Source organism: Corynebacterium sp. S7, assembly GCF_054401105.1.
On record NZ_CM136760.1, the window covers coordinates 1426915 to 1484585 of the forward strand.

The following is a 57671-nucleotide window of genomic DNA, read 5'->3' on the forward strand; positions in this document are numbered from 1 at the left end:
CACGTGGAAGAATGAGAAGGCTATCTTGGCTGGTGCTCGTGCGAATGTGCCCCTGGGGCGTGATCGTGCAGCTGAGTGGGATCGTCGCCGTGACCTCGAAGGTATGCAGCTGTTGGAGGAGTTTCGTTCTAAGCCAATGTTGGTGTTGTAGATGCGGATTGATGATTACGGCAATGTGGCTGATGGTTCACCGGAGTCAGCGGAGCAACGACTATTCATGCCTGTGACTTCTCGGGATTACCGGGTGGTCATGGAGGGTGAGGAAACTGTGGAAGAGATTGGGGCGCGGATTTATGAAGTCTAAGAAGAATGGGCCGGTGGCTGTGCAGGAAGTCCCTACGCCGGGGCCTGTGGTTCGCCCTGAGGTGGCTAAGTCTGGGGATAATCGTTTGATTGCTTGTGACAAGGTTGGTTTGCCGTTGCACTTGGCTTCTCGGTTGATTGGTGACACGCTCGAAGAGTTGGTTGAGGATGCTAAGCGGTTTAAGGAGTTGTTGGAGTCGTTGGAGCCTTCAACGACTTGGCCTTAGAAAGGATTGAATAATGGCTGATGTATTTGATTTTGCGAATGCTGTCGCTGCTGAACTGGCGCAAGACGAAATGGATAGGGTAGCTGAGGAGATGCGGGCGCAGGCTGAATCTACTGCTGCTGAGCATCGAGATTCTGGCGAGTTTTCCGGAAACTTCAAGGTTAAGAAGCAGGGGAAAGATCGTTATGTTTATAACGATCACCCGGCTGCTTGGCATATTGAGGGTGGGCACTTTGCGGGTGAGGAAGGTAGTGGTCCTCGTAAGTGGGTGCCTGGTCAGTTCAATCTCACTCGTGCTTCACGGAAAGATTATTGATTTAGTGCCGCGCTAGGAGCCGTTTTAAGCGGTTTTATGGTGGTGGCCTGCACTGTTGTACCCCTGGATGGCTTAAATGGCCTTCTGGGGGTATTGGTGTTTGTGCAGGTCAGGACTTTTCGACAAAAATGTCGGAAAGTACCGGGGTTTGTACTCAAAAGTGAGTAGGTACCAGGCGGTCAAAAATGACCGGGTACAAGTCGAAGAATCGACGGGTACAAGATGTGTTCCATTATCTGTAACACTGGTATTGTTACGTTTATGGAAACACTTTCTTGTCCTCGGTGCGATACCGACTCCTTGCCAACTTTCGATACACCCGCTTATCCGATGTACGTGACGCGCCGGTATGGCAGATCAAAAGGTATCGCCCTGGAGCCTGTGTGCAATGCCTGTGGAACCTCGTACCCTTGGGTTGGCGACCCTAAGCAGTCTGGCGTGTTGTACGTGCGCCCCGGCGGGTATGCCGCTAGGGGTAAATGTGTTTCCTCATGTGTAACGTGTGGTATTCCCACGGCTGTCAATGATGATGCTCGCCGTAGGGTTGTCTACTGTTCGGATAAGTGTCGCAGTAAGTACTACAAACAGCGTGACGCGAAAGAGAACACATCTTCATGTTTGGAATGTGGAACAGACTTCACCGCTCGACGGGGTGCTAAATACTGTTCCCCGAAATGCAGGCAGAAAGCCTACCGCGCGCGCCAGGGCTAGGTGAGTGGTGGGTTATTAAGTGGTCATTTTATGGACACTTTGACCTAAAACTAAAGCCAGGCCGGAACGCTTTCACGCTCTGACCTGGCTGTTCGGTGCCCCTGGTGAGACTCGAACTCACACTGGACGGGTTTTGAATCCGTTGCCTCTGCCAATTGGGCTACAGGGGCTGTACCGGAAAATAAGCTTAGCGCACACCCATGTAACTTTAAAAATTGCGCCCCTCAAAGCCGAAAATCTGGGCACGCTAGACTGTTCAACTGTGACTAATAAACGCCTGCTTCTCATCGACGGACACTCTATGGCCTTCCGCGCTTTCTATGCGCTGCCTGCGGAGAATTTCTCCACGTCAGGCGGTCAACACACGAACGCGGTGTACGGATTCCTCTCCATGTTCGCGAACATTCTCACCGAGGAGAAGCCCGACCACGTCGCCGTTGCCTTCGACGTGGGGCGCAAGACCTTCCGCACCGAGAAGTACCCCGAGTACAAGGCCCAGCGAGAGGCCAGCCCGGAGGAATTCAAGGGTCAAGTCCCCATCATTGAGGATGTGCTGAACGACCTGGGCATCGTGACCCTGTCGGTGGAGAACTACGAGGCCGACGACATTATTGCCACCTGGACTACCCAGGCGAAGGAGTCGGGCGATTTCGACACCATCATCGTCACCGGCGACCGCGACTACCTGCAGCTTGTCGACGATTCCACCACCGTCCTTTACCCCACCAAGGGCGTATCGACGATGACCAGGTTCACGCCCGAGGCAGTCCAGGAAAAGTACGGCCTGACCCCTGAGCAATACCCAGATTTCGCGGCTCTGCGCGGTGACCCGTCGGATAACCTGCCAAACATTCCCAAGGTGGGAGAGAAGACCGCCACGAAGTGGATCAACGAGTATGGCAACCTGGACAACCTGATCGAGCACGCCGACGAGATCAAGGGCGTGGCTGGCCAAAACTTCCGCGACCGCATCGATCAGGTGCGTATGAACCGGGAGCTCACCCAGATGGTTACCGACATGGATCTGCCGGTTGGCCCGGATGACCTGCATATGAAAGAAGCGGACGTGAGCACCATCGCGAAGGACTTCGACGAGCTTGAATTTGGCGTCAACCTGCGCGAACGCGTCCTTGCCGCGGTGCCTACTTCGAACGGCACGGAACCCGAGGAACTCGTCGAGCTGGACAAAGTCGAGGTGCACGAAGGCGGTCTGGACCAGTGGCTCGAACAGCGCAGCGGCCAGGGTTTGGCAGTCTACGTGGTCGGCAATGGCGCCCCGAATGCGGGTGATGCGAGGGCGGTGGGAATCGTCGATAAGCAGCGCAGCGGTATTTCCAAGGAACTCGCCGACCTTGACCCGAAGGAGGAAAAGGCGCTGGCGGAATGGCTGGAATCTGGGGATCCGAAGTACATGCACGAGTCGAAGGCGGCCTACCACATGCTGGCCGGGCGTGGGATCACGCTGAACGGCATCGCGCATGACACGGCGATCGCGGCGTATTTGCTGCGCCCGGGCCAGCGCACTTATGAGCTCAAGGACGTGTATCAGCGTCACTTGCAGCGCCAGCTTGAGGAGACATCGGACCAGCTCAGCCTGCTCGACGACACCTCGCTGACGGATTCCGCCGTGGCCATCTTGGAGCTCGCCGAGGAACTGACCAAGCAGCTTAAGGAGATCTCCTCGTACGAGCTCTATCAGGACCTCGAGCTGCCACTGGTGACTATCCTGGCGAAGATGGAGGCCACCGGCATCGCCGTGGACGTGGACGTGCTGGAGGACCAGCTGAAAACGTTCACGGATCAGGTCGCCCAGGTCGAGGAAGAGGCACGGCAGCTTGTCGACGAGCCCGACCTCAACCTGTCTAGCCCGAAGCAGCTTTCCGTTGTACTTTTCGACAAGCTGGATCTGCCCAAGACGAAGAAAACCAAAACAGGCTATTCCACCGCGGCGAAGGAGATTGAGGCCTTAGCGGCGAAGAATCCACACCCGTTTTTGGATAAGCTGCTGCAGCACCGCGAGTACCAGAAGATGAAGTCCACGCTTGAGGGGCTGATTAAGACGGTGCAGTCCGATGGTCGCATCCACACCACCTTCAATCAGACGGTTGCCTCGACCGGCCGCCTGAGCTCGACGGATCCGAACCTGCAGAACATCCCCGTGCGCACCGACGCCGGCAAAAAGATCCGCTCGGCCTTCGTGGTGGGCGAGGGCTACGAGTGCCTGCTTACCGCGGACTACTCGCAGATTGAGATGCGCGTGATGGCGCACCTCTCCCAGGACCCAGGCCTGATCGAGGCGTACAAAGAAGGCGAGGACCTGCACAATTACGTCGGTTCGAAGGTCTTCGACGTGCCTATCGACGAGGTTACGCCCGAACTGCGTCGCCGCGTCAAGGCCATGTCCTATGGTCTGGTCTACGGCCTGTCTGCTTATGGCCTTTCTGCGCAGTTGGATATCTCGCCAGGCGAGGCGAAGAAGATCATGGAGAGCTACTTCGAGCGCTTCGGCGGGGTAAAAACCTACCTGGAGGAAGTTGTCGAGCAGGCACGCAAGGATGGCTACACATCCACGGTGTTTGGGCGTCGTCGCTACTTGCCGGAGCTCAACTCCGACAACCGTGTCGCCCGCGAAAACGCCGAGCGTGCAGCGCTGAACGCGCCGATCCAGGGCACCGCCGCCGACATCATTAAGGTGGCCATGATCCGCGTCGACGCAGCTCTCGAAAAGGCCGAGCTGCACTCCCGTGTGCTTCTCCAAGTCCACGACGAACTCGTGGTGGAGATCTACCCGGGTGAGCTGGACCAGGTCACCGAGATCCTCGAGCGCGAGATGGACCAGGCGATTACCCTCCGCGTCCCACTGGAGGTCTCGGCCGGTTCCGGAAAGAACTGGGATGAAGCCGCGCACTAAGGCCCGGGATAAGGCCCGCACCAGACTCGTCGCCCAAGGCCTCGTCGGCGCAGGCTGGGACACTCCCACAGAAGCCTTAAGCGCCTTCGGCCTGATGCAGGGCCAGGACCTATCGGTGTTTTCCTCGGTGGCGCTGCGCTCCACGGGACAGATCAAAGATGTCCACGAGGCCCTTGACAAAGGCGAGATCGTGCGGGGCTATCCCATGCGCGGCACCGTCTTTGCCACCCGCGCCCACGAGCTGCGCTGGCTCACCGAGTTGCTAGCGAACCCCGGCGTGGAGCGCGCCCGCAAAACCATCATCGAGCACGGCGCCACGCAGGCTCAGCTTAATAAAATCCGCGAAGGCATCCTCGAAGAAGGCCCGCTGACCAACCAAGAGTACCAGGCCCTGGTCACCCGAGTGATTCCCAACCCCGACGCGCGTCATTTCTACCGCACGCGCTACCTGCTCATGGTCGAAGGTTCCGTGGCCTACCTTGGCCGGGAGCAGAAGTTGGGGGCGGCGCCGTCGTCGCAAAGCATTGAAACGGCATTTAACGGCGAGCGTCAGGCGGCCGCCGACGAGGTGGTCGCGCGGTATGTGCGCACGCACGGCCCCGTCACTTTCGAGGATGTGCGCTGGTGGTCGAAGCTGCCCGTGCGCGAGATTCGCGTAGCTCTCGAGCACCTGCCCACCGACATCATAGAGGTCGAAGGGGAGTACATGCGGGCATCGCTTCTCGACGAAGTGGCCCACGCGACTCCCGCTCAGCTGCGTGCCCCGCACTTGCTGCCAGCCTTTGACGAATACATCCTGGGCTACCAGGACCGGCTGTTCGCGATGTCGGAGGAGACTCATACCCAGCTTGTGCCTCGCAACATGGGGATTTTCAAAAAGGCCGTGGTTGTCGACGGTGTGGTGCGCGGGGCCTGGCGGGGCAATGCAGGGAAGCTAGAAATCGACGATTACGCGGGCATCCCGAATTACGCGCAGGCGGGGATTCGCCGCAAGCATAAGACGCATCCGTTCTTTTAGCGTTTCTGGCACACGAAGATTGCTGTGCCCGGGAAGATTCGGCCGCGCTCTGGCGACCACTGGCCCCAGTTCTCGGTGAGGTGCTCGGGCCACTCGGGTTCTACTACGTCGAGCAGCTCGAAGCCGGCTGCATTGATGGCGCGGACCCAATCGCCGAAGGTGCGGTGGTATTCGGCGTAGGTGAGGTTGCCGTCCTCGTCGAATTCTTCGTACTCGCGGGAAAAGTAGCTGATCTGGGCGGTAAAGGCTTCTGGGTCGTCGGGGAAGACCCAGCGCATCGGGTGGTTGACGGAAAAGACGAAGCGGCCACCAGACACGACTACACGGGAGATTTCCGTCAAAGCGGCAGTTACGTCGCGGACGAATGGCAGCGCGCCAAAGGCAGAAAAGGCGACATCGAAGGCTTGGTCGCGGTAGGGAAATGCGAGCACATCGGCTTGGACCAGTGGCACTCCGGGGCGGGCCCGGGCGAGCATACCTGCACTAATATCGAAGGCAGTGATAAATTCCACGCCCTCGTCGTAAAGCCAACTAGCGCACGACGCGGAACCGCAACCGATCTCTAGGACGTGCTTGTCCGAGACGTCGCCGAGCAGGCGCGCGTCCTGCTCGGAGAGCATTTCCGGGCACCAATTGAAGCCCTCGAGGTAGGAGGCGTGCTCGGCGTGATAGTCGCTTGCATCGGAGTCCCAGTGCGCACGGTTGGCTTGGGAGGGAGTATTCACGCTTGCTGTCCTTCACTAATAAGAATAAATCATTTGCTCTAGCTGCAGAAACACGGTACCGTTTAATGCGCGTGTCTGTGTCTGGGACGTAGCTGGCTGTAATAGGAGGGTCAGAGCGTCGCCGAGATGAGATCGAAACCCCAGCGTAACAGGTTTATTCGAGAGACACGTTACTGTCCAATTTCTATCTCCTATCCATTTCGGAGCACATTAATTAATGTCCACTTCTAACGCCCCTCAGGTAGCCATCAACGACATTGGTACTGCTGAGGATTTTCTCGCCGCAGTCGATGCCACCATCAAGTACTTCAATGATGGCGATATCGTCTCCGGCACCGTCGTTAAGGTTGATCACGACGAAGTTCTGCTCGACATCGGTTACAAGACCGAGGGTGTCATCCCAACCCGTGAGCTTTCCATCAAGCACGACATCGACCCAGATGATGTGGTCGAGGTCGGCGATGAGATCGACGCACTTGTTCTCACCAAGGAGGACAAGGAAGGCCGTCTGATCCTGTCCAAGAAGCGCGCACAGTACGAGCGTGCATGGGGCACCATCGAGGAACTTCAGAAGAACGACCAGCCTGTTACCGGTACCGTCATCGAGGTTGTCAAGGGTGGTCTCATCCTGGACATCGGTCTGCGTGGCTTCCTGCCTGCGTCCCTCGTTGAAATGCGCCGCGTCCGCGACCTGGAGCCATACATTGGCCAGGAGCTGGAGGCAAAGATCATCGAGCTGGACAAGCACCGCAACAACGTCGTGCTGTCCCGCCGTGCATACCTGGAAGAGACCCAGTCTGCGGTCCGCTCCGAGTTCCTGCACCAGCTGCAGAAGGGCCAGGTCCGCAAGGGCGTTGTCTCTTCCATCGTCAACTTCGGCGCATTCGTCGATCTTGGTGGCGTAGACGGCCTGGTTCACGTTTCCGAGCTGTCCTGGAAGCACATCGACCACCCATCTGAGGTTGTCACCGTGGGCGACGAGGTCACCGTTGAGGTTCTTGACGTCGATCTTGACCGCGAGCGCGTATCCCTGTCCCTGAAAGCAACCCAGGAAGATCCTTGGCGCGTCTTCGCACGCACCCACGCTGTGGGCCAGATCGTGCCAGGCAAGGTCACCAAGCTTGTTCCATTCGGTGCGTTCGTTCGCGTCGAAGAGGGCATCGAGGGCTTGGTCCACATCTCCGAGCTGGCTCAGCGCCACATCGAGGTGCCAGACCAGGTTGTCAGCGTCGGCGAAGAGCTGATGGTCAAGGTCATCGACATCGATCTCGAGCGTCGTCGTATCTCCCTGTCCCTGAAGCAGGCAGACGATGATTACTCCGAAGAGTTCGATCCATCCCGTTACGGTATGGCTGACTCTTACGACGAGCAGGGCAACTACATCTTCCCAGAGGGCTTCGATCCAGAGACCAATGAGTGGATGGAAGGCTTCGACGAGGCTCGTCAGGCTTGGGAGGCTCGCTACGCTGAGGCTGAGCGTCGCTTCCAGGCTCACACCGCTCAGATTGAGCGTCACCGCGCTGCCAACGCTGAGGCAGCAGCACAGGAAGAGGCTAACTCCAACTACTCCTCCGAGTCCTCCGAGGATGCGCCTGCTCCGGCATCCGCAGAGGCTGCAGAAGAGACCACTGGTGGATCGCTGGCTTCCGACGAGCAGCTCGCTGCTCTGCGCGAGAAGCTGGCTGGCAACTAATACCAGTTCAGTTTCCCGGCTAATTTAGCCAGGTAGAGCGCCCACACGATCGAGATCGTGTGGGCGTTTTCTCATTCCTATTTATAACCAGTCCAAGTCACTAGACTGGAGGTATGAAAAAGATTGGTTTGACAGGCGGAATTGGCAGCGGCAAAACTACAGTCTCCAAACTTCTGGAGAAAGAGGGCTTCCCAGTCGTGAACGCGGATGAAATTTCGCGTCAGGTGATGGAACCAGGCTCGGAAACCCTTTCGGACGTGGCTGAGGTTTTCGGCAGCGATTTGATTGACGAAGATGGCAACCTCGACCGCGCGGAGCTGGCTCGGCGCGCATTTGCGGACGACGAGAGCACAAAGACACTCAATGCGGTCACCCACCCGGCGATTCGTTGGCGCACGGAGCGAGAGTTTGAGAAGTACAGGGATGAGCAGGCAGTCATTTATGACATGCCACTTCTCGTTGAGAACAACATGGCCCGCGACATGGATATGGTTGTGGTCGTGCAGGTGGCCTCGGACATCCGCATTGATCGTTTGGTGAATTCGCGTGGGCTTGACCCCGACGACATTCGCCGCCGAATGGTCCAGCAGGCATCTGATGAACAGCGCGCCACCGTAGCCGACGTAATCATTGACAATTCTGGCACCGAAGAGGACTTGAAACCGCAGGTCGCTTCTCTGGTAGAAAAAATCCGCGCCCTGGGTTAAGATTCCCAGCGAATGCCTATATTTTGGTCGATGAAAGTTAACCTGTGCGACAGCTGTGGGTCATAAAGGCTCCGTAGTCTAGGACGGCATGGGGTACTGGGATGTTGGCCCGTTTGATAATAGCGCGGCCCGAGATGTAGTAGAGGCGATCCGTCTGGGTCGCTTCAATCTCGACCAATTCATCTTTGATTGCACCGGCGAGGACGAGCTTGACGCAGATTTAGGTGCAGGGATTGTTGCGCTTCTTGCACTTGTCGACGACACCTACGCCCTCCCCGAGGGAGTCGAGTGCACGGACATCACCGCCTTGGACACCCCTCGGGCCTGGTCTTGGTTGCGCGGTCAGCGCATGCGTGTGCTCAACCCGGAGAAGTCCGGCCTCTACGCCTTCTGGGAACAAAGTGGCCAGCTGCAGGATTGGCTGAATGTGACCACACCAATCGGTCGCCCTGGTCTGCGAAAGCTGCATAAGAAGTAAGTTCTGGGAGTCACTGGTAGTGGCTCCCTTTCTGCTTTTTAGCGCCCTAGCCTTGAATTCATGGCAATCACTCAGCGGATCATCGGCATCCTCGCTATTTCTGCTGCGCTTACCCTCGCTGGGTGCAGCACCGCGGAACCAAGTGCGGAACCGCCTGCTCAACCACCCACTTCTACGTCCCAGGAAGAGGCACCCATGACAGATACTCCCATCACCCTGCAGGTCAACGGCACGACCATTAGCGCCGTGCTCTACGACAATCCCGCTGCCAATTCGCTGCGCAGCCAGCTTCCCCTGACCATCTCCATGTCCGACTTCGGTGGACAGGAAGTCGCGGGCACACCGGCACAACCGCTCACGATGGAGGGCATGCCCGCAGGAGAGAGCGCCCCGCGCGGCACCATCGGTTGGTACGAACCCACCGGCAGCGTCGTTGTCTACTACACCGATGTCTCCCGTTTCAGTGGCCTAGTCCGCATCGGCCACATCAAGGGCGATGTCGGAGCCTTCCAAGGCTGGGGCTCAGCCCGCGATGTCACTATCGAGGAGGTGCGCTAATGGCCCGCATCCTCGTCACCGGCGCAACCTCCGGCCTCGGCAAGCTCACCGTCGCATCGCTGAAATCCCAAGGTCACGAGGTCGTCGCGCACGCTCGCAGGTCAGGCGAGGGGCAGGTGTTCGGCGATCTTTCGTTTATCGACGAGGTGCGTAACCTCGCCGACCAAGCAAACAAGATCGGGCGCTTCGACGCCGTCATCCACAACGCTGGCACCATGGATGACTCCGCCGTCGTTGAGGTCAACGTCGTGGCTCCCTATGTGTTAAGCGCCTTGATGCAGGTGCCACAGCGCGCCATCCTACTTTCCAGTTCCATGCACGCAGGTGGGAGCACTGCGCACATGGCTGACGCGATTGCCGACCGGGCGAGAGCCAGCTACTCCGATGCCAAGATGTGGGAAACCATTCTGGCCATGGCTCTTGCCAAGCGCTGGCCAAGCAGCGGGGTCTTCGCCGTCGATCCCGGCTGGGTACCTACCCGCATGGGAGGAGCCGGCGCCCCCGACGATCTGGAAAAGGGCCACCTCACCCAAGAGTGGTTGGCAACAACGGATCCTCAGCAAGAATCCGGCACCTATTGGCACCACATGCGCACCCAAAAACCACACCGCGATGTGCTTGATCGGCGCAATCAAGAACTTCTCATCGCAGCTCTGGAGAAGCGGACCGGCTTGGTTCTGCCATCCAACTAGTTAGCAGGCGCATCCTTTGGGCCGACTCGGAACCCGGCTCGGCCGTGTAGATCGTCCAGGTCAGGTGAGGGGAGTCCTCGAGCAGGAGTCCCTGGTAGGCCAACTGCACATCGCCGACTTCCTTGTGATGAAAGGTCTTCGACCCAGCACCATGGTGGCGCACGTTGTGCTCGCCCCAGCGCTCGGCGAAGTCGTCGCTGCGTGTAGAGAGTTCACCGATCAAATCGTGGAGGTCCTTGTTGTAAGGGTCGCGGCCTGCCTCGGTGCGCAGGATCGCTACAGTTTGATCCGCGAAGGCATCCCAGTCCGGGTAGAAGTTCTCAGCTGTGCGATCCAAGAACATGTGCCGGGCCAGATTCGGTTCCTCACCGTGCTGCTCAGCCCAGTCGAACACGTCGGAATACAGCGCCCGAGCAGGCAAGTTCCACGCGAGCAGCTCCATCTGGCCGTTGCGGACAAAAGCGGGCCCGTCGGTAAAGGAATCCAGCGCCCATTGCACCGCAGCGCTTGGTTCCCACCGCGGTGCGCGACGACGACGCAAACGTGCCGATCCCGGTTCCGCCGCCTGAGCCAGAGCTATCAAATGTTCGCGCTCGGCGTCGTCGAGAAGCAATGCCCTTGATAGCGAATCCAACACGTCTGCGGAGACTCCCGCGAGCGAGCCGCGTTCGATGCGGGTGTAATACTCGACGCTGATGCCGGCTAGCGTGGCCACTTCGCTGCGACGCAGCCCCGGGACGCGGCGGCCGGTGCCGCGGGGCAGTCCGGCCAATTCGGGAGTGACTCGCGCGCGGCGTGAAACAAGGAACTCGTTGACCTCGGCAGTGTTGTCCATGTAGCAAATTCTAGTGCTTGGCGCGTGGGCGAATCAGGCACTGTCAGGGGCTCCTTCAGTGCCCGGTGCGGGCTTAACCTGGTGTGTGAGAACAGTTCGATTGAAAGGAAGATCATGCGCGGAGTTGTATTGCACGCACCAGGTGACGTTCAAATTCAAGAAAGGCCAGACCCGCGGATCGAGGCGCCAACTGATGCGGTCATCGCCATCAAGGCGGCGTGCGTCTGTGGCTCTGACCTGTGGCCATACCGCGGCGCCGACGAACCCGAGGACCAGCTCATGGGCCACGAATACGTCGGCGTGGTTGAGGCTGTTGGGTCTGCAGTGGAAACTGTGAAGCCGGGGGATTGGGTCGTCGGATCCTTCGTCATCTCGGATGGCACCTGCGAGATTTGCGAGGCCGGCTACCAGTCGCGATGCGTGCACGGCCAATTCGTCGACGGCACGATTGGCACCCAGGCAGACAAGGCGCGGATTCCCTACGCGGACGGCACCCTAATCGCGCTGCCCGCAGCACCTAACGACGAGCAACTCGCCTCCGTCCTCGCAGCCTCGGACGTACTGGGCACTGGTTGGTTCGCGGCCGACGCCGCGGGTGCTGGTCCTGGCAAGACGGTTGCGGTTGTCGGCGACGGCGCCGTCGGCCTGATGGGCGTGCTCGCAGCCAAGCAGCTGGGCGCCGAGCGGATCATCATCTCCAGCAAGTACCCGGACCGCCAGGCGCTCGCCCGGCAGTTCGGTGCGACGGACATCATCGAAGAGCGTGGCGACGAGGCCGTGCAAAAGATCCTGGCGATGACCGGTGGCCTTGGCGCTCACTCTGTTGTCGAGGCTGTGGGAACCCAGGAATCCATGATGCAGGCGATCCGCTCGACCCGCCCCGGTGGTTCGATCGGCTACGTCGGTGTGTCTCACGATGTTGAACTGCCAGGTGACCTTTTGTTCTTTGGGCTGGTGCACCTGCACGGTGGCCCGGCGCCGGTGCGTCGCTACCTGCCTCACCTGGTGGAATTGATTTTCAACGGCGACATCAACCCGGGAGTTGTCTTCGACAAGAAGCTGCCCCTGTCCGAGGCCGCCGAGGGTTATCGCCTGATGGATCAGCGCGAGGCCATTAAGGTGATGCTGGTGCCTTAGAGGCTTGGCCTATCTCTCCCGTTCCACATCAATGGGTGAGGATCCCAGTGTGGCGGGGTCAGAGCCTTTTGCCCTTTCGTCACACCAAAGCCCTGACCACGGTATCCAGGGATCCTGATTCTGGGATCCTCAACAATTAATCTGCCACCGCGGTCCGAGCTACCGATTCAGGTGTGGCGCGCCAATCGCCTTCACGATCGGGGTGTTGATCTCCACCATCGCCTCGACCTGCTCGGGGCTCAACGAATCAAAAACATAGCGACGCACAGCAGCAACGTGGCCGGGGGCAGCCTCGGCCACCTTTTGCTTTCCAGCTTCGGTGAGCTGCGCCAACGTATAACGCCCGTTAGTCGGGTCGGGGAAGCGGATCACCCAACCAGCGTTTTCCAGCCTGGTCATCACGCGCGAGAGGTGTGGCAGCTTCATGTTGGCCATCTCGGCGAGCTCGCTGAGCCTGATCGTTGCGTCCGGAACCATCGAGATCTGAGAGAGCGCATTGTATTCCGCCAGCGATATTCCGGACTCGGCCTGCATCTGTTCGCCGAGACGCACGGGGAGCCATTCCAGAATGGACCAGAGGGACAGCCAAGCGTCCTGCTCAGTGTCGGAGAGCCAATTCGGAGTAGCGTTGGAATCATTCTCGGTGGTCATAAATCCATCATACATTCTGGCTTGACATGTAAAGTCAAGTAGTTAAAGTAGGCTTTACACGTAAAGTCAGAGCGTGACACACAAACTTAAGGAGTACTCAATGGCCTTGCCAACAATGAACCTTCCCCTCGTCCTCGGTGGCAACACCTTCGGATGGACCTCCGACAAGGAAGCATCCTTCGCAGTTCTTGATGCCTTCGTCGAAGCCGGCGGCACTTACGTTGATACCGCTGACCTCTACGCCGTGTGGGCCGGCGACAATACCGGCGGCGACTCGGAGAAGGTTCTTGGCGAGTGGTTCAAGGCCCGAGGAAACCGCGCCGACATTGTCCTGGCCACCAAGATGGGCGGGCTGGCACCTTACGATAATCTGCAGCACGACTCCGTTTTCGGTGCCGTCGACGCATCGCTTGAGCGCCTGCAGACCGACTACATCGACCTGTACTACATTCACTACGACGACGAAAAGGTCTCCATCGCCGACCAGGTAACCACCTTCGATGAACTGGTGAAAACCGGCAAGGTCCGCAACATCGCCCTTTCTAACTTCTCGCCTGAGCGCATGCGCGAGTGGTTCGAGTACGCAACCGCCAACAACCTCACGGTTCCTGTTGCGATCCAGCCACAGTACAACCTGGTGCACCGCAAGGATTTCGAGGAGTCCTACCAGCCAATCGCGAAGGAATTCGGCGCGGCAACCTTTACCTACTTCTCCCTGGCTTCCGGCTTCCTCACCGGCAAGTACCGCTCCGCCGAGGATATGGAAGGCAAGAACCGCGAAGGTTTCCTTGGCGGTTATGCGACCGACGAGGGTTTCGCTGTCGTGGATAAGCTTGTCCAGGTCGCCGAGGCCCGCGATGTCGAGCCTGCCACCATTGCGCTTGCATGGCAGTTGGCCAAGGGCGTGACCGCGCCGATCGCTTCCGCATCGACCCCGGAGCAGTTGCCGGCACTGGTGGCTGCGGGTTCGCTCAAGCTTGACGACGACGAGGTCGCCGCACTCGACGAGGCGTCCAAGCCCTTCGCGTAGCGCCGAATTTGGGGTTCTGTCGGGAGATAACTGTCGGCCTATAGTCCGCCGTGCGGACTTTTTGGGGTCCGGGGGCCATTTCATGGCTGGAAGGTGGCCAACGTGCCCCAAGCAGCCACGCTCTCAGTCGAAATGGCTAATTGTGTATAGCTAATTAACGGGCAAATACCCCGATTTTCGAGCTAATTAGTCAAACACAATTAGCTAATCCGAGTAATCGAAGCTCGAAGCCACGCCTCTGCACGGAAATACCTGTCGCGCAATAGTCCGCCGTGCGGACTTTTTGGGGTCCGCACGCGTACGCAACAGGGTAAGTCGGGGCGCTATCTGAAGCCACGCCCCAGCGCATCAATACCTGTCGGCCTATAGTCCGCCGTGCGGACTTTTTCGGTTCTGGGGCCATTTCGTGGCTGGAAGGTGGCCAACGTGCCCCAAGCAGCCACGCTCTCAGTCGAAATGGCGAATTGTGGATTGCTAATTAATGGGAAAATAGCCCGATTTTCGAGCTAATTAGTCGAACACAATTAGCCAAATCGAGTAATCGAAGCCCGAAGCCACGCCTCTGCACGGCAATACCTGTCACCTTATAGTCCGCCGTGCGGACTTTTTCGGTTCTGGGAGAAGCAGACCCTCACTCCGCCGGCAACAACTCCGAAGCCTCGCCAACCGCGGTGATCATCAGTGCGTCTCGGGCGCGGGAAGCCGCAACGTACAACAAGGCCCGCTCGCGCTGAAGCACGTCGTCGCGCTCAGCTTCCGCAAGGCCGTTCAAGCGGAACGCCTGAGGCATGGACTGCGCGTTTACGCCTAGCAGCACGACATGTGTGAACTCCAGTCCCTTGGCGGAGTGCATCGTCATCACGGAAATGTCGTGCTCGGCAGCGACCGTGGCCTGGCGGGTTACGGTGGCATCGAAGCCAGCGGACGTCAGCGCAGCAGTAACTCTACGAACATCCGCACGGCTGCGCACCAAGATGCCGAAGTTCAATTCACCCTGAGCAGAGTCCTGCCACTTATGCAGCTGCGCAATAACAGCGTCCATCTGCTCGGCTTCGGTAGCGGCATGCACAACAATCGGCTCGGGGCCATTGCGTAGCGAGCGGTAGCCGGTGGTGGTATCTTCCTCGTCGCTGGAATCGCGCCATTCTTCACCCTCGAGGATCTTCATCGCGTAGTTCAGCGTTTCGTGCGTGGTGCGGTAATTGCGGGTGAGTTTGCGTGAAGCGCGGCCACGGATCGTGATGTCAAAATGCGACATGGTCAAGTGCTGGCCGTAAATGCGCTGGTGAGAATCCTCGGCGATGAAGATATCGTTAGGTCCCTTGCGCACTGCAGCGCGCAGGAACCGCCAGTGGCCGGCGTGGAAGTCCTGGGCCTCGTCGACAATTGCGTGGTCGAAGAGCGGCACACCGCGACGGATCAGTATCAACGCATCGGTGGTCGGGGCCAGCGTGCGCGCGAGCTCGTTGTTTTGGGTGCCCACGTTGGTGGCGTTGTGGATCTCGTCGATAACTACTGCGTCCCAGCGCACCTTATTTAACTGCGCGCGGTACTTCGGCGACTTCAGAGTGTCCATGGATACGATCACCCGCGGGAAATACGTGAACGGGTTGCGAGACGCCGGCAGCTTCTGGCGCACCTTCTGAATTCCCACCGAGTCGAGGCGCACGAGCGGGATGGCAAAACGCGTCCAGAGTTCCTGCTGGAACTGCTCCATAACGTGTTTTGGCGTGACGACGAGAATGCGTTCCCCACGACCGCGCCGGATCAACTCGGCCAAGATCATGCCGATTTCAAGGGTCTTACCTAGACCGACGGCATCCGCGAGCAGGATGCGTGGGCGCACGTTGTCGGGGCTCAGCGCCTTGTGCACCGCCGCGAGCTGGTAGTCGAGCGGGTCGGCCAGCATGCGGGTGGAGACTTCCAGCTCCTGCTGATGCAGGGGGACTGCTGTTTGCCGGAGCGTGGACTCGACCCAGAGGCGCGCGTGACGATACCTAGGCGAGTCGTCGGGGATGACATCTACCTTGGTTGGGTCGAGTACCTCGATGCGATCGAGCGCGGTGAAGAAGGTCGCGGTGGTGTCGCGGACGTAATCAGACAAGCCTCGAACCCTGACGCGGAAGCCGTCTTTGGTGCGGGCGACGCCGGTGACCAGCCAATGTTCGTCGCGGACCTCTACCGTTACGCCTGGGGCGAGTTGCTCGGTGGAGGGTTGGGCTTGCTGTGCTGTTTTTCCAAGCACTTTTGTTTCCGCGGACATGAGGTCCTACGTTATCGGTTTTTTGGGACTCGTACGTATATAAGCCAAATTGAGGGGGAATGCTGCGGCTGGGAGTTGGGGGTTAACCTACAATTTGTCTAGGCCTGAATGGGGGTAATGGCGACTGCGAGAAATTGGGTTTCAAGGCTTAAGCTCTGAAATTTCAAGCATAAGTTTGGTATTTGCGGAAATCGATTGTTCAAATCTGATTATTTGACGCTTCAATGTAATCTTTCCACTATGCAAATCGACGCTTTGCGCTCCAAATTGATGGCTGGAGCGACGGCAGTAGGTGCTGCCGCTCTTCTTTCAATCACCCCAGTCGCAGTTGCGCACGGCGCCCCGAGCCATTCCGACTCCCAAATCGTTGTGGCCCAGGAAGCTCCAGTTTTGGACACAACGCTTGCACCCGAACTCCTAGCTGACCGGGTCACTGACCTTTCCGGCGTGCTTCAACCTTTGGATGTTTCGGAAATTGATGATTCCATCCAACAAGCGCTCCAGCTGGATCAAAAGTCTCTATTCGTTGTTTATATGCCGTCGTTCGGTGGTTGGAATCCCTTGGATTGGGCAGAAGCTGCAGCTGCGGCTAGGGGTGGCGGTAATACTGCGGTGGTGGCGATTGCTACGGATGAGCGGCAATATGGAATTGCTGCTGACACTCGTGCAGGCTACTGGAGTGACAGAAACCTCGACGATCTAGAGGATGCACTTTTTCCAGGACTGTCTGATTCGGATTGGGCTGCAGCAGGTAAATCTGCGGCAGGAACTGCGGCCCAGATTGCTCAGGACAACGTGACTGCACGACAACGTGCCGATGAATGGGGTTCGGCCGTCGATGGGGCAATTGCGGCGATGGACAAGTCCATTTCGGATGCACTCGCAGAACCCGAGCAAACTCCAACACGAGCTGTGGAGACACAGACCCAACCGGTTAAGGATTCAAGTGGCCTAGGCGCAGTCTTCGGGTGGCTGATGCTAATGGTAGTGCTCGCGATACCAAGCGCGGTTCTCTATCAGTTCAATTCTCGTCATTGGAAAAAGGAGGTTGAGTTTGCTCGCACCCAGACCTCGAAGGGCATGAAGGAGATCGAAACCCTAACTACGCCAGCACTTGAACAGTTTGCAGTGGAAACTGTTCAAAAAGCTGACGCTACAATCGAACGAGCGAAGGGGCAATTGAATGTGGTCAGTTCCCTGTTGGGGTCGGCTCGGACCGGAGTTTATACGCAAAATATTGGTACCGCAGAAGAAACTGCAAACAACGGGCGGAACATACTTCGTGAATTGGGCATCCCTCTCACTGATGCTGAAAACACTCGCGAAGTGAAGTGGAAGCGTTTTAGTCGGAACATGCTGAGCAGCTGGATCAAATTGGTGCGAGATGCTCTGAATAAGAACAACGTTGGATCCAAAACGACCTCCTTACCTTGGGAAGCCACCCGACGTACCAAGCTACTTGGAACGATTAGTGATGGCATGCGAGCGAATGAGGTTTTGGCAGACAATATTGCAGAGGGAATTGAACTCCAGGAGCAATCCAACAATGCTGCGAGCACGTTGCGTCAGTACACCCAGCAAAAGGTCACACTCACGACGCGCGTCGCGCCAGCGGATGAAATTGTTGCCGATGTGGAGCGTCGCTATGGCCCGGCTGTAGTGGAATCAATACTTGAAAATACTGCGACTGTTCGAGCTAATTTAGACAAAACTGAGCAGCTCCTTAGTGATGCCTTCGAGATTGAACAAGATCCCACGGCAAGCCGAGGGCCACTACTGGGGCTGATCCGTGAGATCGGATACCTTCTCGAACGCTCCGAGGGACTTCTTAATCGAGTTGAAACTACTGAGCAAGACTTCTTAATGGCGCGCGGAGATTATCAGCCATTCCTCGGAAGGTTGCGCAGCAAGCTCCTCAATGCAGCTGCAACCGAGGAGTACGGTCGGGAAATTTACGCAGCCTACGATTGGGATGAATTCCAGAATGATTTAGGCGATTTTTCCACACAACTAGATTCCGTGGAAAATCCCTCCGATGGTGAGCTAGTCAGCGCATATGAAGATCTTGTTAGCATCGATGTAGACATTGATGAGCGAGTTGCTTCAGCACAAGAAGCGATTTCTGCACGAGAATTTGAACTGAAGAAGTTTGATGATCTTTATGCCTCGGCCCAAGAAACGATCCAAAGGGCTGAGATCAAAGTGGCTCGGCAGTCGGGTCCTTGGGGTTCCCAAGCCCGAATGACTGTAGTCCAAGCAAGAGGATTGCTGGCTCAGGCTCCAAGTCTCCGGATCACTCAAACTGACACTGCAATGCAGTTTGCTCGAGAAGCGCGAAATGGTGCTCTTTCGGCGATTCAGCTTGCTGAAGAAGGAGAAAAGAACTATCGAGAAAGTCTCGAGTTGGAAGAGGAACAGCAGCAATCACGGCGTACCTCCCAGCGTCGGTCTGCCGCCGGTTTCAGCTCATCCTGGAGTAGTTCTAGTTCTTCCAGTAGCTCCAGTAGTTCAAGCGGATCGAGCAATTCCGACAGCAATGACAGCGGATACTCCCGTAGGGGCGGATCATTCTAGGAGCTCGACTAACTAACTTTGCTTGCTGAGGCAAGACCCCAACTGCATCGGTATTCTTCCTTTAGCGCGCAAAATCATAAAAATAGCTTTAAAGGAAGTGCAATGAAGGGTCAGCCCACCGAGATTTGGAAAATCTTCAACATGGGAGATACCACGTTGGAGATTCCCGTCTATCAACGAAATTATGACTGGGGAACAGCTCAGTGCGCCCGACTTTTCGATGATCTTGAATCTTTGGCATTGGCCGACAAAAGCGTAAAACCGAAACACTTTTTCGGAGCTGTCGTAGGTAAAACCGAAGGTTCGTGGAAATGGGTAGTAATTGACGGTCAGCAAAGGTTGACGACGGTTAGCCTTCTTATGCTTGCCATTACAAGAGCACTTGAAGAAGATGAGATAGTCGCCGGCGAGGATTCTGACCTTGGGCCGAAGCTCCTAAAAAACTATCTATTGAATGACTCCGACCCCAGAAAGCCGAAATTTAAGCTTAAGCCAGTAAAAAATGATGCAGCAGCATATAGGGCACTTTTTGGGCCTGAGGAGGACTTTGTAGATTCATCGAATGTGACTGCAAACTACCGCTATTTTCGGGAGCGTCTGCGCAAAACGAATCTAGATGCATCTCGCTTATGGGATGCCATCAGAAGGCTCGAGGTAATGCATTTAGATCTTGAAGAGCACGACGACCCCCAAAGCATTTTTGAATCCCTAAATTCAACTGGACTAAACCTCAGCGAGTCCGACAAGATTCGAAATCTTGTACTTATGAACCAGAACTTAGCTGAGCAGGAGCGGCTCTACGAGGATCGTTGGAACCCGATCGAAGAGAATGTGGACTATCGAACAGACTGGTTCATACGCTGGTATCTCACTGCAAAGACAAGCAAGACTCCTCGGGAAAATGATGTGTTCGAAGCGTTTAAGCGCTACGTGCAGCGAAGCAGTGATTCTGTTTCCGAAATCCTCGATGACATGTTTGAGTACTCGAAAAACAGCAGGGCAATTACTCATGCATCAACAGGATTCCCTAAGGTTGACCGCCGCCTGCGCCGCGCCAACTTAATTCTCAGTGATGTCGTTTACCCGTTTTTGATGCCAGTAATTGCCGATGCTAAGTCTGGAAGAATTACGGAAAATGATCTTGACGATGTTGTACGGATCATTGAATCCTATATTTTCCGTCGAAGCATTTGCCAAGTACCAGCGAACTCGATGAATAAGACATTTGCAACTGCATATAACGACATTCGAAAACTGAGGACTGACGGGCAAAGTTACGCAAGCCTGCTGACCTGGATTCTTCGGCGTCGCGACGGCGGATCAGGACGATTCCCCAACGATGTTGATTTTCGCGAAAGTTTCGCAACCCGCGATATGTATCATCTTCGCCCAAGTCAACGACAGTATCTTTTCGATGTCTTGGAGAATGGCGACTCAAACGACAACCGAGATATTGCTGCCAAGATCGAAACAGGGGACTTAACAATTGAACACATTATGCCTCAGACTTTGACAAAAGCATGGGAAGATGAGCTTGGTCCAAATGCTCACGAAATTCATGATGCATGGGAAAACAGAATTGGAAACCTGACGGTGACGGGATACAACTCCACGTACTCCAATTCGTCGTTCTCTAAAAAACAAGAGATGGAAGGTGGATTTTCCACATCGCCCTACAGGCTCAACATCGATGTGAAAAGTGCTCAACGCTGGGACGAAGCAGCCATGTCCGATCGGAGCCACCGGCTCAGTATACAGGCAATAGGCTATTGGAAATTTATCGAGACTGATTTCAAACCACCAGAGGTCGTTCGACCGACGGAGCCGATGGGTACGGATACTTCGTTCAGAAGCAAGGTAATTACTGCTTATGAATTTGGCGACATATCCGAAACGGTGGAGTCTTGGACCGAGGCTGTACCAAAGATCGTTTCTGCCTTACTCGACGAACACCGTTCGGCCATTCTGGCTGCAGCAAAGGACGAACCTCGGCTGACTACAAATGTTGCAGAGGCTGACAAGCCAAAGTCAGGATACACGGTAGTAGACCCAGGATTAGCAGTGCAGGTGAATACTGATACCAACCAGAAGATAGGGCTCCTACGTCGGCTATTTGAAAGGCTTGGCCTGGACCCAGAAGATTTGATCTTCACTCTAAGGCCAACAAGTAGCGACCAAACAGGAGATGATTCTGGCGAGGGAGACGATGCATCATACCGAGGAAAATACGCTGCCCTAACTAAATTTTCAGACGCCGTTGCTGAAGCTGCTGCCCTTCAACTTGCTCCTGAAGACACTGCTCAGCTACGCGAAGAATTTAAAAACGAGTTCGAAGCTTTGAAGCGTGAAAACGCACTGGATGACTTGCAAGGACGAAGCGTAGCAGAATTTACCAGTCAAGTTTCCATCTCAGAAATGACTCCAGAGCAAGTACTTGCCGTGATTACTTTGCTGTTTGCGACAGAATCCATGGTTGGACAAGGCGTAGTACATAATGCAATCGTTAGCGGCGAAATGAGTCAGTATCTCGATCGCCTGACCCAATCGGGAAAGTAGCTTAAGCGAATACCTATTGGCTTATAGTCCGCCGTGCGGACTTTTTGGGGTCCGCAGGAGTCTGTGGGGGATCCGTCAAAGTGGGAGATCGTTAAGAAACTACGGATTTCTGTCGCTCTATAGTCCGCCGTGCGGACTTTTTGAAGGTCTGCAGAACCGACAGTATGACCATCAAGGTGGGGAATAGGCGGAGAATCTGCCAATACCTGTCGGCTTATATTCCGCCGTGCGGACTTTTTGAAGGTCTGCAGAACCGACAGTATGACCATCAAGGTGGGGAATAGGCGGAGAATCTGCCAATACCTGTCGGCTTATAGTCCGCCGTGCGGACTTTTTAGGGTCGCGCCTCGGTTTGCAAGACAGGCGCTGTCCCGTCGGTTCTTCAAAAACAGTAGAACGTTGCTCGGCAATATCTATCGTCGTATAGTCCGCCGTGCGGACTTTTTGGGGTCCGCAGGAGTATGCGGAGGATCCGTCAAAGTGGGACATTGTTAAGAACTTACGGATTTCTGTCACCCTATAGTCCGCCGTGCGGACTTTTTGGCGGTCCGCACCAGGGTGCACATGTCGCCAAGTGAGCTAACTGGTCCCACTCTGGGAAGCTCCCAAATAGCCTCGGGATTTCCGCCCAAGCCACATCAATGATCGCAGATCCCGGGGTATCGAGGTCACGGAGTTTTGACAGTTGGTCGGACCAAAGCTGTGACTGCGGTACCCAGGGATCCTCACCTAGGGAGGGTGGGGAAGAGGCCCTCACGGCAACGGCGGACCCCCAAGAAAACACCCAAAACAACCTCGAACCCGAGCGCAAGCAGGATTAAACTCGCTTTCCATGAACACCACGAACCAGCAAACCGAAGCAATCGCAAAAACCGGCCCTTTCGACAACACCGAAGCCCAGGAACTCATCGCCGACCTGAAAAAGGGTGGCCTGCCGGTCAGCGAGCTGCTGCCGAACCGTGGCCACAAGCACCTTAGTACCGACGAGGGCGAGCTGATCGTCGCGCTGGCTGCCATGGCCACCGGCAATAAGCCAGAGGGGATTCCGGACGAGACCATCGCAGAGCTCAACGAGCCAAAATTGCGCAACAACCTGCGCGAGTCCCTCGACGCCGTGCTCATGGATGCCACAGTCTCCGACCTCTACGGCCAGTGGGAGAAGCGTGGCAAGGCCGAACTGAACGAGTGGAAAGCCCGGTCCTGGGTCGACCTGTCCTAGGCCATAACTAAGCGTCGACCGCCAGCGCTAGACTTGAACGCATGGCATTTCCAGCTGAACACCCGGTGATCCCACATTCTGATTTCCGCCCCGTCGGCGACATCGAGCGTGCCGATAACAAGTTTGAGGTCATCTCCGAATTCGAGCCCTCCGGCGACCAGCCGAAGGCCATCGCCGAGCTCGACGAACGCCTCAATCGCGGCGAGGAAGACGTGGTGCTTCTGGGCGCCACCGGTACTGGTAAGTCGGCAACCGCGGCCTGGCTGATTGAGAAGCAGCAGCGCCCGACCCTCGTGATGGCGCCGAACAAGACGCTTGCCGCCCAGTTAGCCAACGAGCTCAAGGAGTTGCTCCCGAACAACGCCGTCGAGTACTTCGTCAGCTACTACGACTACTACCAGCCCGAGGCCTACATCGCGCAGACGGATACCTACATTGAGAAGGACTCGTCGATTAACGAGGACGTCGAGCGCCTGCGCCACGCGGCCACCTCGAGTTTGCTCTCGCGTCGCGACGTAGTCGTGGTCAGCTCCGTCTCCTGTATCTACGGCCTGGGCACACCGCAGTCCTACCTCGATCGTTCCGTCGTTTTGCGTGTCGACGAGGAGGTGGATCGCGACCAGCTGCTTCGCCTGTTGGTAGACATCCAATATGAGCGCAACGACATCGACTTCCGCCGCGGCACCTTCCGCGTCAAGGGCGACACCGTCGACATCATCCCGGCCTACGAAGAGGTCGGCGTCCGCGTGGAGTTCTTCGGCGATGATATCGATGCTCTCTATTACATCCACCCAGTCACGGGCGATATTTTGAAGCGTGTCGACGAGCTGCGCATCTTCCCGGCCACCCACTACGTTGCCAGCGAGGACCGCATGGAAAAGGCCATCGAGGCGATCAAGGAGGAACTCGCCGATCGCCTCGAGGACCTAGAAAACCGCGGCAAACTACTCGAGGCCCAGCGCCTTCGCATGCGCACCGAATACGACTTGGAGATGATCCAGCAGGTTGGTTTCTGCTCGGGCATTGAGAACTACTCGCGCCACATGGACGGTCGCGAGGCAGGCTCGGCGCCAGCGACGCTGATTGATTACTTCCCGGAGGACTTCCTCACAATTATCGACGAGTCCCACGTCACCGTCCCACAGATCGGCGGAATGTACGAGGGCGATATGTCGCGCAAGCGCAACCTCGTTGAGTTCGGTTTCCGCCTCCCGTCGGCGGTGGACAACCGGCCACTGACCTTTGCGGAGTTCGAAGAGCGCGTTGGCCAGACTGTATACATGTCGGCTACTCCGGGCGACTACGAGCTCGAGGCGGCCCAGGGTGAATATGTCGAGCAGGTGATTCGCCCGACCGGTCTGGTCGACCCTGAGGTAGAAGTCCGCAAGACCGAGGGCCAGATCGACGACCTCATTGAGGAGATTCGCCAGCGCACCGCGAAGGATGAGCGCGTGCTGGTGACCACCCTGACCAAGCGCATGGCCGAGGATCTCACCGACTATCTCGTGGAAAACGGAATCCGCGTGCGCTACTTGCACTCGGACATCGATACCTTGCAGCGCGTGGAGCTTTTGCGCCAGCTGCGCCTCGGCGAATACGACGTGCTCGTGGGCATCAACCTGCTGCGTGAGGGCCTCGACTTGCCCGAGGTTTCGCTGGTGGCCATTCTCGACGCAGACAAGGAAGGCTTCCTGCGCTCCAGCAAGTCGCTGATCCAGACCATTGGACGTGCGGCCCGTAACGTCTCGGGCAAGGTGATCATGTACGCCGACAAGATCACCGATTCGATGGCCAACGCGCTGGACGAAACTGAGCGTCGTCGTGAGAAGCAGATCGCCTATAACAAGAAACATGGCATCGATCCGCAACCGCTGCGGAAGAAAATCTCCGACATTTTGGATGAAGTGTACGAAAACACAGGTGACGTTGATTCCGTCGCGGGCGACACTGCCGTGGCAGATCGCCCCGATACCTCCACGATGGCGGCCGACGAGGTGCAGAAACTCATCGATTCGCTCTCGGCTCAGATGGCTGCGGCGGCACGCGACCTGAAATTCGAGCTTGCAGGCAGATTGCGCGACGAGATTGCAGACCTTAAAAAAGAACTTCGGGGTATAAAGGAAGCAGGAATCTAAATATCTCGAGCAACTTCACAGAGCAACTACACAAAGGAAGCTTTCGATGCATTCATACAATACGATCATCGTGGGTACGGACGGTTCCGCATCTTCGTATTTAGCTGTCCGTTCTGCCGCTAGCCTCGCTAGAGTCTACGGTGCTGAGCTGTTGGTCATCTGCGCTTACTACAACACCACCGGTTCGCTCCTGAATTCGCCTACCTCCGAGTACTCCACTCTTCCCGTAGTCAGTGATTCCCGTGCGCAGGAATACTTGGAAAAGGCGGGCGTCATCGCTTCCGAGGAATCGGCAAAGCAAGTTCGCCTCATTGCAAAGGGTGGCTCCCCGGTGAACGTGCTGGTGGATTCGGTCCGCGAGCATAACGCTGACCTGCTTGTTGTAGGCAATAGGGGAGTCAACTCCCTGTCCGGTCGGGTTTTCGGAAATATCCCGACCGGTGTCGCGCGCCAGTCGAATTGCGATGTGATGATCGTAGATACTTCGTCTGAAAGTGACGACTAAATAGTTACCTATGTTGTTAGAATAGGTAACCACACATACAAACGTGCATTCGCGAGTTCGATTGAAAGGTCACAAGAAAATTATGAGCAGTTACTACAAGTCGATTGTTGTTGGCACCGACGGTTCTAAGTCTTCCCTTCTAGCAGTGGAGCGCGCTGCAAAGATTGCAGCCGCATTCGACGCAACTCTCATCATCGGTTGTGCTTACTACGAAACCGAGGAAGACGTTTCGAAGACACTGCGCCAGGATTCCGTCACCATCTTGGGCGATGAGATCGCACAGAAGAACCTCAAGGCAGCTTCCGAGGTTGCTCGCGAGTCCGGTGCGACCAACATCGAAACCGCCGTGCGCCCAGGCACCCCAGTGGATGCCCTGATGGCAATCGTCAACGACAACAATGCAGACCTTCTTGTTGTTGGTAACCGCGGCATTAACTCGCTCACCGGCCGTCTGCTGGGTTCCGTCCCAGCTGATGTTGCTCGCCAGTCTGACTGCGATGTCATGATTGTGCACACCGTGAACTAGTCAGCGGTACGCAGAGAAGCCCTCGTCACTTAAGACGAGGGCTTTTCAGCGCTTAGAACTCCAGCTCACCAATCACAGTCAGCGTCTGCGTTGCGCGAGTCACCGCAACGTAGAGGTCTTGCCAACCCTGTGGCGACGCCTCCACAATGCACTTCGGCTCAACCACAACAACATGGTCGAACTCCAGACCCTTGACCTCGCTGACGTTGTCCGCAGTAATCACGGAGACTAGGCGATCGTCGTCAAACGCGATCTCTTCGGGCGCCGTGCCACTGGGCAGGTAACGTACCGGCTTGCCCGTGGAGCGAATGGCCTGCGCGGGCTTCGCCTCGGGGTCGATCTCAGCGAGAATGCGATTGGCCAGCTCCATGATCTCGCTTGGGGTGCGATAATTCACCGTCAACTCGTGATGCGCGAAACGCGTCCCCACATAGGGCTCCAGTGCGGTCGACCAATCGTCGATACCCGCGGGCGAAGAAGTCTGCGCAGTATCGCCCACCAGGGTCATCCACCGCGACGGTGAACGCCTAAAAATCATCCGCCATTCCATCGGCGAGAGTTCCTGCGCCTCGTCGACAATCACGTGACCGTATGCCCAGCGATAATCCTCGCGCGCACGCTGCGCCGTGGAACGAATATCGCGCTCCTTTTGCCTGCTCGCCAGAGTCTCCGCATCGATCACGTCGTGTGCGGACAAAATCTCGGCCTCGAACTGGTCATCGTCGTTGTCCGTGGCCTCAGAGGAGGACAAAATGTCCAGCGCGTCCTCGGCCTCGGCCACCTGTTGACGCCATTCCTCCTCTTCCTTCTTCCGCTGCTCCTCCGGGTCCGCAACACCAATGAGCACCGCCAACTCGTCGATAAGCGCAGCATCGGAGGCCGTCATCGGCGATCCCGCCTCGCGATACAGCGCCTCCTGCGTGTCCTCGTCGTAGTCGCCCGCGACGGCCGCAATCGCGTCACGGTCGGTCAGCAGCGCGTCGAGGACATCGAAGGGTCAAGCTCAGGAAAGAACTTATCGACGAGCCCCTGCACCGCCTTTTCTTCCGCTAGATCATCGTGGAGCTGATCAATATCGGCAGCTGAGAGTAGGTTTTCGCCGCCGAGCGGGTCAGCGCCGATCTTGTCGGCCATCTGCAGCGCGAGCAAGTTGGTGAACTCCTCGGCAAAGATGGCGCGGGCCGGATTGTGCGGCTTGCGCGAGCGACGTGCCCGGGTGCGCGCCTTCTTCACCAGCGCCTCGGTCACCTCGAGCTCGATGGAATCAATGGTGATCCGCTCCGTCTTCTCCGGAAGCGTTTCCCAGCCCTGAACGGTGCGTTTCAAGATGGTGACCATCTCTTCGGAGCCCTTGATCTCGCGGCCAATGAGACTTTCGGTGCCTTCTGGCGTGAGCCCCGGAACCAGCTCGCCGATGGTGGTCAGCACCACGCCGGTCTCGCCGAGTTCGGGAAGCACGCGGGAAATGTAGTCCAGGAAGGTCTTGTTCGGGCCAACAATGAGCACGCCTGTGCGCGCGAGTTGGTCACGCCAGGTGTACAAAAGGTAGGCCACGCGGTGCAGGGCAACAGCGGTTTTGCCGGTGCCGGGACCGCCCTGAACCACGAGGACTCCGCGGGTATCGTCGCGGATGATCTCGTCTTGCTCGCGCTGAATTGTTTCAACGATCGAGGTCATATGGCCCGTTCGGGCCTCATTCATTGCGCGGTGCAGCGCAGCCTCGGAGCTGACATCGGCCGTCGGTTCGTCGCGGACTGCGCCGGACAGGACCTCGTCGTCAATGCCCGTAACCTCGCGCCCCGACGTGCGGATCTGGCGACGCAGCTCCACACCTTCGGGGTGTGCAGTGGTGGCCAGGTAGAAGGGGCGGGCCATTGGCGCGCGCCAATCGAGAAGGAGGGTGCGGTAATGATCCTCGCGATCGTCGATACCCATGCGTCCGATGTAGCGCCGATCAAGGTCGGGCCGGCCGGGGACGGGATTCTCGCCACCGGGTTCATTGATGTCGATGCGACCGAAAACCAGGCCGATTTCTGCGACAGTGAGGGTATCTAACTTTGCGTTAAGCCCGTGGTACTCGGTTTCGCGGCGCACCAGGGCGTCCGAATCCGGGTTATCGGGGTCCACTTCCGCCTGGACCTGCTCCAGGCGGGTCCGAGCATGGTCCACTTCTTGGTCGAGGTGGGCGAAAAGGGTATCTACGTAGGCTTGTTCCTGCGCGATCTCGTGTGCATCACGGGACGTGGTGCTTGTGTCTGTGCCCACGAAAGGCGACCTCCTTGGAAATATGGCTGACCCACGATACTAACAAAAAATAAAAGCTCGGGCTCGCGGCAATTTCCGCGAGCCCGAGTAAAGGGTGAGAAGTTTACTTATCCAGCTTCTTGCGTGCCTTAATGATCGCCTTCTCCGCGCGATTCTGCAGCTTATCGGCCTTCTTCTGGGCATTCTTTGCCGCGCAACCGGTCTTCTTGGAAGCCTTAGTCAGCGCCTTGTCGGCCTTCTTCTGAGCCTTGTTGGCCTGCTTCACCACACCCTTGCGAGCCTTCTTGGTGTCCTTGTTTACGTCATCGAGCCACTCGGAGGTGGTGTCGCGCGCAGCGCCCAGCCAACCAGCGGTGGTGTCCACGGCAGTGTCAACGAGCTTGGAAGCGGTGTCGATCCAGTCATCCTTGTTCTCATCGACAAAGTCCGTGACCTGCTTGCCCGCCGCCTGCGCCTGGGTGGTCACCTTGTCGGTGGTGTCCTGGATCCAGTTGGATGCCTGGTCAAGGGCCTTCTCGGACTCCGACTGGGTCGGCAGTGCCGCCTGGACCTTCGCGTTGACATCCTTCGCGGCCTTCTCGGTGCGCCACTTCAAGCCAGGCTTGCCGGCGGTGTCAGCGGTGGCAAGGAAGAGTCCGCCCAGCAGTGCGACGTTGGTCAGAGCACCGTTACGACGAGAGGCCTTTTTCTCTGGAGTCTTCGCATCCCAGAAGGCGTGACGGCCAAGCAGGGTAGGAACTGCGGCAGCCGTGAGCAGACCAGCCGAGAAACGAGGTGCCTTACCCAGCGCATACAAGGCGCCCGCGCCAACCTTGGTACCGCCAACTACCTGTGCGACCAACTGTGGATCCTTAGGAACCTTATTTGCGTAGCTTGCTGGCAGTACGGTGCGCAGCTGCTTCAGGAAGCGTTCCGAGGATTCAATGTGGCTGTCGGTGTTTACGAGTGTGTCCACGCCATCAGCGACGTAGACAGAAGCGAGCATGGGGCGTGCAATCTTGCGAATCATTTGAAACATCATTCCTTAGTCTTTGAATTCCTAGGATTCATTAAGAATTGTCTATTGGTCCTTCTTTCCACTCTAGGCCGATTTTACCAACGACGCTCCCACCATTCCGTTAAATGTGAGCGTTCCGTGCCCACAGTTGTATTTTTTCCGTGGCCTGGCCAGAGGATTGTTTCGTCGCTGTATTCATCAAAAACGCGGGTCTTGGCATCGTTATATAGGCGCACGAAGTCGCCCTCCGACGCCGTCTTACCCAAGCCGCCGGGGAAGATGGAATCGCCGACAAAGATATTTGTCACACCGTCAATCTCGACCGGTAGGCACACGCCGCCTGGGGTGTGCCCGCGCAGGATGATCACGGGCAGTTCCTCGTCAGCGAAGGTGAGAATGTCGCCGTGGTTCAATTCGTGGTCGACGGGAGCTGGCAGTGCAGGGGAGTCCAGAAACGATGCCCAGTGGGTGGCACCGGTGCGAGAAAGGACTTCCTTGAGCGCACCGACGTGGTCAGGGTGACGGTGCGTGGTCATCACATCCGTAATTGTCACCCCTGCCTGCTCCGCCATCTGCAACAGTGCATCCGCATCGGTCGGGGCGTCGATAAGCAATCCCTTATCCCCTTTGGCGATGAGGTAGCTATTGTTGTCCATCTTTCCGACGGAAATGCTGTGCAATACAAAGGTGTTGTTCATGATTGAGAGGATACGCGAACTTGGTTGGCGTGAAATGATTGATCGCTGGTATGTTCGACAGTTGAAAGCTCTTCTACGGTTGAACATCCGGAAAGGGATACCTACTTCGTGGCTGACAAGCTCATTGTGCGCGGTGCGCGCCAACACAATCTCAAGAACATTGATATTGAGATGCCTCGCGACAAGATGGTCGTGTTTACCGGCATGTCCGGATCCGGCAAGTCATCGATGGCCTTTGACACCATCTTTGCTGAGGGGCAGCGCAGGTATGTTGAGTCGCTGAGCTCCTATGCGCGCATGTTTTTGGGACAGATGGACAAGCCCGACGTGGACTATATAGATGGTCTCTCGCCGGCGGTGTCCATTGACCAGAAGTCTACAAACCGGAACCCGCGCTCGACCGTGGGAACGATTACCGAGATCTACGATTACCTGCGTTTGCTCTATGCACGTGCGGGTACGCCACACTGTCCTGAATGTGATGCGGTGATTGAGCGGCAGACTCCGCAGCAGATCGTGGACCAGGTGATGTCCATGGAGGAACGCAAGAAGTTCCAGGTGCTCGCTCCCGTGGTGCGCAAGCGCAAGGGCGAGTTTGTGGATCTGTTCAAGGACCTGGCATCGCAGGGATTTTCGCGTGCGAAGGTGGATGGGGAGATCTATCAGCTTTCCGAACCCCCAACCTTGAAGAAGCAGGTCAAGCACGATATTGATGTGATCGTGGACCGCCTGCAGGTCAAGGAAAGCCAGAAGCAGCGTTTGACGGACTCGGTGGAAACTGCGCTGCGTCTTGCCGATGGGCTTGTGGTGATTGAGTTCGTGGATGAGCCCGAGGATTCCGAAGATCGTTATGCCATTTTCTCGGAGAAGATGGCGTGTCCGAATGGCCACACGCTTAACATTGATAGCTATGAGCCTCGCTCGTTTTCCTTCAATGCGCCTTTCGGTGCCTGTCCTGACTGTGATGGTTTGGGCACGCGCACCGAGATGGATGTGGACTTGATTGTTCCGGACCCAGATGCTCCTGCGATTGACGCATTTCAGCCGTGGAATTCCAGCCCGAACAAGAGCTACTTTTCCAAGTTGATCGGGGGCCTGGCCGCCGAGATGGGCTTCGATGCGCAGGCACCGTTTTCCTCGCTGAAGAAGTCAGAGCAGCAGGCGTTGCTAGAGGGCTCGAATACAAAAGTTCATGTGACTTATAAGAATCGCTACGGGCGCCAGCGCAATTTCAACTCGGAATTCGAGGGCGTGATGGGCTATTTGCGCCGGAAGCTGGAGTACGCCGATACCGATGCCGCCAAGGAACGTTACCTGGCATACACCCGCGAGGTTGCTTGCCCTACCTGTGGGGGAACTCGCTTAAAGCCGGAGATCTTGGCGGTGCGCCTGAAGTCCACCACGCACGGGGAGAAGTCGATTGCGGGCTTGACCGCGTTGTCGGTTTCTGAGGCCTCCGAGTTTTTGGACAGTCTCGTGCTTGGCTACCGCGAGGAAATGATCGCCGGTGCCGTGTTGAAGGAAACGCAGGCGCGCCTGCACTTCTTGATCGACGTTGGCCTGACCTATCTTTCCTTGGACCGTTCCGCGGGCACTCTCTCGGGTGGTGAGGCCCAACGTATCCGTCTGGCCACCCAGATCGGTTCCGGTCTGGCAGGTGTGATGTACGTGCTGGACGAGCCTTCGATTGGACTGCACCAGCGCGACAACCAACGCCTGATTGGCACGCTGAAGAAGCTGCGCGACCTGGGTAATACGCTCATTGTTGTCGAGCACGACGAGGACACGATCCGCGAGGCGGATTGGCTGATCGATATCGGCCCGGCTGCCGGCGAGTACGGCGGAGAGGTGATCTACCAGGGTGAACCACAGGGCATCTTAGAGGCGCCTAATTCGGTGACCGGCGATTACTTGGCCGGACGCAAGAAGATTAAGGTACCGGAAACGCGTCGTGCGGTGGATCCAGAGCGCAAGCTCCAGGTCATTGGTGCGCGCGAAAACAACCTGGACAACGTGGACGTAGAGATCCCGCTCGGGATGCTAGTTGCTGTAACCGGTGTCTCCGGCTCGGGTAAGTCGACGCTGGTGAATCAGATTCTGGCAAAGACCTTGCAGAATACGTTGAACCGGTCGCGTCAGGTTCCTGGTCGGGTGAAGCGGGTCGAGGGCATGGAGCACTTGGACAAGTTGGTTCAGGTGGATCAGTCGCCGATTGGCCGTACCCCGCGTTCCAACCCGGCTACCTACACCGGTGTGTTTGACAAGATCCGTAACCTGTTTGCGGAAACGCAGGAGGCTAAGGTCCGCGGATATAAGGCCGGACGTTTCTCCTTTAACGTTAAAGGCGGGCGCTGTGAGGCTTGCCGCGGCGACGGCACCATCAAGATCGAGATGAACTTCCTGCCCGATGTCTATGTTCCTTGCGAGGTCTGTGGGGGATCGCGCTTCAACCGCGAAACCCTCGAGGTGCGCTACAAGGGCAAGAACATCTCGGAAGTTCTGGACTTGCCGATCAGCGAGGCAGCGGAATTCTTTGAGCCGATCCAGTCGATTCACCGTTACCTGGCTACACTCGTGGACGTGGGCCTTGGCTACGTCCGCCTCGGGCAGGCAGCAACCACGCTCTCCGGTGGCGAGGCGCAGCGCGTCAAGCTAGCCGCTGAGCTGCAGAAGCGTTCCAACGGCCGCACTATCTATATTCTCGACGAGCCCACCACCGGCCTGCACTTTGAGGATATTCAGAAACTGATGATGGTCCTGCAGTCCCTGGTAGACAAGGGCAACTCGGTGCTGGTGATTGAGCACAACCTCGACGTGGTCAAGTGCGCGGACTGGATCATCGACATGGGCCCCGAGGGTGGCAGCGGTGGCGGCACGGTTGTTGCTCAGGGCACCCCGGAAGATGTGGCCAAGGTGGAAGGTTCTTACACGGGTAAGTACCTCTCAGAGATGCTTTAGTGCTGCTTTAGTGCTGCTCGCGGGCCTTCGCACTCAAGCGAACACGGATCGTGGCAATGACAATCAACATGATGCCGGAAACCGTGAACGCGATCGCCCGCGTGATGCCATCTAGGGAGGAAAGGTCGAAGAAGACCAGCTTCGCCGCCGCACCGATGGCAAGCACCAAGCCAATGATGAGACTGAGCCTATCTGCAAGGAACCTCTTCGACAGCAACACCCACGCTGCAAGCAGAATCCAGGAGACCGACACGAACGCGTGGCCCACCACGTATCCGAACCCAGCCAGCACGCTGAAAGGCAGTGCAAACAAGAAGGAGAATATGGTCACCACGACCACTAGGTAGAGATACATTGCGACGAGGCTCAGGCCAATCAAGACCCCCGGCTGCACTCCCTTTAAACCTTCGCGGTTGAGGAAGCCCACCACAAGCACCAAAGCAAAGCACACCGCTTGGAGCGCAATTTCCGGGCTAGCTAGATCGAACACTGTCCTACGGGTGAACACCGGGCTGAAATCGACGGTCAGCAACACGGCGACACCTGCCCATGCCACCCACACAATGGTGTTGTAGGTCTTCTGCGAGCGAAGCAGCCACGTCACGGCCGCGAAGGCGAGAGTGAAGAAGGCCACCACCAAGAAATGGCGAGTTTCTGTATCTCTCGATTCCAGAGGGAACGTCACGTACAACGCAAAGATTGAAAGCGCGCCGAAGCAGAGCCAGGCCACCGATTGTTCTTGCAAATTCTTGTGCAGTGGGTTGGTGGCATCGGCTCGCTGAGTAATGACATAGCCCGCCGCTGTGGCCAGCGGAATCAGCCATGACACCCAACCGGAGCTAAACGCTGCGCTATAGAGCAGCAGAATCAAGGGAACAATCGTGAGCTGCAGAAGTTGAGTGCGCGGCTGTGGAGAATAAGCCTCGATGGCCGCAGCCGCGAGGGCATACACCACCAGCGCAATTATCGGCAGAATAGTGCCCATCTCGTTGCTGTCCACAGTGGAGAAGGCAGTGAATATCGCCAGCACCGACGCCGCGATACGCACATAGTGGAAGCCAGGCAAGATCACTCGCGGGTTCTTCGGAATGGTGGTCATCAACAAAATTGTAGGAAGTGCTAGCGCCATTAATTCATAGCCGCCGCCTATGAACAGCGACCAACGCAAATTAAGAAGGGCGCCGATTGTCATAGCCACGGCAAGCCAAGGGTGGCGACGTATCCGCGCAAACACCGCAAAAGCCACAAACAAGACGAGGAGGACTATGCTGCCAAACTCAGTCGACCACCAGTCCAGCCATACCACCGGCGCGATAAGAGTGATCGCCGCAACGAAGTACGATGTCGCATACAGTGCCGTCGACCCCGCCGTGGCGGTGGTTTTGCGCTCGACATAAAGCCCCGCCACAAATAGGGCAGCGGCCAGAAGCCCAGCCAGCAACACCCGGCCCAGTGGCCCGAGCAGCCCATTCTGGATAGCCAGGTTAATGCCGAAGCCCACACCAATGACCGTAATAATGGTGCCCAACACGGCAATGACGCGCACGATGATCTGCTCAGTAGTCAATGGCTGCTTCGCAGGTGGGGCCACATTAGGCACCGCTTCACGACGAAACCCACCCCCCTTCAACGTCACCTGCCCTTCAGGGCGTTGCTGGGGTTGGGCGGGGGCTTCGTCGTTAAGCCTATGTGTGGCTACGCCGATGACTCGCTCCGGTGCCTGTGTAGTCTCCATCTCCTGGATCAGGCGATGAAGTTCACCCATGGCATAATTGGTGCGAACCATCGCCGCGTGCAGATTATTGAGGCTATCGCGGGTTTCGGCCAACACTGCCCGAGGTGGGGGATTTTCCGTGCTCATGGCGCATTTACCCTTTCGCAGATTTTGGTGATAGATTTCATTATCAGCTACCAGGCACTTTTCCGCACTTGAAGGCGGATTTTGTTTCTCGGGCCGCCTTCTGTTAGAGTAAACGCCACTACCGCCCAACGCACTTTTCCAGGTGCCAGGGACGCAAGTGGAGTTACTCCCACCCCATGCCGCCAATCTGGTTGGTAACGGGTCAAATACACGGTATGTCTCGGTTGAGGCTGTACTAGTGTTTGGAAGAACTCCCGCTGCTCGTTTCAGAGCCAGCGGGTTTTTCGCGTGTGTAACTCTAAGTGCGACAACTGGTAGCGAATAAACTAATTGTCTTTTAACTGAGGAGTTCTCATCAGCGCTGAAGCTCGGATCAACGAAAGAATCCGTGTCCCTGAAGTTCGTCTCGTCGGTCCCTCCGGCGAGCAGGTCGGCATTGTCCGTACCGACGACGCCCGTAAGCTGGCTTACGATGCTGATCTCGACCTAGTCGAGGTCGCGCCAAACGCCAAGCCTCCCGTTGCCAAAATCATGGACTATGGCAAGTACAAGTACGAACAGGCCCAGAAGGCCCGCGAGTCACGTAAGAACCAGCAGCAGACCGTGGTGAAGGAACAGAAGTTCCGTCCCAAGATCGATGAGCACGACTACCAGACCAAGAAGAACAACGTTGTTCGCTTCCTAGAAAAGGGCAACAAGGTCAAGGTCACAATCATGTTCCGTGGTCGCGAGCAATCGCGTCCGGAACTCGGTTACCGTCTTCTCGAGCGTCTGGCTGATGACGTCAAGGATATTTCGGTTGTCGAGTCCCGTCCAAAGCAAGACGGCCGCAACATGACTATGGTCCTTGGCCCCACCAGCAAAAAGGGCAAGCAGTAGACCACCTTTTCCAAACTCTGAAGGGTTTAGATCATGAAGCAGAAGACCCACAAGGGCACCGCTAAGCGCATCAAAGTAACCGGTTCCGGCAAGCTGCGCCGCTACCAGGCTGGCAAGAAGCACCTGAACGAGCACAAGACCTCCAAGCGCGTTCGCCAGCTCAAGGGCGACGCCCCTGTTGCTAAGGCAGATGTGCCACGCATCAAGAAGCTCCTGGGCCGCGCATAATTTTCGCGCCCGAAAATCCATTTAAGAACTTTTAGACAGTAAGGAAGTACAACTGTGGCACGTGTCAAGCGCTCAGTTAACGCCAAGAAGAAGCGTCGCGCGATTCTGAAGTCCGCTAAGGGCTACCGCGGTCAGCGTTCCCGCCTGTACCGTAAGGCCAAGGAACAGTGGCTGCACTCCATGACTTACGCTTACCGCGACCGTCGCGCCCGTAAGTCCGAGTTCCGCAAGCTCTGGATCCAGCGCATCAACGCTGCAGCTCGCATGAACGACATCACCTACAACCGTCTCATCCACGGCTTGAAGCTGGCTGAGATCGATGTCGACCGCAAGATCCTCGCTGAGCTCGCAGTCAACGACTTCGCTGCGTTCTCCGCAATCTGCGAGGCTGCAAAGGCTGCACTGCCAGAGGACGTTAACGCTCCTAAGGCTGCTGCTTAAGCACTTCTGCTTGGTTTTTCTACCACCCGTTTCCCGGAACTTGGTTTCTGGGCGGGTGGTTTTGCTTTTTGCTGGGGATCATATCGGTGACGTTTGCATAATGTATGTAATGGCACGCGTAACAGGGCGTATTTTGTAACGTCACCGATCCTGGGCGTGCCTGCAGGACTTCGATATCGAAGACTAGAAAATAATGTCCGCGGTAGCATGCGTAAACGGCGTTTTTGGCGCGCATTTTTCAAGGACTTCGATATCGAATAAGCGGTAAAACACCCCGCTGCTAGCATAAGCGCCATGGCTTTAGACTTTGAGCAACCCTTCACCGAGCGCACCCCAAGAATTGTCAACGCGGCGAAGCTGCAGCGGGCGGCAGCTCGTCGTAAAGCGAATCAGTTCTTGGCGGAAGGGGAAAACGCCGTCGAGGCTGCTGTCTCCACCGGCGCTGCGACCGACCTCTTCGTCACCGAGGAGGCGGCGGAGAGGTTCGCCGACATCGTGACCACCGCGGGCTACATGGACGTGTACACGCACGCGATCACGGACAAGGCGGCGGAGCACCTCTCGGACACGGTGAACACCACCGGAATCTTCGCGCTATGCAAGCCTGTGACCTGGACTACGGGTGCGATTTTGAAGTCGCGGACGAATTTTGTGGCTGTGGGCGTGGAAACGAACGATCCGGGCAATGCCGGAACCTTGATCCGGATGGCCGACGCTTTGGGCGCCACCGCCTGCATCTTTGCTGGGGATTCCGTGGATCCGATGTCGCCGAAAGTGGTGCGCTCGAGCGCGGGATCGCTGTTCCATGTGCCGGTGGCGCGCGAAAAGGACATCAAGGGCGTGATTGGCCAGCTCAAGGCGAAGGGGCTGAAAATCGCAGCCACCACCATGGATGGCGAGGTCAGCCTGGCTGATCCTGGCGAGTTCATTGATCAGCCCACTGCCTGGCTATTCGGCAACGAGGCGCACGGGCTGCCCGAGGAGATCTTGGCGCTCGCGGACTTTCGAGTGTCCATCCCAATTCATGGCTCGGCGGAGTCGCTGAACCTGGCAACGGCGGCGGCGATGTGCCTGTGGGAGTCGTCCAAGGCGCATTACAAGGACCAGAACACCAGCGCCGACGAAAATTAGTCGAACGTACCGGGTATGCTGGTTGAGTTGTAAATTTAGCTACTATTCACAGAAGGGCTCGGGTGACAAAGAGCGTGTCTGATACTCCCGAAATCGTGTTGACGGAAGAGTCGTTGAACCAAGCAGCGGACGCTGCCATCGCGGCTTTTGATGCGGCGCAGGACTTGGCGCAGCTGGAGCTTGCCAAGCGCGACCATTTGGGGGAGCAGGCGTTTATCCCGCAGGCTCGCCGCGCACTGGGCTCGCTGCCAAAGAATGAGCGCAAGGATGCTGGCCGGCTGGTCAACATGGCTCGCGGCAAGGTGGAGAAGCACTTCGCGCAGGTCTTCGAGGTGCGCGAGGCTGAGCACCGTGCGGAGCAGCTGAAGTCGGAGAAGGTCGACGTGACCATGCCTTCTGCGCGCACGCAGCAGGGAGCGATGCACCCGATTACCACGCTGAGTGAGAATATCGCCGACATTTTCATCGGCATGGGCTGGGAAATCGAGGAAGGCCCCGAGGTGGAGGCCGAGTACTTCAACTTCGACGCGCTGAACTTCATTCCGGATCACCCGGCACGTACGCTGCAGGACACCTTCTACATCGGTGAGGAAGGCTCCCAGCAGGTCATGCGTACGCATACCTCGCCGGTGCAGGTGCGCACCATGCTTTCTCGTGACGTGCCGCTCTACATCGCATGTCCTGGCCGCGTGTTCCGCACCGACGAGCTGGATGCCACCCACACCCCCGTATTCCACCAGGTAGAAGGCCTGGCAGTAGATAAGGGCCTGACCATGGCTCACCTGCGCGGCACCCTGGATCACCTGGCAAAGGTGCTCTTCGGCCCAGAAACCAAGACCCGCATGCGCACCAACTACTTCCCATTCACCGAGCCTTCGGCCGAGGTGGATGTGTGGTTCCCGAACAAGAAGGGCGGCGCAGGCTGGATCGAGTGGGGTGGCTGCGGCATGGTCAACCCAAATGTCCTGCGCGCCGTGGGCGTGGATCCCACCGAGTACTCCGGTTTTGCGTTCGGCATGGGCCTTGAGCGCACGCTGCAGTTCCGCAATGGTTTGACGGATATGCGCGACATGGTTGAAGGCGACGTACGTTTCACCGTTCCATTCGGTGTTCAGGCTTAAGGGTTAAGGGGAACTAAACACAATGCTTATTTCGCAAAATTGGTTGACCGGCCTGCTTCGCTCGGGCGGCAACGAGAACTGGTCCGTTTCCTCCGAGGAGCTTGACGCAGGCTTCGTGCGCGTCGGTTTCGAAACCGAGGGCTACGAAAAGATCGAGGAAACCACCGGCACCCTCGTGTTCGGTCGCGTGAGCCACATCGAGGAACTCACCGGGTTCAAGAAACCCATCCGCTACTGCCAGGTTGATGTGGGCCAAGCCAACGGCACCGGCGAGCCACAGGGCATCATCTGCGGCGCGCGCAACTTCAAGGAAGGCGACCTCGTCGTCGTTGCGCTGCCGGGCGCCGTGCTGCCGGGCGGCTTCGCCATCGGCGCGCGCGAGACCTACGGCCACATCTCAGCGGGCATGATCTGCTCGGCGGCGGAGCTCGGCTTCACCGACAAGCAGAACTCGGGCATCATCACGCTTAGCGACGATTACGGCCAACCCGGCGAGGACGCCCGCGCGGCCCTCCAGCTCGACGACACCGTCTTCGACGTCAACGTCACCCCAGACCGCGGTTACGCCCTGTCTGCCCGTGGGCTGTCCCGCGAGGTAGCCTCCGCCTTTGACCTGAAGTTCGGCGATCTTGCGCTCGATCCGCAGGTCGCGGGCCTGGATCTTTCAGGTGTGCCGGAGCCAACCGAGCAGCTCATCGAGATCAACGCTGACGAGGACACCAAGACCATTCGCTTCGGCCTGCGCAAGGTCGAGGGCATCGACCCGAAGGCTGAGTCGCCGTTTTGGCTGCAGCGCGAGCTGATGCTCTCCGGGATCCGCCCGGTCAACGCAGCTACCGATGTGACCAACTACATCATGGTTCTGCTCGGCCAGCCGATGCACGCCTTCGATGCAGCACAGGTCAAGGGCAACCTGCACATTCGCAACGCCGAGGCAGGGGAGAAGTTCGAAACCCTGGACCACGTCACCCGCGAGCTCAACGCCGAGGACGTTGTTATCTGCGACGAGAACGGAATCCAGTCCATGGCCGGAGTCATGGGCGGCACCACTTCCGAGATCTCCGATGAGACCGTCGATGTCTACTTCGAGGCCGCGACGTGGCACGCGCTCACGGTTGCGCGCACCTCGCGTCGCCACAAGTTGAGCTCGGAAGCTTCACGACGATTTGAGCGCGGCGTGGATCCCGCCATCGTGGAAGTTGCCTTGGATATGGCCTGCGCCCTGCTCGTCGAAATCGCAGGCGGCACCATCTCTGCTGGTCGCACCCTGATTGGTGAGGTTCCTACCCAGGAACCAATTGAAATGCGCACCTCGCATCCTTCCGAGCTGATTGGCGTGAATTACTCCCGCGAGACCGTGATCGGAAACCTCGAAGAGGTGGGCTGCACCGTTGTAGACAATGGCGAGACCCTCTCGGTGACCGCTCCAAGCTGGCGCACCGACTTCTCCATGCCCGAGGATCTGATCGAAGAGATCATGCGCCTCGAGGGCCTCGACGACATTCCGCTGGCTCTGCCAACCCCGCAGGGTGGTCGCGGTCTGTCTCCTGAGCAGCGTCGCCGCCGCGCGGTTACCCACGCGTTGGCCTACAAGGGTTACGTGGAAATTCTGCCTAGCCCATTTATCGCCAACGACACTTTCGATCAGTGGGGCCTTGAGGCGGGGGACCCTCGTCGTAACGCGGTGCAGGTGCAGAACCCACTCGACCACGACTACGCCATCCTGGGCACCACTCTTTTGCCTTCCATGCTTGAGGCTGTGGGGCGCAACGTGGCTCGTGGCCGCCGCGACATTTCGCTCTACGGCGTGCAGCAGGTGGCGTTCAAGCGCGCCGAGCGCTCCGAGATGCCAAGCGTTGAGCAGCGCCCAAGCGACGAAACCGTGCGTGAGCTCATCGAGTCGCTTCCGGATCAGCCGCTCTACGCCGCAACCGTTGGCTCCGGAAATATCGTGCTCGAAGGCCCATGGGGCGAGGGCCGTGCCTACGGTTGGTCGGACGCGATCGAGTCGGCGCAGGTCGTCGCACGTGCGGCTGGCGTTGACCTCGAGCTGGAGTCCGCAGACATGCTGCCTTGGCACCCGGGTCGCTGCGCGGCGCTGAAGGTGGGTGGCCAGGTTGTCGGTTACGCCGGCGAGCTGCACCCGCAGGTTCTTGAGACCCTGGAGCTGCCAGAGCGCACCTGTGCCATGGAAATCAACCTGACCGCGCTGCCTCTCGAGGAGCGTTTCCCAGCGCCAGTGCTCTCTTCCTTCCCCGCGCTGCACCAGGACATTGCCCTGGTTGTTGACGAGGATGTCCCGGCGGAGCACGTGCGCAAGGTGGTCGAGGAGGGCGCCGGAGAGCTGCTTGAATCAGTTGAGCTTTTCGACGTCTTCCGTGGTGAACAGCTCGGCGAGAACAAGAAGTCGCTGGCCTTCAAGCTGCTCTTCCGCGCAGATGATCGCACGCTGACCGACGACGAGGCCTCCGAGGCACGTCTGAAGGCAGCCGAACTTGCACACGAGCGTTTTAACGCGGAGATGCGTGCATAGTTCGTCACTGAATGCATAGTTTGCATTAGGGTGCATAAATGCTAGAGTGTGTGCATGGCACTCAAGGTAGCAGTAGCAGGAGCAACAGGTTATGCAGGCGGCGAGATCCTGCGCCTGTTGCTCAACCATCCGCAATATCTTGCAGGCGAGCTTGAAATCGGCGCGCTGACCGGCAATTCCAACGCCGGCCAGCCAGTCGCCGAGACCATGCCGCACCTTCCTCAGCTGGCAGACCGAGTTATTGAAGAAACAAACGTGGACACCCTTGCGGGCCACGACGTAGTCTTCCTCGGCCTGCCTCACGGCCATTCGGCGGCGATCGGTTCCGCGCTTCCCGACGATGTCGTGGTCATTGACTGTGCTGCGGACTTCCGTTTGCAAGATGCAGAAGACTGGGAAGCCTTCTATGGTTCCGAGCATGCCGGTACCTGGCCCTATGGCATTCCAGAGATGCCTGGTCACCGAGAGCAGATCCAAGGAGCTCGTCGTATAGCGGTGCCCGGCTGCTTCCCAACAGGCGCAACCCTGGCCACTTTGCCTGCGGTAGAAGCCGCCATTATCGAACCTGACCTTGCGTTTGTCTCCGTCACCGGTGTGTCCGGGGCAGGGAAGAAGGCCTCCGTGCCGCTGCTTGGCTCGGAGACGATGGGCTCGTTGAAGGCCTATAACGTCGCGGGCAAGCACCGTCATACCCCGGAAATTCGTCAGAATTTGAGCGAGGTCACGGACCGGGAGGTGAACGTGAGCTTTACTCCCGTGCTGGCACCATTGCCTCGCGGGATCCTCACCACGGCCACCGCGCCACTTGCAGAAGGCGTGACCACCGATGTAGCCCGCAAGGTGTACGCGGAGTTTTATGCAGACGAGCCATTCGTCTACTTGCTGCCGGAAGGCGCGCAGCCACAAACCCAAAACATCGTGGGCACCAACATGTGCCACGTACAAGTTGAGGCTGACCTAACTGCCGGAAAACTTCTGATGACCAGCGCGATTGATAACCTGACCAAGGGTACTGGTGGCGCAGCCGTGCAGTGCATGAACCTTGCGCTTGGCTTCGACGAAGTAGCCGGATTGCCTCAAGCCGGCGTTGCCCCCTAAACACTTTTACTGATTAAAGGATTCACCATGAGCACCCAAGGAATCACCTCTCCGCAGGGATTTACCGCAGCGGCTACCGCGGCTGGCATCAAGCCCTCCGGAAACCCTGACGTGGCCCTTGTTGTTAACCACGGCCCAGATTTCAACGCGGCGGCAGTGTTTACCCGTAACCGTGTTGTGGCATCGCCGGTGAAACTGACCCGCGAGGCAATCAAGGATGGCCAGCTCAAGGCAGTGCTGTTCAATTCCGGCAATGCGAATGCATGCAATGGTGTTCAGGGCGATCAGGATGCAGCAGAGATGCAGGCGGCCGCAGCTCAGGCCATCGGTGCCGCAAATAGCGACGTTGCAGTGTGCTCGACTGGCCTAATCGGCGAGCTTTTGCCCATGGACAAGGTGCGCGCAGGAGTGGCTGCAGTAGCGGATGGCCTCGGCGATCATGGACACGAAGCCGCAGAGGCGATCATGACCACCGATACCGTGAGCAAGGAAACCCACTTTGCAGGTAATGGCTGGTCTATGGGTGCGATGGGCAAGGGCGTGGGCATGATGGCGCCGTCGCTAGCCACCATGTTGGTCACCATCACCACCGATGCGAAGGCAACCCCTGAGGCCCTCGATCAGGCGCTGCGCCAGGCCGCGAAGGTCACCTTTGACACCCTCGACATTGACGGTTCGACCTCCACCAATGACACCGTGATCATCATGGCCTCGGGCGCCTCCGGTGTGGAGCCTACTCAGGAAGAATTGAACCAGGCCGTGTTTGAGGTCAGCTCCAGCATCGCCGATCAGATGCAGGCGGATGCCGAGGGTGTGACCAAGCGCGTGACCATCAACGTCCAAGGCACAACTACCGACGAGCAGGCGCTCAACGCGGCCCGCACCCTCGGGCGCGACAACCTGTTTAAGTGCGCCATGTTCGGCTCGGATCCGAACTGGGGTCGTGTGCTGGCTGCCGTGGGCATGGCTGATGCGGACATGGACCCAGACAATATCTCGGTCTACTTCAACAACCAGCCTGTATGTGAGAAAACTACCGGCACCCCGGGTGCCCGCGAGGTGGATCTCAGTGGCGCGGACATCGACGTGCTCGTTGACCTGGGCACTGGTGGCGCAGGTAAGGCAATGGTGCGCACCACGGACCTCTCGCACGAATACGTTGAGATCAACTCGGCCTACAGCAGCTAAGGATTAGAAAATGGAAGACTTGACGAAAGGCGTCAGCAGCGAGGTACGCGCGAACGTCCTGGCAGAGGCTCTACCGTGGCTGATGCACTTCCGCGACAAGATCGTTGTGGTCAAATACGGCGGAAACGCAATGATCGACGAGTCACTGAAGGAAGCATTCGCCGCAGACATGGTGTTTTTGCGCACGGTGGGCGCCAAGCCTGTGGTTGTGCACGGCGGTGGCCCACAGATCACCGACATGCTCAGGCGCCTCAACCTCGATGGCGAGTTCAAGGGTGGGTTCCGCGTGACCACCCCTGAGGTCATGGAAGTCGTGCGCATGGTGCTCTTTGGCCAGGTTGGCCGAGACCTAGTTGGCCTGATCAACAACTATGGCCCTTATGCTGTGGGCACCTCGGGCGAGGATGCTGGGCTATTTACCGCGGAGAAGCGCTACGTCAACGTTGATGGCAAGGAAACCGATATCGGCTTGGTCGGCGACATCGTCGATGTCAACCCAGCTGCCGTGATGGACATCATCGAGGCCGGTAGAATTCCCGTGGTCTCTGGCATCGCCCCTGGTAAAGACGGCAATGTTTACAACATCAATGCCGATTCCGCGGCAGGTGCACTCGCCGAGGCTCTCGGGGCCGAGCGCCTGGTTATTCTCACCAACGTGGAGGGCCTGTACACCGACTGGCCGAACAAAGACTCGCTGGTGTCCAAGATGGAAGTGGACAAGTTGGAGGAGATCCTGCCCACGCTCGATGCCGGCATGATCCCGAAAATGGAGTCCTGCCTGCGTGCAGTGCGTGGGGGAGTCAAGGCTGCACACGTGATCGATGGCCGTATTGCACACTCAGTGCTGCTGGAGCTGATGACCATGGGCGGTATTGGCACCATGGTCCTGCCCGAAGACTACGAACGCGCAGATTACCCAGACGGAACCGTTTTCAGAAAGGACGTGAACTAGGTTGAGCAACCTGTCCAACCAATGGGGCGAGGTGTTGATGAACACCTACGGCACCCCACAGATTCAACTCGTTTCGGGCCACGGCGCCACCGTGACCGATAACGAGGGCAAAGAGTACATTGACCTGCTCGCAGGTATTGCGGTGAACTCTCTCGGCCACGGCCACCCAGACATCGTCGCAGCTGTGTCCAAGCAGGTCGGCGAGTTGGCGCACGTATCCAACCTGTTCATTTCCGAGCCGGTGGTCAACGTTGCAGCGGAGCTGGTCAAGCGCTTTGGCGACGATTCCGCGCGCGTCTTCTTCTGCAACTCCGGAGGCGAGGCCAACGAGGCAGCGCTGAAGATCTCTCGGCTCACCGGTCGCAGCCGCGTCCTTGCTGCAGAAAACGGCTTCCACGGTCGTACCATGGGCTCGCTCGCGCTGACAGGCCAGCCTGCCAAGCGCGCACCATTTGCACCTTTGGTCCCAGGTGTTGAGTTTTACCCCTACGGTGATAGCGATTTTCTCCGCAAGACCGTAGAAACCAACCCGACCGATGTGGCCGCCATCTTCCTCGAGCCAATCCAGGGCGAAACCGGAGTTGTCCCAGCACCCGAGGGCTTCCTCAAGGCAGTGCGCGAGCTGTGCGACGAGTACGGCATCCTCATGATCGTCGACGAAGTACAAACTGGCGTCGGCCGCACGGGTGATTTCTTCGCCTTCCAGCACGACGGCGTCACCCCAGACGTAGTCACCATGGCCAAGGCACTCGGCGGTGGCCTGCCCATCGGCGCAACCATCGCACGTGGCAAAGCCGCCGAGCTCTTCCAGCCGGGTGCACACGGCACGACTTTCGGCGGCAACCCCGTCGCGTGCGCAGCTGCCCAGGCAGTGCTCAACGTAGTAGATCAGAAGTTCATCCAGGACGTGAAGCGAAAGGGAGAGGTGCTCGTCGCAAAGCTAAAGCAGCTTGACGGCGTGGTCGATGTACGCGGACGCGGCCTCATGCTCGGCGTCGTGCTCGATGAGCCGATTGCGAAGCAGGCGGTAACGGAGGGCTACAACCAGGGCGTGATTTTGAACGCTCCTGCCGACGATGTGCTGCGCTTGACCCCGGCTCTGGTCATCACTGATGAGGAGCTCGACGAGGCCGTGACGCGCATCGACGCAACAATTAAAGCAGTGAAAGGAACGGAGTAGATATGCCACGGAATTTTTTGGCTGACGACGACCTCACGCCCCAGGAACAAGCCGAGGTGCTTGACCTGGCGGCCGAGCTAAAGCGCGCGCCGTTTTCGAAGCGCCCGTTGGAGGGCCCGAAGTCGGTGGCGGTGTTGTTCGACAAGTCGTCGACACGCACTCGTTTTTCCTTCGATGCTGGCATCGCGCAGCTGGGCGGGCACGCAATCGTGACCGAGACCGGCAACTCCCAGATGGGCAAGGGCGAGACCTACCAGGACACGGGTGCGGTGCTCTCGCGCTTCGTGGAGATGATCGTGTGGCGCACCTACGCGCACTCGAACCTGACCGACATGGCCGAGACCGCGACCGTGCCGATTATCAATTCGCTTTCCGACGACCTGCACCCCTGCCAAATCCTGGCGGACCTGCAAACCGTAATTGAGAACCTCTGCCCAGATCAGGGACCAGCCGGCCTGAAGGGCAAGAAGGCGGTTTACCTCGGCGACGGCGACAACAACATGGCCAATTCCTACATGATTGGCTTCGCCACCGCGGGCATGGACATTTCCATTGTGGGCCCTGAAGGGTTCTTGCCGAAGCAGGAGTTCGTCGACCGGGCACGCGTGCGCGGCGAGGAAACCGGCGCGACCGTGACCGTGACCTCCGATACCGCCGAGGCCGAAGGCGCCGACGTGGTCATCACCGACACCTGGGTCTCCATGGGCATGGAAAACGACGGCAAGGACCGCCGCACCCCGTTCCTCCCATACCAGGTCAATGCCGAGCTGATGGCGAAGGCGAAAGACGACGCCATCTTCCTGCATTGCCTGCCCGCTTACCGCGGCAACGAGGTTGCAGCCGAGGTCATCGACGGCCCGCAATCGCGCGTCTTCGACGAGGCGGAAAACCGCATGCACGCACAAAAGGCCTTGATGGTCTGGTTGCTGGAGCACCAGTAACATGACCACCCCCGTTTCCCGCACCGCGCGCCAGGCCAGGATCTTGGACATCCTGGCGAACTCGCGCGTGACGTCGCAGGTTCAGCTCTCGGAGTTGCTTCTCGACGAGGGCATCGACATCACCCAGGCCACACTCTCACGGGACCTGGATGAACTCGGGGCTGTGAAGGTGCGTCCAGCTTCGGGCGGGCGTGCCTATTACACAGTGAACAAGCAAGACCAGTCGCTGGCCGAGGCCTCGTCGGGCCCTAGGGATAAGCTGCGACGCATGCTCGAAGAGCTTGTCGTCTCGGTGGATTATTCTGCGAACATTGCCATGCTGCGCACGCCACCCGGAGCAGCACAGTATCTGGCCAGCTATATCGATCGGGTAGGGCTCGAATCGGTAGTGGGCACCATCGCGGGCGACGATACGATCTTCGTTCTTGCCCGGGACCCGGTCACGGGCAAGGAGCTGGCCAGGGAGTTGGCGGCAACACCTGAGCAACAGCCCGAATAGAGCCCGAAACAATCCTGTCTAACCAGGCAGGTACTCTAAGAAATATTGATCTTCTCAACCTTTAAACATAGGAGAAAAACATGACGAACCGCGTTGTGCTTGCCTACTCAGGCGGCCTGGACACCTCCGTTGCTATTCCTTACCTGGGTGAAATGACCGGCGGCGAAGTTGTCGCAGTTTCGCTGGATCTGGGCCAGGGTGGCGAAGACATGGAGTCCGTGCGCCAGCGCGCGCTCGACTGTGGCGCGGTGGAATCCATCGTGATCGACGCGAAGGATGAATTCGCCGAAGACTACTGCCTGCCAACCATCAAGGCAAACGGCAAGTACATGAAGCAGTACCCACTGGTTTCTGCTATTTCGCGTCCGCTGATTGTCAAGCACCTCGTTCAGGCTGCCAAGGAGCACGGCGGCACCCACGTTGCACACGGCTGCACCGGCAAGGGCAATGACCAGGTTCGCTTCGAGGTTGGCTTCCGCAACCTGGATCCAACACTTGAGATCATCGCGCCAGCACGCGACTATGCATGGACCCGCGACAAGGCAATCGCCTACGCCGAGAAGATCAACCTGCCTATTGAGCAGTCCGCTTCCTCGCCATTCTCCATCGACCAGAACGTCTTCGGCCGCGCTGTGGAGACGGGCTTCCTGGAAGATCTCTGGAACCCTCCAACAAAGGACCTCTACGCCTACACCGAGGATCCAAACCTGGGCAACGCTCCTGATGAGGTCATCATTTCCTTCGAGGGCGGCAAGCCTGTCGCCATCGACGGCAAGCCAGTGACCATGCTCGAGGCCATCGAAGAGATGAACCGTCGCGCAGGCGCACAGGGCGTCGGCCGCCTAGACATGGTCGAGGACCGCCTAGTGGGCATCAAGTCCCGCGAGATCTACGAAGCACCAGGTGCGATCGCCCTGATCACCGCACACGAGGCTCTCGAGGACGTCACCGTCGAGCGCGAGCTGGCTCGCTACAAGCGCGGCGTCGATGCGCGTTGGGCCGAAGAGGTCTACGACGGCCTCTGGTACTCCCCGCTGCACACCTCGCTGACCGCGTTCATTGATTCCACCCAGGAGCACGTCACCGGCGACATCCGCATGGTCATGCACGCTGGCACCTGCGTGGTCAACGGCCGTCGTTCCAACAGCTCGCTGTATGACTTCAACCTGGCCACCTACGACACCGGCGACTCCTTCGACCAGTCCGCAGCAAAGGGCTTCGTCCAGCTCCACGGTCTGTCCTCCGAGATTGCCAACAAGCGCGACCGCGAGGCAGGCCAGAACTAATGCAGCAGCACGGTACCAACGAGGGAGCTCTCTGGGGCGGTCGCTTCTCCGGCGGCCCTTCGGAGGCCATGTTCGCGCTCTCGGTGTCCACCCACTTCGACTGGGTGCTCGCCCCCTACGACGTGCTTGCCTCCAAGGCTCACGCCAAGGTTCTCAATAGAGCAGGATTGCTTAACGACGAGGACCTAGCCACCATGCTTGCCGGGCTCGATCAGTTGGGCGCAGACGTGGCAGATGGCAGCTTTACTCCGGATGACACCGACGAAGATGTGCACGGAGCCATGGAACGTGGCCTGATCGATCGTGTCGGTCCTGAGGTGGGCGGGCGTTTGCGCGCTGGTCGTTCCCGCAATGATCAGGTGGCCACCATGTTCCGCATGTGGCTGCGCGACGCACTGCGCGATGTCGCCTTAGACATCACCGACTTGGTGGATGCGCTCGTCGCTCAAGCAAAGGCACACCCGGACGCGATTATGCCTGGTAAGACGCACTTCCAGGCGGCGCAGCCAATCTTGCTCGCGCACTCGCTGCTGGCTCATGCCCAGCCGCTTCTGCGTGATTTGGATCGCATCCAGGATCTGGATAAGCGCCTTGCCGTGTCGCCTTATGGTTCCGGTGCGCTGGCGGGTTCCTCCCTGCACCTCGACCCTGAGGCCATCGCAGAGGAGCTCGGGTTTGACTCGGCCACCGATAACTCGCTCGACGGCACCTCCTCGCGTGACTTCGCTTCCGAGGCCGCCTACGTCTTGGCGCAGATCGCCGTGGATCTTTCTCGCTTCGCCGAGGAGATCATCGCCTGGTCCACGCCAGAGTTCGGCTACATCACCTTGCACGACGAGTGGTCCACCGGATCCTCGATCATGCCGCAGAAGAAAAACCCTGACGTGGCAGAGCTGACCCGAGGCAAGTCTGGTCGCTTGATCGGTAACCTCTCAGGCCTCATGGCAACGCTCAAGGCCCAGCCTTTGGCGTACAACCGTGACCTCCAAGAGGACAAGGAGCCCGTGATTGACTCGGTCAACCAGCTCAAGTTGCTGCTGCCAGCGCTGACCGGTTTGACGTCGACTCTGGTGTTCCACGAGGACCGGATGCGCGAGCTCGCACCGCAGGGCTACACCCTGGCCACCGACCTGGCCGAGTGGATGGTGCGCCAAGGCGTACCATTCCGCGAAGCTCATGAGGCATCAGGTGCCTGCGTACGCATCGCGGAGTCCCGTGGCGTCGACCTCGTGGATCTTACCGACGAGGAGCTGGCAAGCGTGGATTCCCGGTTGACTCCGGAGGTCCGAGAAGTACTCACCATCGACGGTGCCGTGGCTTCCCGCGATACCCGTGGTGGCACCGCGCGTCCTCGCGTGGAGGAGCAGCGTGAACGCGTCGAGGAAGCCAACGCGCAATATCGCGCTTGGGCGGAAACTCCTGTCCGCAGTTAGTACGTTCGCACTGCAAAACAGCTGGGAGTGACATAGGGTTAGGCCTATGAGTCCTGGTTCAAACACCAAGAACAAAGGGAGATCGAAATCCGTTGTTCTTGGTGTTCTTTTAGTTGTAGTGGCAATCGTGGCGATTGTGATCGGTAGGATCGGCCTGCCGAATACCGACCTGCGCTCCCTGAATCCCTTTGCGGGGTTTTCTACCACCCAGGTCAAAGGCGTTGTTGGCTCGGAAAAGAGCGAGTTCTTCAACGACCCGGATGTACAAAAGCGCTTGAAGCAACTCGGCTACGAAGTCGATGTCACCACAGCCGGCTCCCGAGCGATCGCCGAGAACACCGACCTTTCCCAGTATGATTTCGCCTCCCCGTCATCGGGCCCGGCCACCGAGAAGGTCGAGCGTCAAAGCTCGGAGTACAGCGCGAGCTACCCATTTTATTCTCCGATGGCAGTGGCAACGTTCCAGCCCATCGTCGAAATCTTGAAGCGCGAGGGCCTCGTCCGCGACGACAACGGCATGCAGGTGCTTGATATGGCTGGCTTTACCGAGCTGGCCACCTCGAATACTCGGTGGCGCGATCTGGGCACCGAGTTCCCATCGCCTCGCACGGTGCAAATCTCCACCACCGACATCCGCACCTCCAACTCCGCGGCCATGTACCTAGCCATCTTGACCTGGGTGTTTACTAATGAGGACCCAGCCCTAGCCAGCGACACCGGCGCGTTAGTAGACAAGCTCACACCATTCTTTGCTGGTCAGGGATACACGGCCTCGAGTTCGGCGGGGCCTTTCGCCGATTACCTCAGCCAGGGGATGGGAGCAGCCCCGATGGTCATGGTCTACGAGGCGCAATTCTTAGGCGAGCAAATGAAACCGAATTCGCGCATCAACGATTCGCACGTCCTGCTCTATCTCGATCCAACAGTGCAGGCAAACCACGGAGTCGTGGGCATGACGGAAGCAGGTGCCGAGGTGGGCAGATTGCTTAGCGACGACCCCGAGCTGCAAAAACTAGCAGCCAGCCACGGCTTCCGCCCTAACAACTCGGACATGTTCTCGGAAGTTATGGCCGAGCATCAGCTCACTCCACCTGCTCAATATGTGGCCTCGGTGGACTTGCCCGCCTATGACCGCCTCGAGCTGCTGATCACCGAAGTGGGCAAGGCCTACACCACCCCCGCAACCACGGAGGCTATCCAATGAAACGCATCTACGTCGCCCTAGTGGCCCTCTTGTCCTCGATCGGGTTGGTCGCCTGTGGCTCCTCGGGAAGCTCTGGTTCACTCTTCGGTTCTGGTTTGAACAAGGATCCACTGAAAATTGTTGCGGCAACCGAGCTCCAGGACCTTGAGCCGCTCGTGCAGCAAGCCTCCGACGACCTCGGGTTTCCCATCGAGCTGCAGTTTCCCGCCGGCACACTGGAGAACTCCCAGAACCTGAAGGCAGGGGAGTTTGACGGCCAGGTCGATGCGACGTGGTTCGCCACAAACCGCTACGTGGATTTGATCGGCGCCTCCTCCAAGCTTGCCGACCAAACCAAGATCGCGACCAGCCCCGTGGCCTTCGGCGTCTGGGATGAGTCCGCGAAACGCCTTGGCTGGGACACCCACCAGCCCACCTGGGCCGAGTTCGCCGAGGCCGCGGGCAGGGGCGAATTCACCTTCGGCATGACCGATCCTTCGACCTCCAACTCAGGGTTCTCCGCGCTCGTTTCGGTGGCCACGGCGCTCTCGGACACTGGCCGTGCGCTTACCCAGCAAGACATCGCCAAGATTTCCGGCCCGATGACCGATCTTTACCAGGCCCAAGAGATGGTCTCCGGTTCTTCCGGCTGGCTCGCCGATACCTTCGTTGAATCGCCGGGCAAGGTCGACGCGATTGTCAATTACGAATCCACGCTCTACCAGCTTCGCGACGAAGGCCACGCCATCACCGTGATTGTGCCCCAAGATGGTGTCATCTCGGCCGATTACCCGCTGTCCACGTTGGCGCAGCCTGCAGGCGACCAAGCCGCAGACAAGGTCAAGGCCTTGAGCGACTGGCTGCTCGAGCATCAAGAAGACATTGCAAGCACTTATCGACGACCAGTCGGCCAGGTTTCTAACCTGCCGGCAGAGTTGGCCAACCAGCAGGTCATTGAGCTGGCGTTCCCCGGGGAACAGAGTGTCGTCGATACGCTCTTGGACTCGTACAACAACCAATACCGTAACCCTGGCTCGACGACCTTTGTGCTGGATACCTCCGGCTCGATGGAGGGGGAGCGGCTGGCGTCGGTGCAGGACATTATGCTTTCGCTGATTAATGGGGACGCGTCGACCTCGACCGGTGATGTGGCGCTGCGCGACAACGAACAAGTCACAGTGCGTGGTTTTGATGCCGGGCATCCTCCAACCACCGTGGTGTTCAATCGCGCGGACCCTACCATCCGTGCGGACCTGCAGAACTACGTCCAGGGGCTAACGGCGCAGGGCTACACGCCGCTGTACCAATCACTGCTGGATGCCCTGCGCTCCGCGGACACGGAGCACGGGATCCCGACTATTGTCCTGCTCAGCGATGGCATTGTGACGGAGGGTCCGAATTACGACGGATTCGTGGAGGAGTACGCGGCACTGCCGGCGGACAAGAAGGAAATTCCCGTGTTCGTGATCCTTTATGGCGAGGCGAGTGTTGAGGAGATGAATGCAGTGGCAGAATTGACCGGTGGCGAGGTCTTTGACGCACTCGGCGGCGACCTCGATGCAGCATTTAAGGAGATTCGTGCCTTCCAATAATGAGCACACCGATGACACTGGTGTGAACACCAACTTTTTTAACTCGCGTAAGAACGCTGTCGGCATCATCGCCGCTGTTTTGGTGATTGTGGTGCACCTTGCGGTGGGCCTGGGTGCCCTGTGGCCTGTTGTCGCAATTGCGGCTTGGGGCGCGGGTGTTGCTCTGACTCCGGAGAAGAAGCAGAAAGAGCTGCCGAAGCCTGTTGAGCCGGCGCCTCAGAAACTCGAGCGCACGATGAACGCCTCGCTGAACAAGCTCTCCCACGCGAATGCACCTCGCGAGGTTGTCGATCAGGCCCGTCTGCTGAGCCAGAATGTGCGCTTCGTGCTCGCCGAGTGGGATGCCGTTGAGTCGGTCCCGGAACACCAGCAGAACATGTGGAATATCGTGGAGATCTACCTCCCCGAGGTGGTCAACACCTACCTCGATGCGCCGGATCTGACGCTGCCTTCGGCGGTGGACAGCGTCGTCGATTCCTTGCAGACCCTGACCGGTGCCGTCGAGCAAATCAAGCAGGCAATTTTAGACAACAACGTGCGCGAATTGGACTCCCAGGCCCGCATGCTCCGCTCGAAGTTTGGCAATCTGCCGGGTCTCAACGAAGACTCCGCAGAGGAGAACAGGTAAGGTTTACAACCATGAGTCTTGATCCGAAACTGCTCGAAGTACTGGTCTGTCCCAAGGACAAGGGACCACTGACCTATCTGGAAGATGAACAGCTCTTGGTCAACGAGCGGCTCGGCATTGCCTATCGCATCGATGATGGCATTCCGGTTTTGCTTATCGACGAAGCGCAGCCCTGGCAGCCAACTGCTTAATCGGCCCTTTTGGCCGTTTTGGCCCTTTGGCCGCATTTATCAATTTATCAATTCATCTTAAAGAGGAACCCCGTTGTCTTCGACCAACATCATTGACGAACTAACTTGGCGTGGCCTGATCAACCAGTCCACCGATCTTGACCAGCTGCGCAAGGCCACCGAAGAACCCATCACGCTGTACTGCGGTTTCGATCCCACCGGTCCCTCCCTGCACGCCGGTCACCTCGTGCCGTTGTTGATGCTGCGCCGATTCCAAGAAGCTGGACACCGCCCACTGGTTCTTGCAGGTGGCGCCACGGGCATGATCGGCGACCCACGTGACGTGGGGGAGCGCTCGATGAATTCCGAAGACACTGTTGAAGAGTGGTCGGAACGCATTTCCGGTCAGCTTTCCCGCTTCGTCTCCTTCGAGGGCGATAACGCTGCGAAGTTGGTAAACAACAATGACTGGACGAAGGACATGTCCGTGATCACGTTCCTGCGTGACATTGGCAAGCACTTCCCACTGTCTACGATGCTGTCCCGCGATACCGTCAAGCGTCGCCTTGAAAACGATGGCATCTCCTACACGGAGTTCTCCTACATGTTGCTGCAGGCGAACGATTTCGTTCAGTTGCGTCGCAAGTACAACTGCATCCTGCAGGTAGGTGGCGGAGATCAGTGGGGCAACCTCGTAGCTGGTGTTGACCTCAACCGCCGGATGGATTCCGCACAGGTTCACGCTCTGACCGTTCCGCTGGTGACCGATTCCGAAGGCAAGAAGTTCGGCAAGTCCACCGGTGGCGGCTCGCTCTGGCTCGACCCAGAGATGACCAGCCCCTACACCTGGTACCAGTACTTCATCAACGCCTCGGATGCCGATGTCATCCGTTACCTGCGTTGGTTCACTTTCCTAACCAAGGAAGAGCTCGACGAGCTCGAGGTGGAAGTTGCCGAGCGCCCATTCAAGCGCGAAGCGCAAAAGCGCCTTGCCCAGGAGATGACCAACCTGGTGCACGGTCCTGAGGCAACCAAGGCAGTCGAGCTTGCATCTCAAGCTCTGTTCGGTCGAGCCGACCTGGAGGACCTCGACGAAAAGACTCTCGCATCTGCTGTTTCCGAGACCGAGGTCTTCGAGGTTAACGCAGGCGATCCTCGCACCATTGTTGATCTTCTCGTAGGTACCCAGCTTGTGGATTCCCGCGGTGCCGCACGTCGCGCCATAAAAGAGGGCGGTGCCTACGTGAACAACCAGCGCATTGAGTCCGAGGAGTGGGAGCCAGGCGCCGAGGATCTCTTGCACGGCAAGTGGCTGGTCCTGCGCCGTGGCAAGAAGAACTTCGCTGGCGTGAAGGTTCTTGGATAGTTTGTTTAAACCGCATTCATTATGAATGCGGTTTTTACGTTCTTGACCTGGTGATTTGTTGTTGTGTGGGTGGGTGTGTAGATTTATGTGAGTCAGCGAGACCGACAACGCCCCGCTAAGACCTTGAAGGGTCTGGTGAGATGGTGGTCAGGAAAACTACCGCAGACAAGCAAAATGATTGTAGAGCCAATAAACATGGTTTTGACTTTGTGTCATGGTGTGTTTTAAGGTCAATCTTCGCTGCTAGTGAGTTCGATTCTGTGTGGTTTCGGGTGAGTTAGTGTGCTGATGTTGTGTGAGAACTCGATAGTGTGCCAATGTACTTTTGTTTGTGTGTTGGTTTGTGTGCTTGGTTGTTTCCCTGCCATGTAATGGTGCTGCTCTTTGTGGGTGGTGGTGTTGTGGTGGGTGTGTGCCGGTCATGCTGCTACTTCCGTGGTGGTGGTGTGGTTTTATTTTCGGTGCGAAATAATTGGGTGTGCGGATTGATATTCGGACATTTGTGAACAAACTTTTGTTTTTGTTTACGTTGATCGGCCCTTTTTTCCTCGTCGGAGTGGGGTTGGTTGTTTTTTGTTTTGTAATTCTTTTTTTGGACAATCGCGTCAAAATTTTTGTTTTTGCGCTGGATTGTTTGTTTTTGGTTGGGTTTGGGCTTTTCACGGCCTAGATTTTTCTAGCTTTTTTGGTTGATTTATTTGGCTGAAATTGTTTTTGTGGAGAGTTTGATCCTGGCTCAGGATGAACGCTGGCGGCGTGCTTAACACATGCAAGTCGAACGGAAAGGCCCCGCTTGCGGGGTACTCGAGTGGCGAACGGGTGAGTAACACGTGGGTGATCTGCCTTGTACTTCGGGATAAGCTTGGGAAACTGGGTCTAATACCGGATAGGACCACTGTTTGGTGATGGTGGTGGAAAGCTTTTGCGGTATGAGATGAGCTCGCGGCCTATCAGCTTGTTGGTGGGGTAATGGCCTACCAAGGCGTCGACGGGTAGCCGGCCTGAGAGGGTGTACGGCCACATTGGGACTGAGATACGGCCCAGACTCCTACGGGAGGCAGCAGTGGGGAATATTGCACAATGGGCGGAAGCCTGATGCAGCGACGCCGCGTGGGGGATGACGGCCTTCGGGTTGTAAACTCCTTTCGATAGGGACGAAGCGTAAGTGACGGTACCTGTAGAAGAAGCACCGGCTAACTACGTGCCAGCAGCCGCGGTAATACGTAGGGTGCGAGCGTTGTCCGGAATTACTGGGCGTAAAGAGCTCGTAGGTGGTTTGTCGCGTCGTCTGTGGAAGTCCGGGGCTTAACTCCGGGGGTGCAGGCGATACGGGCATAACTTGAGTGCTGTAGGGGAGACTGGAATTCCTGGTGTAGCGGTGGAATGCGCAGATATCAGGAGGAACACCGATGGCGAAGGCAGGTCTCTGGGCAGTTACTGACGCTGAGGAGCGAAAGCATGGGTAGCGAACAGGATTAGATACCCTGGTAGTCCATGCTGTAAACGGTGGGCGCTAGGTGTAGGGGACTTCCACGTTTCCTGTGCCGTAGCTAACGCATTAAGCGCCCCGCCTGGGGAGTACGGCCGCAAGGCTAAAACTCAAAGGAATTGACGGGGGCCCGCACAAGCGGCGGAGCATGTGGATTAATTCGATGCAACGCGAAGAACCTTACCTGGGCTTGACATACACCAGATCGCCGTAGAGATACGGTTTCCCTTGTGGTTGGTGTACAGGTGGTGCATGGTTGTCGTCAGCTCGTGTCGTGAGATGTTGGGTTAAGTCCCGCAACGAGCGCAACCCTTGTCTTATGTTGCCAGCACGTGATGGTGGGGACTCATGAGAGACTGCCGGGGTTAACTCGGAGGAAGGTGGGGATGACGTCAAATCATCATGCCCCTTATGTCCAGGGCTTCACACATGCTACAATGGTCGGTACAGCGCGTTGCTACATCGTGAGGTGGTGCTAATCGCTTAAAGCCGGCCTTAGTTCGGATTGGGGTCTGCAACTCGACCCCATGAAGTCGGAGTCGCTAGTAATCGCAGATCAGCAATGCTGCGGTGAATACGTTCCCGGGCCTTGTACACACCGCCCGTCACGTCATGAAAGTTGGTAACACCCGAAGCCAGTGGCCTATCCTTTAGTGGGGGGGAGCTGTCGAAGGTGGGATCGGCGATTGGGACGAAGTCGTAACAAGGTAGCCGTACCGGAAGGTGCGGCTGGATCACCTCCTTTCTAAGGAGTTATATTTTTTGGCCTCGCAGTTGTGGGGTAACAATAGTTGAGTAGGCGGATGTTCTACTGCTGTTTTTTTTCTAAATTTCCGGGTGGAGACATACCCGCATACCTCAGTGGTGTGTGATGGGGATGGCTGGGGACATGAATTCTCAATACACGGCGATGATTTCCTTGTGGGGGGTTGTTGTGGGACTTGAGTATGTTGGTGCACTGTTGGGTGTCTGGGGCAACATTGTTGTTTCCTTTTTAAGATCACTGCGTGATAGCGCTGTGGCCGGGTGTTCTGGTTGTGGTGTTGTTGGTGGTGGTGTGTTGTGTGAGAACTGTATAGTGGACGCGAGCATCTTTATTCTTTTTTGTGTGTGTTTTTTGTTGAGTTAATGTGTTTGCCCCACATGCTTGCCTACTCGTGGGTGGGTGTGTGGTTGTGTGTTTTTTAAGGGCGCATGGTGGATGCCTTGGCATGCTAAGCCGATGAAGGACGTGTGAGGCTGCGTTATGCCTCGGGGAGTTGCCAACTAAGCGTTGATCCGAGGATGTCCGAATGGGGAAACCCCGTACTAGTTATGTGGTGCGACCTGCAGATGAATTCATAGTCTGTGTGGGGGTGACGCGGGGAAGTGAAACATCTCAGTACCCGTAGGAAGAGAAAATAAATTTAATGATTCTGCTAGTAGCGGCGAGCGAACGTGGATGAGGCTAAACCGTGTGCGTGTGATACCTGACAGGGGTTGCGTGTGCGGTGTTGTGGGATGCGACTTACCAGGGCTGTTGACTTGGTGCGTGTGTGGTTGTGTTAGTGGAAGTGGTCTGGGATGGCCTGCCGGAGTGGGTGAGAGCCCCGTACATGAAGGCGTAATCATATGTGTTGTTGTTTTCCCGAGTAGCAGTGGGCTCGTGGAATCTGCTGTGAATCTGCCGGGACCACCCGGTAAGCCTAAATACTTAGTGTGACCGATAGCGGATAGTACCGTGAGGGAATGGTGAAAAGTACCCCGGGAGGGGAGTGAAATAGTTCCTGAAACCGTGTGTCTAC

At 57.8% G+C, this 57671-nt stretch carries 47 protein-coding genes, 1 tRNA gene, 2 rRNA genes and 2 pseudogenes (2 of these 52 only partly in view); 42 read left to right on the forward strand and 10 right to left on the reverse strand.

What is annotated here, in order from left to right:
- The 4 genes in view from ACXZ66_RS06875 to ACXZ66_RS06890 are tightly spaced (at most 13 nt apart) and all read left to right on the forward strand, a layout consistent with a single transcriptional unit that may run on beyond the window.
- Positions 1-151 carry the end of a hypothetical protein gene (locus ACXZ66_RS06875; RefSeq protein WP_458751179.1) on the forward strand. It extends 839 nt beyond the left edge of the window, so 151 of the gene's 990 nt are visible here — the last part of the coding sequence; the start codon falls outside the window, past its left edge; it ends in the stop codon at positions 149-151.
- Positions 152-304: a hypothetical protein gene (locus tag ACXZ66_RS06880; RefSeq protein ID WP_458751181.1), complete on the forward strand. Its 153-nt coding sequence runs from the start codon at positions 152-154 to the stop codon at positions 302-304. It abuts the gene before it with no gap.
- Positions 294-530 (forward strand): hypothetical protein, encoded by a 237-nt coding sequence (locus ACXZ66_RS06885; protein ID WP_458751182.1) that lies wholly within the window; start codon positions 294-296, stop codon positions 528-530. The genes ACXZ66_RS06880 and ACXZ66_RS06885 overlap by 11 nt, the downstream gene beginning before the upstream one ends.
- 13 nt (positions 531-543) lie before the next feature.
- Positions 544-846: a DUF5403 family protein gene (locus ACXZ66_RS06890; RefSeq protein WP_458751184.1), complete on the forward strand. Its 303-nt coding sequence runs from the start codon at positions 544-546 to the stop codon at positions 844-846.
- 807 nt (positions 847-1653) lie between these two features.
- Here the strand turns inward: ACXZ66_RS06890 and ACXZ66_RS06895 are convergent.
- Positions 1654-1727: transfer RNA gene (locus tag ACXZ66_RS06895), tRNA-Leu, on the reverse strand.
- 131 nt (positions 1728-1858) lie between these two features.
- Here ACXZ66_RS06895 and polA point away from each other — a divergent pair.
- Positions 1859-4468: a DNA polymerase I gene (polA, locus tag ACXZ66_RS06900; RefSeq protein ID WP_458751309.1), complete on the forward strand. Its 2610-nt coding sequence runs from the start codon at positions 1859-1861 to the stop codon at positions 4466-4468.
- On the forward strand, positions 4452-5486 hold the full coding sequence (locus ACXZ66_RS06905) for a winged helix DNA-binding domain-containing protein (protein WP_458751186.1): 1035 nt from the start codon (positions 4452-4454) through the stop codon (positions 5484-5486). The genes polA and ACXZ66_RS06905 overlap by 17 nt, the downstream gene beginning before the upstream one ends.
- Here ACXZ66_RS06905 and ACXZ66_RS06910 read toward each other — a convergent pair.
- Positions 5483-6211, reverse strand: coding sequence for a methyltransferase domain-containing protein (locus ACXZ66_RS06910; RefSeq protein WP_458751188.1), 729 nt, complete (start codon positions 6209-6211; stop codon positions 5483-5485). The two genes, ACXZ66_RS06905 and ACXZ66_RS06910, sit on opposite strands and share 4 nt — an antisense overlap.
- Positions 6212-6428: 217 nt before the next feature.
- Between ACXZ66_RS06910 and rpsA the strand changes: the two genes are divergently transcribed.
- From rpsA to ACXZ66_RS06935, 5 genes are all read left to right on the forward strand, one after another.
- A complete protein-coding gene (gene rpsA, locus ACXZ66_RS06915) occupies positions 6429-7904 on the forward strand; it encodes a 30S ribosomal protein S1 (protein ID WP_458751189.1) in 1476 nt (491 codons plus the stop codon).
- Positions 7905-8017: 113 nt separating this feature from the next.
- Entirely contained in the window at positions 8018-8611 is a 594-nt protein-coding gene (gene coaE, locus ACXZ66_RS06920; protein ID WP_458751190.1) for a dephospho-CoA kinase, read from the forward strand.
- Positions 8612-8699: 88 nt separating this feature from the next.
- Positions 8700-9089 (forward strand): DUF4259 domain-containing protein, encoded by a 390-nt coding sequence (locus ACXZ66_RS06925; protein ID WP_458751192.1) that lies wholly within the window; start codon positions 8700-8702, stop codon positions 9087-9089.
- A 60-nt stretch (positions 9090-9149) separates the two neighbouring features.
- Positions 9150-9647 carry a cyclophilin-like fold protein gene (locus tag ACXZ66_RS06930; RefSeq protein ID WP_458751193.1) on the forward strand — a complete coding sequence of 166 codons (498 nt, stop codon included), beginning with the start codon at positions 9150-9152 and terminating at the stop codon, positions 9645-9647.
- Complete coding sequence (locus ACXZ66_RS06935) at positions 9647-10339, forward strand: SDR family NAD(P)-dependent oxidoreductase (protein WP_458751195.1); 693 nt, start codon at positions 9647-9649, stop codon at positions 10337-10339. The genes ACXZ66_RS06930 and ACXZ66_RS06935 overlap by 1 nt, the downstream gene beginning before the upstream one ends.
- On the opposite strand, the gene ACXZ66_RS06940 is transcribed toward ACXZ66_RS06935, so the two are convergent.
- Positions 10290-11174 (reverse strand): helix-turn-helix transcriptional regulator, encoded by an 885-nt coding sequence (locus ACXZ66_RS06940; protein WP_458751197.1) that lies wholly within the window; start codon positions 11172-11174, stop codon positions 10290-10292. The two genes, ACXZ66_RS06935 and ACXZ66_RS06940, sit on opposite strands and share 50 nt — an antisense overlap.
- 114 nt (positions 11175-11288) lie before the next feature.
- Here ACXZ66_RS06940 and ACXZ66_RS06945 point away from each other — a divergent pair, with 114 nt between their 5' ends.
- Positions 11289-12311 (forward strand): zinc-dependent alcohol dehydrogenase family protein, encoded by a 1023-nt coding sequence (locus ACXZ66_RS06945; RefSeq protein WP_458751199.1) that lies wholly within the window; start codon positions 11289-11291, stop codon positions 12309-12311.
- 159 nt (positions 12312-12470) lie between these two features.
- On the opposite strand, the gene ACXZ66_RS06950 is transcribed toward ACXZ66_RS06945, so the two are convergent.
- A complete protein-coding gene (locus ACXZ66_RS06950) occupies positions 12471-12962 on the reverse strand; it encodes a MarR family winged helix-turn-helix transcriptional regulator (RefSeq protein WP_458751201.1) in 492 nt (163 codons plus the stop codon).
- Positions 12963-13062: 100 nt separating this feature from the next.
- On the opposite strand from ACXZ66_RS06950, the gene ACXZ66_RS06955 reads away from it, so the two are divergent.
- Positions 13063-13992, forward strand: coding sequence for an aldo/keto reductase (locus ACXZ66_RS06955; RefSeq protein ID WP_458751202.1), 930 nt, complete (start codon positions 13063-13065; stop codon positions 13990-13992).
- A 631-nt stretch (positions 13993-14623) separates the two neighbouring features.
- Here the strand turns inward: ACXZ66_RS06955 and ACXZ66_RS06960 are convergent.
- Entirely contained in the window at positions 14624-15250 is a 627-nt protein-coding gene (locus ACXZ66_RS06960) for a 3'-5' exonuclease (RefSeq protein WP_458751311.1), read from the reverse strand.
- A gap of 162 nt (positions 15251-15412) precedes the next feature.
- Positions 15413-16255 (reverse strand): annotated as a pseudogene (locus tag ACXZ66_RS06965) (DEAD/DEAH box helicase); the annotation flags it as partial.
- A gap of 270 nt (positions 16256-16525) precedes the next feature.
- Between ACXZ66_RS06965 and ACXZ66_RS06970 the strand changes: the two are divergent.
- From ACXZ66_RS06970 to ACXZ66_RS06995, 6 genes are all read left to right on the forward strand, one after another.
- A complete protein-coding gene (locus tag ACXZ66_RS06970) occupies positions 16526-18829 on the forward strand; it encodes a TPM domain-containing protein (RefSeq protein ID WP_458751313.1) in 2304 nt (767 codons plus the stop codon).
- Positions 18830-18931: 102 nt separating this feature from the next.
- Positions 18932-21385, forward strand: a complete 2454-nt coding sequence (locus ACXZ66_RS06975; RefSeq protein ID WP_458751204.1) for a DUF262 domain-containing protein — start codon at positions 18932-18934, stop codon at positions 21383-21385.
- A gap of 832 nt (positions 21386-22217) precedes the next feature.
- Positions 22218-22604, forward strand: coding sequence for a DUF4259 domain-containing protein (locus ACXZ66_RS06980; RefSeq protein ID WP_458751205.1), 387 nt, complete (start codon positions 22218-22220; stop codon positions 22602-22604).
- A 41-nt stretch (positions 22605-22645) separates the two neighbouring features.
- On the forward strand, positions 22646-24739 hold the full coding sequence (gene uvrB, locus ACXZ66_RS06985; protein WP_458751207.1) for an excinuclease ABC subunit UvrB: 2094 nt from the start codon (positions 22646-22648) through the stop codon (positions 24737-24739).
- Between the two features lie 46 nt (positions 24740-24785).
- Complete coding sequence (locus ACXZ66_RS06990; protein WP_458751209.1) at positions 24786-25244, forward strand: universal stress protein; 459 nt, start codon at positions 24786-24788, stop codon at positions 25242-25244.
- 82 nt (positions 25245-25326) lie between these two features.
- The gene (locus ACXZ66_RS06995; RefSeq protein ID WP_458751211.1) at positions 25327-25770 is read left to right on the forward strand and encodes a universal stress protein; all 444 of its coding nucleotides are present in this window, start codon (positions 25327-25329) and stop codon (positions 25768-25770) included.
- Positions 25771-25822: 52 nt separating this feature from the next.
- Here ACXZ66_RS06995 and ACXZ66_RS07000 read toward each other — a convergent pair.
- The 3 genes and pseudogenes from ACXZ66_RS07000 to ACXZ66_RS07010 all read right to left on the reverse strand — a co-directional run bounded on the left by ACXZ66_RS07000 (position 25823) and on the right by ACXZ66_RS07010 (position 29730).
- A pseudogene (locus tag ACXZ66_RS07000) lies at positions 25823-28035 on the reverse strand (HelD family protein).
- A 103-nt stretch (positions 28036-28138) separates the two neighbouring features.
- Positions 28139-29044: a DoxX family protein gene (locus ACXZ66_RS07005; protein WP_458751213.1), complete on the reverse strand. Its 906-nt coding sequence runs from the start codon at positions 29042-29044 to the stop codon at positions 28139-28141.
- Between the two features lie 83 nt (positions 29045-29127).
- Positions 29128-29730: an MBL fold metallo-hydrolase gene (locus tag ACXZ66_RS07010; protein ID WP_458751215.1), complete on the reverse strand. Its 603-nt coding sequence runs from the start codon at positions 29728-29730 to the stop codon at positions 29128-29130.
- Between the two features lie 108 nt (positions 29731-29838).
- Between ACXZ66_RS07010 and uvrA the strand changes: the two genes are divergently transcribed.
- The gene (uvrA, locus tag ACXZ66_RS07015; protein ID WP_458751217.1) at positions 29839-32688 is read left to right on the forward strand and encodes an excinuclease ABC subunit UvrA; all 2850 of its coding nucleotides are present in this window, start codon (positions 29839-29841) and stop codon (positions 32686-32688) included.
- A 7-nt stretch (positions 32689-32695) separates the two neighbouring features.
- Here uvrA and ACXZ66_RS07020 read toward each other — a convergent pair whose 3' ends face one another.
- Positions 32696-34549, reverse strand: coding sequence for a DUF2339 domain-containing protein (locus ACXZ66_RS07020; RefSeq protein WP_458751219.1), 1854 nt, complete (start codon positions 34547-34549; stop codon positions 32696-32698).
- 354 nt (positions 34550-34903) lie between these two features.
- Between ACXZ66_RS07020 and infC the strand changes: the two genes are divergently transcribed.
- The 22 genes from infC to ACXZ66_RS07130 form a co-directional block, all read left to right on the forward strand.
- Complete coding sequence (gene infC, locus ACXZ66_RS07025) at positions 34904-35428, forward strand: translation initiation factor IF-3 (RefSeq protein WP_458751315.1); 525 nt, start codon at positions 34904-34906, stop codon at positions 35426-35428.
- A gap of 33 nt (positions 35429-35461) precedes the next feature.
- A complete protein-coding gene (gene rpmI / locus ACXZ66_RS07030; protein WP_018296330.1) occupies positions 35462-35656 on the forward strand; it encodes a 50S ribosomal protein L35 in 195 nt (64 codons plus the stop codon).
- Positions 35657-35710: 54 nt separating this feature from the next.
- On the forward strand, positions 35711-36097 hold the full coding sequence (gene rplT, locus ACXZ66_RS07035) for a 50S ribosomal protein L20 (RefSeq protein WP_018296329.1): 387 nt from the start codon (positions 35711-35713) through the stop codon (positions 36095-36097).
- 294 nt (positions 36098-36391) lie between these two features.
- Complete coding sequence (locus ACXZ66_RS07040; RefSeq protein WP_458751220.1) at positions 36392-37228, forward strand: TrmH family RNA methyltransferase; 837 nt, start codon at positions 36392-36394, stop codon at positions 37226-37228.
- Positions 37229-37302: 74 nt separating this feature from the next.
- The gene (gene pheS, locus ACXZ66_RS07045) at positions 37303-38349 is read left to right on the forward strand and encodes a phenylalanine--tRNA ligase subunit alpha (RefSeq protein WP_458751222.1); all 1047 of its coding nucleotides are present in this window, start codon (positions 37303-37305) and stop codon (positions 38347-38349) included.
- Between the two features lie 22 nt (positions 38350-38371).
- Positions 38372-40882, forward strand: coding sequence for a phenylalanine--tRNA ligase subunit beta (gene pheT, locus ACXZ66_RS07050; protein ID WP_458751223.1), 2511 nt, complete (start codon positions 38372-38374; stop codon positions 40880-40882).
- 54 nt (positions 40883-40936) lie between these two features.
- A complete protein-coding gene (argC, locus tag ACXZ66_RS07055; RefSeq protein WP_458751225.1) occupies positions 40937-41980 on the forward strand; it encodes an N-acetyl-gamma-glutamyl-phosphate reductase in 1044 nt (347 codons plus the stop codon).
- 27 nt (positions 41981-42007) lie between these two features.
- A complete protein-coding gene (argJ, locus tag ACXZ66_RS07060; protein WP_458751227.1) occupies positions 42008-43168 on the forward strand; it encodes a bifunctional glutamate N-acetyltransferase/amino-acid acetyltransferase ArgJ in 1161 nt (386 codons plus the stop codon).
- A gap of 10 nt (positions 43169-43178) precedes the next feature.
- Positions 43179-44120 (forward strand): acetylglutamate kinase, encoded by a 942-nt coding sequence (argB, locus tag ACXZ66_RS07065; protein WP_458751228.1) that lies wholly within the window; start codon positions 43179-43181, stop codon positions 44118-44120.
- A 1-nt stretch (position 44121) separates the two neighbouring features.
- Positions 44122-45300, forward strand: coding sequence for an acetylornithine transaminase (locus ACXZ66_RS07070; RefSeq protein ID WP_458751229.1), 1179 nt, complete (start codon positions 44122-44124; stop codon positions 45298-45300).
- Positions 45301-45302: 2 nt separating this feature from the next.
- Positions 45303-46241, forward strand: a complete 939-nt coding sequence (gene argF, locus ACXZ66_RS07075) for an ornithine carbamoyltransferase (protein ID WP_458751230.1) — start codon at positions 45303-45305, stop codon at positions 46239-46241.
- Position 46242: 1 nt separating this feature from the next.
- Entirely contained in the window at positions 46243-46740 is a 498-nt protein-coding gene (locus ACXZ66_RS07080) for an arginine repressor (RefSeq protein ID WP_458751232.1), read from the forward strand.
- An 80-nt stretch (positions 46741-46820) separates the two neighbouring features.
- Positions 46821-48026, forward strand: a complete 1206-nt coding sequence (locus ACXZ66_RS07085) for an argininosuccinate synthase (protein WP_458751233.1) — start codon at positions 46821-46823, stop codon at positions 48024-48026.
- Complete coding sequence (argH, locus tag ACXZ66_RS07090) at positions 48026-49459, forward strand: argininosuccinate lyase (RefSeq protein WP_458747719.1); 1434 nt, start codon at positions 48026-48028, stop codon at positions 49457-49459. Before ACXZ66_RS07085 ends, argH begins: the two co-directional genes overlap by 1 nt.
- 46 nt (positions 49460-49505) lie before the next feature.
- Positions 49506-50663: a hypothetical protein gene (locus ACXZ66_RS07095; protein ID WP_458747721.1), complete on the forward strand. Its 1158-nt coding sequence runs from the start codon at positions 49506-49508 to the stop codon at positions 50661-50663.
- Positions 50660-52234 carry a substrate-binding domain-containing protein gene (locus tag ACXZ66_RS07100; protein ID WP_458747723.1) on the forward strand — a complete coding sequence of 525 codons (1575 nt, stop codon included), beginning with the start codon at positions 50660-50662 and terminating at the stop codon, positions 52232-52234. Before ACXZ66_RS07095 ends, ACXZ66_RS07100 begins: the two co-directional genes overlap by 4 nt.
- On the forward strand, positions 52221-52862 hold the full coding sequence (locus tag ACXZ66_RS07105; protein WP_458747724.1) for a hypothetical protein: 642 nt from the start codon (positions 52221-52223) through the stop codon (positions 52860-52862). Before ACXZ66_RS07100 ends, ACXZ66_RS07105 begins: the two co-directional genes overlap by 14 nt.
- 11 nt (positions 52863-52873) lie before the next feature.
- Positions 52874-53053, forward strand: coding sequence for a Trm112 family protein (locus tag ACXZ66_RS07110; RefSeq protein WP_458747726.1), 180 nt, complete (start codon positions 52874-52876; stop codon positions 53051-53053).
- 73 nt (positions 53054-53126) lie between these two features.
- The gene (gene tyrS / locus ACXZ66_RS07115; protein ID WP_458747728.1) at positions 53127-54398 is read left to right on the forward strand and encodes a tyrosine--tRNA ligase; all 1272 of its coding nucleotides are present in this window, start codon (positions 53127-53129) and stop codon (positions 54396-54398) included.
- Positions 54399-55111: 713 nt separating this feature from the next.
- A 16S ribosomal RNA gene (locus ACXZ66_RS07120) occupies positions 55112-56632 on the forward strand.
- A 144-nt stretch (positions 56633-56776) separates the two neighbouring features.
- Positions 56777-57016: a hypothetical protein gene (locus ACXZ66_RS07125; protein WP_458747730.1), complete on the forward strand. Its 240-nt coding sequence runs from the start codon at positions 56777-56779 to the stop codon at positions 57014-57016.
- 45 nt (positions 57017-57061) lie between these two features.
- Positions 57062-57671 (forward strand): 23S ribosomal RNA (locus tag ACXZ66_RS07130) (it continues 2464 nt past the right edge of the window).
- The 16S and 23S rRNA genes sit together here, the layout of an rRNA operon.

Coding starts and splice junctions, on each gene's coding strand:
- ACXZ66_RS06940 (WP_458751197.1), bottom strand. CDS start 11,174: ATGGACAACACTGCCGAGGTCAACGAGTTCCTTGTTTCACGCCGCGCG.
- ACXZ66_RS06980 (WP_458751205.1), top strand. CDS start 22,218: ATGAACACCACGAACCAGCAAACCGAAGCAATCGCAAAAACCGGCCCT.
- ACXZ66_RS07110 (WP_458747726.1), top strand. CDS start 52,874: ATGAGTCTTGATCCGAAACTGCTCGAAGTACTGGTCTGTCCCAAGGAC.
- ACXZ66_RS06970 (WP_458751313.1), top strand. CDS start 16,526: ATGGCTGGAGCGACGGCAGTAGGTGCTGCCGCTCTTCTTTCAATCACC.
- ACXZ66_RS06905 (WP_458751186.1), top strand. CDS start 4,452: ATGAAGCCGCGCACTAAGGCCCGGGATAAGGCCCGCACCAGACTCGTC.
- uvrB (WP_458751207.1), top strand. CDS start 22,646: ATGGCATTTCCAGCTGAACACCCGGTGATCCCACATTCTGATTTCCGC.
- ACXZ66_RS07125 (WP_458747730.1), top strand. CDS start 56,777: ATGAATTCTCAATACACGGCGATGATTTCCTTGTGGGGGGTTGTTGTG.
- ACXZ66_RS06945 (WP_458751199.1), top strand. CDS start 11,289: ATGCGCGGAGTTGTATTGCACGCACCAGGTGACGTTCAAATTCAAGAA.
- polA (WP_458751309.1), top strand. CDS start 1,859: ATGGCCTTCCGCGCTTTCTATGCGCTGCCTGCGGAGAATTTCTCCACG.
- ACXZ66_RS06935 (WP_458751195.1), top strand. CDS start 9,647: ATGGCCCGCATCCTCGTCACCGGCGCAACCTCCGGCCTCGGCAAGCTC.
- ACXZ66_RS06885 (WP_458751182.1), top strand. CDS start 294: ATGAAGTCTAAGAAGAATGGGCCGGTGGCTGTGCAGGAAGTCCCTACG.
- coaE (WP_458751190.1), top strand. CDS start 8,018: ATGAAAAAGATTGGTTTGACAGGCGGAATTGGCAGCGGCAAAACTACA.
- argF (WP_458751230.1), top strand. CDS start 45,303: ATGCCACGGAATTTTTTGGCTGACGACGACCTCACGCCCCAGGAACAA.
- ACXZ66_RS07010 (WP_458751215.1), bottom strand. CDS start 29,730: ATGAACAACACCTTTGTATTGCACAGCATTTCCGTCGGAAAGATGGAC.
- argC (WP_458751225.1), top strand. CDS start 40,937: ATGGCACTCAAGGTAGCAGTAGCAGGAGCAACAGGTTATGCAGGCGGC.
- ACXZ66_RS07005 (WP_458751213.1), bottom strand. CDS start 29,044: ATGATTCGCAAGATTGCACGCCCCATGCTCGCTTCTGTCTACGTCGCT.
- ACXZ66_RS07040 (WP_458751220.1), top strand. CDS start 36,392: ATGGCTTTAGACTTTGAGCAACCCTTCACCGAGCGCACCCCAAGAATT.
- ACXZ66_RS06955 (WP_458751202.1), top strand. CDS start 13,063: ATGGCCTTGCCAACAATGAACCTTCCCCTCGTCCTCGGTGGCAACACC.
- ACXZ66_RS07020 (WP_458751219.1), bottom strand. CDS start 34,549: ATGAGCACGGAAAATCCCCCACCTCGGGCAGTGTTGGCCGAAACCCGC.
- ACXZ66_RS06930 (WP_458751193.1), top strand. CDS start 9,150: ATGGCAATCACTCAGCGGATCATCGGCATCCTCGCTATTTCTGCTGCG.
- ACXZ66_RS07100 (WP_458747723.1), top strand. CDS start 50,660: ATGAAACGCATCTACGTCGCCCTAGTGGCCCTCTTGTCCTCGATCGGG.
- ACXZ66_RS06925 (WP_458751192.1), top strand. CDS start 8,700: ATGGGGTACTGGGATGTTGGCCCGTTTGATAATAGCGCGGCCCGAGAT.
- ACXZ66_RS06880 (WP_458751181.1), top strand. CDS start 152: ATGCGGATTGATGATTACGGCAATGTGGCTGATGGTTCACCGGAGTCA.
- ACXZ66_RS06960 (WP_458751311.1), bottom strand. CDS start 15,250: ATGTCGCATTTTGACATCACGATCCGTGGCCGCGCTTCACGCAAACTC.
- argJ (WP_458751227.1), top strand. CDS start 42,008: ATGAGCACCCAAGGAATCACCTCTCCGCAGGGATTTACCGCAGCGGCT.
- ACXZ66_RS06950 (WP_458751201.1), bottom strand. CDS start 12,962: ATGACCACCGAGAATGATTCCAACGCTACTCCGAATTGGCTCTCCGAC.
- ACXZ66_RS06975 (WP_458751204.1), top strand. CDS start 18,932: ATGAAGGGTCAGCCCACCGAGATTTGGAAAATCTTCAACATGGGAGAT.
- pheT (WP_458751223.1), top strand. CDS start 38,372: ATGCTTATTTCGCAAAATTGGTTGACCGGCCTGCTTCGCTCGGGCGGC.
- rpsA (WP_458751189.1), top strand. CDS start 6,429: ATGTCCACTTCTAACGCCCCTCAGGTAGCCATCAACGACATTGGTACT.
- argB (WP_458751228.1), top strand. CDS start 43,179: ATGGAAGACTTGACGAAAGGCGTCAGCAGCGAGGTACGCGCGAACGTC.
- ACXZ66_RS07085 (WP_458751233.1), top strand. CDS start 46,821: ATGACGAACCGCGTTGTGCTTGCCTACTCAGGCGGCCTGGACACCTCC.
- rpmI (WP_018296330.1), top strand. CDS start 35,462: ATGAAGCAGAAGACCCACAAGGGCACCGCTAAGCGCATCAAAGTAACC.
- ACXZ66_RS07080 (WP_458751232.1), top strand. CDS start 46,243: ATGACCACCCCCGTTTCCCGCACCGCGCGCCAGGCCAGGATCTTGGAC.
- ACXZ66_RS07095 (WP_458747721.1), top strand. CDS start 49,506: ATGAGTCCTGGTTCAAACACCAAGAACAAAGGGAGATCGAAATCCGTT.
- ACXZ66_RS06990 (WP_458751209.1), top strand. CDS start 24,786: ATGCATTCATACAATACGATCATCGTGGGTACGGACGGTTCCGCATCT.
- ACXZ66_RS06890 (WP_458751184.1), top strand. CDS start 544: ATGGCTGATGTATTTGATTTTGCGAATGCTGTCGCTGCTGAACTGGCG.
- ACXZ66_RS06995 (WP_458751211.1), top strand. CDS start 25,327: ATGAGCAGTTACTACAAGTCGATTGTTGTTGGCACCGACGGTTCTAAG.
- argH (WP_458747719.1), top strand. CDS start 48,026: ATGCAGCAGCACGGTACCAACGAGGGAGCTCTCTGGGGCGGTCGCTTC.